This is a genomic window from Dysgonomonas sp. 520, assembly GCF_010501095.1.
In the GTDB taxonomy this organism is placed as follows: Bacteria; Bacteroidota; Bacteroidia; order Bacteroidales; family Dysgonomonadaceae; genus QVMP01.
On sequence record NZ_QVMP01000006.1, the window covers coordinates 1 to 57,671 of the forward strand.

The window sequence follows — 57,671 nt, forward strand, 5'->3', positions numbered from 1 at the left end:
TTTTAGATCAAAGCCCTCATCATTTAATAAATGGTGAGGGTTTTTGCTTTTTATATATGTTCATTTGATAACAATTAGTAAGAGCCGGGACTAAAAAAACTGTGGATTCATGACTCTTAATCGTTTTGTATCATCTAACGTGGTAGAAGCCGAAAAAATAAAATAAAGTCTGATATGATAATAAAATATCGGGCTTTTTTTTACTTTTGATACTTGTATTGTAATCTATTTTTTTAATCTAATAATCACAATATGAAAAAAGTATTATTGTTATGTGTTATAGTTTTCGCTTCTTTGTCTATTTGGGGGCAAGAAAGTGCAATTGAATTATATGAAAAAGGAGCTAATTTCTTTGAAAATGATAAAGTTTGCGATGCAGTTTATTGGTTCGAAAAATCATCTGAGAAAGGTTATCCTTTTGCATCGGTAATGTTAGGGTCGATCTCAAAAGATAAAAAAGATATTTCCAAAGCAATAACTTTATATAAGAAATCTCTGGAGCAAGCCGAAAAATACGAAGTTCCAAATGAATTTTACGGTATTGTCGAAGGATATTTAGGCAATTGTTATTGCTGGGAATTAGAAGATGACGAACAGGCTGTGTATTGGTATAAAAGAGCCGTCAAGAATGGCAATTATGATGCAATGGCAAATTTAGGGGGTATTTTGAGTGAAGGTGGAGATGGCATTGAAAAAGACGGGAACACAGCTTTATATTGGCTCGAAAAAGCAAACGAGCATAAAGAGGAACTCGGATTTGGATATTATGAAAGTATTGTGGCAGTTTTAATAGTTCAATTAAAAGAGGAAGGATATTCTTCTTCCAAAGCAAATATAGAAAAATGATGTATTTGTAATATACCCGAAAATATTAAATAAGATTTTTCAACTACTGATTCGCATTATTTAATAAACTATCTATCTTTGCAGAATGAGTTTCGACGAAAAGCTTTTATATCAAATTGCTCTCACTAAAATAAATGGTGTCGGGGATATTACTGCCCGTCAACTGTTGGAGGTGATAGGCGATGAAAAAGAAATTTTCATGTCGAGCAAAAAGAACCTCATGTCTGTCAGGGGGATTGCACATTGTCTGGTGGAGGAAATACTTAATCCTGAAGTTTTAAGAAAAGCGGAAAAAGAACTCGATTTTGTTCTGAAAAATAATATCCAGACCTATTTCATTTCCGACGACAATTATCCATTCCGTCTGAAAGAGTGTCTTGATGCTCCTGCATTGCTCTACTACAAAGGTAATGCGGATCTCAACAACACTAAGATAATCAGCATAGTAGGTACAAGGAAATCTACGAATTACGGTAATTCTTTTTGTGAAAAATTTGTTGAAGATATATCGAAAAACTTACCCCAAGCACTAATAGTCAGTGGTCTGGCGTATGGCATAGACATTCAGGCGCATAAGGCTGCATTGAAAAACAACCTCCCTACCGTTGGAGTGCTAGCTCACGGATTGGATAGAATTTACCCGTCCAGCCATAGGAATACGGCGATAGAAATGGTGAAAAATGGAGGACTGCTTACCGAATTTCCGAGCGAAACAGAGCCAGAACGATACAATTTTGTTCGTCGCAACCGTATCGTTGCCGGCATGGCTGATGCGGTTATTGTTATAGAATCGGACAAAAAGGGAGGCTCACTTATAACGGCCGAGATCGCTAATTCGTACAATAAGGATGTTTTTGCCACGCCGGGCAGAACAACCGACAAATATTCGGCCGGCTGTAATCAGTTGATAGAAGACAATAAAGCCATAATTCTGCAATCGGCCGAAAGTTTCTTACGATTCATGAATTGGGATACTTCCAAAAAAAAGCAAGCGCAAGCGAAACAAAGACAACTGTTTTTGGACTTGTCGGAGAACGAGCAGGCTGTCTACGATATTCTTTTTCAGTCCGAATCGGTACACATCAACCTTCTGTCTTCTCAAGTAGAGATCAGTGTTTCCCAACTATTTCCAACTTTGCTTGAGATGGAAATGAAAGGCATCATCGAACCCCAACCCGGAGGATTATACAAATTGGTATGAACACAGAATATAAATATAAAATAGACCCTACTTATTGGGTTATCGCGTGCTTAGGACTGATATACATATTATTGCCATCGACCAACAACTCGCTCGACGCATACGACTATGCTGCGTCAGCACAGGCTTTTACCGAAATATTCCGCCCTCACCACCTGCTATATAGCATGTTTGGATATGTTTTTGCATTATTCGGAATCTCTAATATCTTGTCTGCCATGATTGCCGTAAACGCAGTTTTTGCCACCGGATGTTTGATCGTAATGCGACCTATCCTGCTCACCCTTACAAACGACAAAATGCGTTGTGCATTGTTGCTTATCCTTTTAGGTAGTTGCTTCGGATTTATGCGTTTTGCAACTGAAAATGAGACATATATTATCCCCCTGTTTTTCTCTTTGTGGGCCAGCTTAAATTATCTTAGAAACCGAAATATTTTCACTACTTCACTGCTTGCGGCAATTGCTTGCCTGTTTCATCAAATTCATTTCTTTTGGTGGCTGGGACTTATGATTTTGGCTCTAAGGACAAATGGGAAATCCGGCAAAATGAAGACTTTAATATTGTATTGTTCTGCTGCGTTAATAGTACCATTAGCATATTGTCTTGTTTTTTATTTTACCGAAAACGATAGTTCTAACATAATAGAATATGTTTTTCATGACTATATGAAATACGATTCGGTAGAATTCACCATAAAATCGGTAACGTTACTGCTCACGCCAATTAGTTTTATACGTTCATTCATACAAGTGCATGGATATTTTCTTCTTCTGATTCTGAAATACCCATTTCTGATTATTGCGCCTATTCTCTCTGTTATTCTTTTTATTGTCGGTTGTGCCAAACTTAGAAAAGCTATATCAAAGAAGAATTCGGATCAATTTATAAAGATATTTGCTTCGGCTCACCTGATTATTTTCTTTCTGCAACTCCTTTTTGCCTTTATATCGGATGGAAACGCCGAATTTATGGTTATGCTTCCGTTTGCCCTGTGTATCTTTTTTATAGCCAATTATGATATCAAGCCGATTTGCCTTAAATATTTTTCGATAGGAATATTGGTTTGGAACTTGTTCTTGGGAATTATTCCCGCTCATTTTATTGAATTGAGTGCAGACAAAAAGCTATGCCACTATATCGCCAAGCATCCTGCTGATTCATATCTGATAGGCGACCGTATCAAGATCGATCACATGCTGAACTATTATTATCCGCAACAAGAATTCAACTTTATCCGGCTAAAGGACGAAAATCTGGATTCAAAATTAGATTCTCTTTTGCAGACAAACGCCCAAGTCATCACCGATATGGTGAACAATACGAGTGTAATGTCTCGCTCTACAATGATCGGCGATAATAAAGACTTTCTGAAAAAATATAATACCGAAAAGATAGATAGCGTACAATACGATTTGGGAACTCTCAATATTAGCAAACTTTATCTACCTGATCGCTGAAAATAAATCAGGCACAGATAAAAATCCATGCCTGTATCTGAATAGAAAACTTATTGATTGGAACTTAATACAAAACCTTATATTTATCTCCGGTTTCCTCTATCACTTTTTCATAAAACTCTTTCGGATAACCAACCCTTTGAGGTGAGGCTGCCCCGCCGTAGTCGTTTCGCTGAAACTGTCCGTCTTTTTCTTTACGAACCACTCCGTCCATATACTTAATAAGCAGGAACTCGCCAAGTTTTTTCCACCTGTCGAATGCGTATTGTGCCTGGTTTTTACTATAATTAGTAAGAATAGCCGGAGCGTCGGATAGGGAAGTTTTAGCTTCTGCTTCTATTTTTCCCTGATCGGCAAAGAATTTATTTTCAAGTTCTTGTTGAACCTTTTTCACGTCTTCGTGCATGTAATCGTATTTTGAATACACCATATTGGCTACCCAATTGTGTATCCAGAAACTGGATGTCCACGAAAATGTATACAAATCGCCATTGCCCACTCTAAAACATTCCGGTGTTTCTGTTATTGAACAATACATAGGCGTATACACCGTATTGGCAGCATCATCCACGCCAAACCAAAGTATACCTCCAATTGCATCAGGCAACCAAGAGCGCATTTGTGCCACAAAAACAAATCCGCTTTGTTGTGTAGCAATAGGACGTTCGTTACAATATTTTTGACCGTTCACTTCCCATTCAAGAGGCGACCAGCGATAAGGAGAATGAAACGCCCCGGCGCCAACATCATATCTCCAATCCAAGTCGGTTCCTTCATAATGGTCACGCATCATTGCCTGCATGTCTTGCAACGAAAGTTTCCTGTCAGGCTTTACGTATAATGGCATGGGGTCTTGTGTTTCGCCCTTCGCATAAGTTACGAATTTAGCCATATCCTTGTTATACTTGTTGAAGAAACTCCAAACACGAGCTTCGCAATAGCGTTGCCCTCCAAAATCGAGCGGATTGTAGGCCTTTGCAAAACTAAAATCTTCATCTTTTCCCGAATAGTATCCCATCTCTTTGGCAAAGGATATTACATCTTTCGAGTAAATGCAGTTCTTAGAATCCTTTAGCGGAAATTGCTGGATACGTGCCTGATTGGCATGTGCCGATATGCAATCGTCGGGAATGCGAACGGCTACCCACACAGCACCTTTTCGTCCTGTGCCTTTTCCTATCATTTCCAGAACCCATACTTCATTCGGGTCTGCAATTGTGAAAGATTCGCCACCGCTATAATATCCATATTCGGCAACCAAACCGGTCATCACTTTTATTGCCTCCTTTGCATTTTTTGCCCGTTGCAACGTTATGTAAATGAGGCTTCCATAATCTATGATACCTGTTGTGTCTTCCAGCTCTTCCCTGCCACCAAAGGTGGTTTCGCCAATAGCCAACTGATGTTCGTTCATGTTGCCCACCACATTGTAGGTTTCTGCCGCTTGCTTTATCTCGCCCAAATATTTACCTGTATCCCATTCGTAAACTTTCAGCATAGTTCCGGGAGCATGTTTGCCAGCCTTCCAATGATAAAGTTCTCCGTAAAGGGAATAAGAGTCGGCCGAATATGTAATCATTGTTGAGCCGTCAGTTGAAGCTGATTTTCCTACAATCAGATTTGTACAAGCAAAAATATCAATCGTATAGATTGAAAATAAAAGGAAAGTTGTTAAAATAATTTTTTTCATATTTCGATTGTCTGATTTTATTGTCTCTTTTTTATTTTTTTATAATTATTATCGAGTGCAAAAAATGGTTTGGTGTGATGTAAGTGATTGTAAATTAGAAAGTAAATCTTTATCTGGATATTTGTGCGTTTTTGCACGATAAGAATTTATAAGAAAAACACCCCTTTTTTTTGTATGTTTTATAATATATTTTTTTGTTTGCATAATAACTGTTAATCGATTTACTTTGTACTGATAACCTAAAAACAATCTTTTTACCTTAAATGCTAATATCTTGATTAACTCATAAGAGGAGATTCTGTGAAGAATCTCCTTTTGTATTTTCATCGGGTTATATACAACATCCTTCGTCATGACCTTTCAATTTCCGCCCTTCCAATTGCAATGTTATATGTTTAATACCGGTTTTCTTTGTCAGTGCCAATAGAGCATCTTCCAGTATCTTATCCCTGTCAATATCAGGATTGACCATCATGTGAGCAGTCATTGCGGGAAATTCGGCCGTAATCATCCAGATATGGAGATCGTGAATATCAAGAACACCATCCACACCTAGTAGAATTTTTCGCACCTCAGATATACTGATATTGGAAGGTTTTCCTTCCATCAATATATTAACCGATTCTTTTATAATGTTGAAACCGCTATAAAGAACCAGAAGCGATACGATGATACTGGCTATCGGGTCGGCAATATACCATCCGAATGCCATTATCAGAATGGCTGCTGTGATAGCACCTACGGAACCCAGCAGATCGCCAATAACGTGAAGAAATGCGCTTCTCACATTCAGGTTTTCTTTTGCTTGGCCTCGAGACAGTATGTAAGCGACAACGATATTTATTATAAGCCCTGTCACTGAAATGAGCATCATGCCCGAACCCATTACTTCTACGGGTTTCGAGATGCGATGTATGGCTTCGTAGCAAATGTAGAAAGACAGGCATATAAGAATTATGCCGTTGAGGAGAGCCGCTAAAATCTCGAACCGCTTATACCCGTAAGTCTTACTTGCCGTGGCTGCCCTTGCCCCGAAAATGACCGCCGTGAGGCTCAATCCCAGAGCAACCGAATCGGAGAGCATGTGTCCGGCATCCGAGAGAAGAGCCAAACTGTCAGTATAAAGTCCTCCTAAAAATTCAACAAACATAAAACCCGTGATGAGTATGAAACTCAACATCAATGCTCTTTTGTTGGATGTATGCGAATGGCCATGACTATGTCCGTGGCTATGGCTGTGTGAAGTATTCTGTGACATTTTGTTACAATTATTGATTTTGTAATACACAAAAATAGGCATTTTTGATGTAAAGTGTTCTTAAAAAGACAAAAAGAAAAGCATATTTAATCTAACAGGTTGTAAGGATGTTAAATCTCAATTTTTTTATACTTTTGTTACATTAATGCAAGCTCTGTGTATGAAAAAATATATTTTTATCTTATTCTTGATATTTACCGTTAATTCCATTTTCGGGCAGAGCACCCGTAAATCGGAATGGGCAACTCCTGTTACAGGCATATCTCTAAAAAACATGTATAAGGTAGACAAAGGCGTCTATCGTTCGGCTCAACCGTCGGAGAAAAATTTTCTGGAATTGAAAAATTTCGGAATAAAGGAGGTGCTCAATCTACGAAGCTATCATAGCGACAGGGATGAAAACGAGAAAGCCAAGCTTATTCTTCACAGGGTAAAAATGGATGCTCATGATATAGATACAGACGAAGTGATAGCAGCTCTGCGTATCATAAAGAACAGGAAGGGGAGCATTCTGATTCATTGCAAGCATGGTTCGGACAGAACCGGGTTGATTGTGGCTATGTACAGGATTGTTTTTCAGAACTGGAGTAAGAAAAAAGCAATTGACGAAATGAAAAACGGTGGCTATGGGCATCATTCCATATTCAGGAATATTCCGTCGTATATCAACAAAATTAATGTTTCGAAAATCAAGAAGGAACTAAATAATTAATACGAAGCAGTTGCTGAAAAACAGGTTGAATTTAAACCAACTATTTTGTGACAGCAATTCCAAATATTCTTATTTTTCAGACAAAAGGACTCTTGTAAGATGATTGAGTGAAATTTCAAACAAACACGGCAGCAAATTGTCATTTATGAAATTTATATTGCTAAAAAGTGTAATTTTGTTTGTGTATTTCGGATAAATACATAACTTTGCATCACCATAATTAAAGCAAAAAGATATATGTCACTTTTTTCTAACATTATTAGCATTATTATTCTCCTCTGGAAAACTCCTGGGGTGAATGTTGCTATGTAGTTAGATGTGCGAAAAATAACGAAAGCCTTTCTCCCAAAATGAGAAAGGCTTTTTTTGTTAGATATAGCTGCGAAAAAGCATCTCGAAATAGTGACGACAGGCTGGGAAATAAACAAAAAAAAATATTTGAGAATGGAAAAGTTATTTATTTTTGACACAACATTGAGGGATGGCGAGCAGGTTCCCGGTTGCCAATTGAACACAATTGAAAAAATTGAAGTGGCAAAGGCTCTTGAGGCGTTGGGTGTTGATGTCATTGAAGCAGGATTTCCTGTATCCAGTCCGGGCGACTTTAACTCGGTTGTTGAAATTTCAAAAGCGGTGACGTGGCCAACGATATGTGCCCTTACCCGTGCAGTTGAAAAAGATATAGAAGTGGCAGCCGAAGCGCTCAAATATGCTAAGAAAAAACGTATACATACTGGTATAGGAACATCCGACTATCACATCAAATACAAATTCAATTCAACTCAGGATGAGATACTTGAACGTGCAAAAGCATGTGTTAAATATGCCAAACGTTTTGTTGAAGACGTGGAGTTTTATGCCGAAGACGCCGGGCGCACAGACAACGCATATCTTGCCCGTGTGGTTCAGGCTGTGATTGACGCCGGAGCAACGGTTGTAAATATCCCTGACACCACAGGCTATTGTTTACCAACGGAATACGGTGCAAAGATCAAATACCTGATTGACCATGTGGATATGAAAAACGCAATTTTGTCTACACACTGTCATCAGGATTTAGGTATGGCAACTGCCAATTCCATCATGGGAGTTCTGAACGGTGCCCGTCAGGTTGAAGTTACAATAAACGGAATAGGCGAACGTGCCGGAAATACATCTCTGGAAGAGGTTGTGATGGCAATCAAGAGCCACAAAGAATTGAAAATTGAAACAAATATCAATACACAAAAGATATATCCGATCAGCAAAATGGTATCCAGTTTGATGAGTATGCCGATACAGCCGAATAAGGCGATTGTTGGGCGTAATGCTTTTGCTCATTCGTCCGGTATTCATCAAGATGGGGTGTTGAAAGACCTTTCGACTTACGAAATCATCGACCCAAAAGATGTGGGAATTGACGACAATGCAATCGTTTTAACTGCACGCAGTGGTCGTGCCGCATTGAAAAACAGGCTGAATATACTAAGCATTCAGGTGAGTGACGATGAGTTGACAGAAGTCTACCAACGCTTTCTTGATCTGGCAGACAAGAAAAAAGACATTACTGATGAAGATTTGCTGACTCTTGCGGGCAAAGAAACAAACGGAATGAACCGTGTAAAGCTTGATTATCTTCAAGTTACATCGGGTGTAGGAGTGCGTTGCATAGCAAATGTAGGGATAGATATTGCAGGCGAAAAGTTCGATGCAGCCGCTTCGGGCAATGGACCTGTCGACGCCGCCATAAAAGCTGTATGGGAAGTTATATGCGACAATACGGTGATCAACGATGGAGAAACGGAAATAAAAGAATTTTTGATTCAAGCCATAAATAAGGGTAGTGACGATGTGGGTAAAGTTCACATGCAGGTTGAGCACAGAAAACAGATATATTATGGTTTTGCCGCTCACACCGATATTGTGGCAGCATCGGTCAAAGCGTTTATTAATGCTATAAATAAGTTCATTAAATAAGAGAGTACAAATTAAAATACTATATTGCAAGAAATGAAAACATTGTTTGATAAAATTTGGGATGCTCATGTAGTATCGTCAGTTGAAGACGGACCTGTTCAATTGTATATCGACAGGCATTTCTGTCACGAAGTAACAAGTCCTCAGGCTTTTAATGGCTTGCGTGAACGTGGGTTGAAAGTTTTTCGCCCCGAAAAAACCACTCTGACGGCAGACCATAATACACCTACAATCAATCAGGATCAGCCGGTGAAAGATCCTATATCTAAAAATCAGTTGGATACGTTGTCTAAAAATGCGGCGGATTTCAACCTTCCGTTATTTTATCCGTTGGGACACATAAAGAATGGTGTTGTTCACATCATTGGTCCTGAAAACGGATTCACTCAACCGGGAATGACCATTGTTTGTGGCGATAGCCACACGTCCACTCACGGAGCTTTCGGTTCTGTCGCTTTTGGTATCGGAACGTCTGAGGTTGAGATGGTTTTGGCAACACAATGTATTTTGCAATCGCGCCCCAAAACGATGCGGATCACATTCAACGGAAAGTTGGGCGAAGGTGTAACAGCAAAAGACTTGGCTCTTTATATGATCTCTAAATTGACAACAGGCGGTGCAACCGGCTATTTTGTAGAATATGCCGGCGAAGCCATCCGCAACATGTCGATGGAAGAACGCATGACGCTTTGCAATTTGAGCATTGAGATGGGTGCCCGTGGAGGCCTTATCGCTCCGGATGAAAAAACTTTTGAATATGTGAAAGGACGCGAGTTTGCACCAAAGGGTGAAGAGTGGGATAAATCTCTGGCTTATTGGAAAACTCTAAAGACGGACGAAGGTGCGAAATTTGATAAAGAATTGACTTTCGATGCTGCCGACATCAAACCGATGATAACATACGGAACCAATCCGGGCATGGGTATGCCGATTGATGCGTCAATACCAACTTTGGATGAGGTGGACGAAGCAGGACGCATTTCTTTTCAGAAATCTATGGATTATATGGGATTCGAACCCGGAGAAAAACTGGAAGGAAAGCAGATCGACTATGTGTTTCTAGGTAGTTGTACAAACGGTCGTATCGAAGATTTCCGTGCATTCGCCAACTATGTGAAAGGCAAGAAAAAAGCCGACAATGTGGTGGCTTGGCTTGTTCCGGGTAGTTGGATGGTTGAAAAACAAATCAGGGAAGAAGGCTTGTACGATATTCTGAAAGAAGCCGGATTTGAATTGCGTCAGCCGGGATGTTCGGCATGTCTTGCAATGAATGACGACAAAGTTCCTGCCGGAAAATATGCCGTTTCCACATCTAATCGAAACTTTGAAGGGCGTCAAGGTCCCGGAGCACGAACAATCTTGGCAGGCCCGTTAGTTGCAGCGGCAGCAGCGGTGACAGGAAGAATTACAGATCCGAGGAAATAATTGTCTAATAACTTAATACCGTTAGCGCACAGATAACGTAAATATAGTTTGTCATGCTGAACGATAGTGAAGCATCTGTATCTAGTAAACAAGATACATGATACTGTTTTTTCACTCGTCTACTTGTTTTTTTGCAGATCCTTCGTTACACTCAGGATGACAATTAATAAATTATTTAAAAGCAACAAACATTGAAGTTGGACTTTTACTAAATTTCGGAAAGAAACCAATAGTAAAAAGAAAAATATACACAAATGACAGAAAAGAGCTGATATAAATCTGTATATTCTGTGTTTTCAGTGTTCTAATAAAATGAAAAAATGGAAAAATTTCAAACATTAAAATCGACATACGTACCACTTCCTATCGAGAATGTGGACACCGACCAGATCATTCCCGCACGTTTCCTGAAAGCTACAACCAGAGACGGGTTCGGCGACAATCTTTTTGCCGATTGGCGTTACAATAAAGATGGTAGTCCGAAAGCAGATTTCGTTCTGAACAATCCCACGTATAGCGGGCAGATACTTGTTGCCGGAAAGAATTTCGGAAGCGGTTCGAGTCGCGAACATGCCGCTTGGGCAGTAGCAGGGTATGGTTTTAAAGCGGTAGTTTCAAGTTTTTTTGCAGATATTTTTAAAAATAATGCACTGAATAACGGGGTTCTTCCTGTGGTGGTTTCGCCCGAATTTCTGGCAAAAATATTTGAAAGCGTAGATAAAGACCCGAAAGCAACATTGACTATCGACCTAGAAAATCAGACAGTGACAAATGATGTGACAGGAGAATCGGAATCGTTCGAAATCAATGCGTACAAAAAAGAATGTCTGCTCAAAGGTCTTGATGATATAGATTATCTGTTGTCGAAAAAAGATCAGATAGAACAATACGAAACAAACTCAAAACTATAAAGAATTGACTATAATGGGAAATTCGGAGAAAAAAATAAAAGTTGGCTTTCTAGCTATGCGAAATCCACAAAATAAGGCGGCTTGGTCTGGCACAATTCATCAATTGTACGAAAATATAAAAGCAAATGATGTTGAAATTAGCTGGATACCCGTTTCTGAGAATAAATCTGCTCAGATGTTTAATCGCATTGTTAGTATTTTCACCAAACTTTTGAAGAAAAAAAAATCTCCGCATTTCACCTATATATCCAAGCAACTGGCCAGATCTGTCGATCTTGATCAATTGAATCAGGTAGATATTGTTTTCTCTCCGGCGGGTTCTGTAAACATCGCCTACCTGAAAACAAACAAGCCTATATTATACTTGACGGATACCACCTTCAAACTTATGTATAGTTACTATCCGGAATTTTCTAATTTCATGCCTTGCAATGTGATGCAGGGCAATAAATTGGAAAAGATTTCGGCAAATAAGGCTTGGCGGATAATTTCGGCATCCGATTGGTGCAGCAATTCATTGATCAACGACTATGGAGTTGACAGTAAAAAAATAAAAGTTCTTGAGTTTGGGGCAAACATTACAGATATAAGCCTGAAAGCTGAATCAAGGTTTGATAAGAATAATACTTTAAATCTTCTTTTTCTTGGGGTAGGCTGGAAACGTAAAGGCGGAGATATAGCGGTCGATTGTGTGAAATCGCTCAATGAACAAGGAGTAAAAGCAACTCTTTCCATTGTTGGGTCGAAACTTCCTGAAAATCATCAAAATTGCGAATCTATCAAATCTTATGGTTTCTTGAATAAAAACAACGAGGATGAATACCAAATACTTAAACAGGTGATTTCGGAAAGCGATTTGCTTATTCTCCCTACCAGTGCCGAATGTGCCGGGATTGTTTTTGCCGAAGCAAGTGCCTATGGTTTACCTATTTTCACTTACGACACGGGAGGAATTCCGAATTATGTGATAAACGGAAAAAATGGGTATAGAATGAATATGAATTCGACGGGAAAAGATTTTGCCCTGAAAATAAAAGAATGTATAGATAATGAAGAATTTGAAACTTTAAAGAAAGGTTGCCTGGAAGTATATCATGAAAAATTGAACTGGACAGTCTGGCAAAAAAAGTTTCAGAAAATACTTGATGAATACAGAAAGGAGTTTTATATATGATCGAAATAATGGATACAACTCTTCGGGACGGGGAACAAACTAGTGGTGTTTCGTTTTCTTCTCAAGAAAAAATGAGTATAGCTCACTTGCTCTTGGTGGATTTAGGCGTAAACCGTATCGAGATTGCATCGGCTCGTGTTTCCGAAGGAGAATTTAATACGGTAAAGAAGATTGCAGACTGGGCTAAAGCCACAGGTTATATAGATAGGCTTGAGGTTCTGGGGTTTGTAGATAATGGAGCATCTATCGATTGGATAAAAGAAGTAGGATGCAACACGATTAATCTCCTGACAAAAGGTTCTTACAAGCATGTTACGGAACAATTGAGAAAAACTCCCGAACAACACCTCGAAGACATTAAACGTGAAATAAATATTGCGAAGGAAAAAGGTCTTACCGTAAACCTGTATCTCGAAGATTGGTCGAATGGCATACTTCATTCCGAAGATTATGTCTACTTCTTGATGGACAATCTGAAAGATATGCCGATAAAAAGATTCATGCTTCCCGATACGCTGGGAATACTGAATCCTCATACTACGTGGCGTGCCTGCCGTAGAATGACCAAACGTTATCCCGACCTCCATTTCGATTTTCATGCGCATAACGATTACGACTTGGCCGTTGCCAATGTCATGGTGGCAGTAGAAGTTGGCGTTCAGGGTGTTCATGTCACGATAAACGGATTGGGCGAACGTGCCGGAAACGCATCCCTGTCGAGTGTTGTTTCTATATTGCACGACCACTTAAAGATGGAGACAAGCATTAAGGAAGACCATATAAACAAGGTGAGCCGGGTGGTAGAAACTTACTCAGGCCTTAATATTGCAGCCAACCAACCCATCATCGGCGAAAATGTATTTACTCAGTGTGCAGGAATTCACGCAGATGGAGATCAGAAGAACAACCTATATTTCAACGACTTATCTCCCGAACGTTTTGGGCGGATACGAGAATATGCTTTGGGTAAGCTGTCAGGAAAATCCAATATAAGAAAAAATATTGAAGCCTTGGGTATCGAGCTGACTGAGCCGGAAATGATGAAGGTGACTAACCGTGTCATAGAGTTGGGCGATAAGAAAGAAATCATAACTCAAGCCGACTTGCCATATATAATTTCCGACGTATTGAAAAATGGTGAACGGGAAGATAAAATCAAGATAATGTCTTTTGCGTTTCTCCTGACAAAAGGACTACGCCCAACGGCAACCGTTCGTGTAGAGATTGATGGTGTTGAGTATGAGCAAACTTCGGCGGGAGACGGTCAGTATCATGCGTTTTCTAAGGCATTATGGAAGATTTATACTAAATTGGACAAGGAAAAACCCGATTTAGTGAATTATGTGGTTATAATTCCTCCCGGTGGACGTACCGACGCCCTTGTTCAGACGATAATCACATGGAACTTCAAAGGCAAGGAATTTAAGACAAAAGGTCTGGATGCCGACCAAACAGAGGCGGCAGTGAAAGCAACAATAAAGATGTTGAACCTTATAGAGGATATGTAATTTACTAGTGATCAGGATAACAGAGAAACCGTCTAGACTTTTTCGTTTTATTCAATTTTGTCATCCTGAGAGTATCGAAGGATCTGTTTTTTAGATGTTTCACTACGTTCAACATGACAAAAACTCAAAAATTAAGTATAATTTAAAAAGTCTAGATGACTTCAGAATAAAAAAATATAATACTAAAAAAATATAAACAAAAAATGAAATTGAATATCGCAGTTTTGCCGGGAGATGGAATTGGTCCCGAAATTATTAGTCAGGCTTTGCGGGTGACCGAAGCTATTTGTGAAAAATTCGGACACGAGTTGTCTTATGAGTACGGTCTTGTTGGCGCATGTGCCATTGACGAAGTTGGCAGTCCTTATCCACAAGGAACTCACGACTTGTGCATGGAATCGGATGCCGTACTTTTCGGAGCCATCGGGGATCCTAAATACGACAACAATCCATCGGCAAAAATTCGCCCCGAACAGGGATTGCTAAAAATGAGAAAAGACTTAGGCTTATATGCAAACCTGCGGCCAATTACTACTTTCCCTTCATTGATACATAAATCGCCGCTTCGTGCCGATTTGGTTGAGGGTGCTGATTTTATGTGTGTGCGTGAACTCACCGGAGGACTTTATTTCGGTCGTCCACAAGGCAGAAGCGAGGATGGAAACACTGCCTACGACACATGCGTATACACCCGTGAAGAAGTAGAGCGTATTTTGCATCTTTCATATAAATATGCCCGCCAACGCCGCAAGAAAGTTACGGTTGTGGACAAGGCTAACGTGTTGGCTACATCACGTTTGTGGCGTGAAGTGGCACAGGAAGTTGAGAAACAATATCCTGATGTGGAAACCGAATATATGTTTGTAGACAATGCAGCCATGCAGATAATTCAGTGGCCAAAACGTTTTGATGTATTGGTAACGGAAAATCTCTTCGGAGATATCCTCACGGACGAATCGTCTGTCATCACAGGCTCTCTAGGCATGTTGCCATCGGCTTCGATAGGTATTCACACTTCGGTTTTTGAGCCTATTCATGGGTCATACCCTCAGGCAGCGGGAAAAAATATTGCAAACCCAGTTGCAACCATTCTTTCTGCAGCAATGATGTTCGAATATGCATTCAACCTGATGGATGAGGGAAAACTGATTCGGGAAGCTGTTAACGCATCTCTCGATGCTAATATTGTTACGGAAGATATTGCCTCGGGAGGCAAAGCGTATACAACATCGGAGGTTGGCGACTGGATAGTTGAATACGTGAAAAAATAAAATTATATAGTTCATTGCAGAAGAAAACGTTGGTTTACGTTCAACCTGTTTTTGAAAATGAAAATGTAGGGGTGTAAAATTTTACGTCTAAGAAGAAAGAATATATGCGGGCGAATGTTTATTCGTCCCTACTTTTTTTATCGAATTTAAAACAACTATTTCGCTGAACTTTAATCTCTCCTTTCTTTTTTGTACTTTTGTCGATCAAATTATTACACAGATAAATGAAAGTAGAATTATGTTTTTCTCCTGCGCTTTATCCCGCATACGAATCGGAAGATTCTATTGTTGTGGTAGTGGATATATTCAGAGCATCAACCACCATGTGCGCCGCCATTGCCAATGGAGCGAAAAGTGTGATTCCGGTAGATTCTATTGAGATAGCAAAATCGTACAAAGATCAAGGCTATTTAGTGGGAGCGGAACGCAATGTCAAACGGGTTGAGTTTGCCGACTTTGGAAACACACCTTCCGAATATTCACCGGAAAAGGTGAGGGATAAAGATGTGGTTTTCACTACAACTAATGGTACTCATGCCATTGAAACGGCTAAAGGTTGTTACCGGCTTATAATCGGTGCTTTTTCCAATTTGTCTGCTATTGCAGATTATTGTGCCCAAGAACAGAAAGATGTCCTTGTCTTGTGTTCAGGGTGGAAGGATAGATTCAATATAGAAGATAGCCTGTTCGGCGGGGCATTAGCCGATAAACTTATTCAGGAGAAAGGGTATACGGTAGACTCCGATGCTGTTCAGGTTGCATTGTCGATGTGGACTGAAGCCAAACCGGATCTGAACAAGTATATTCAACAATCGGAGCACATCAAACGATTGGCTGCAAACAATCTGTTGGATGTGGCTCAATATTGCCTTCGGATTGATACGGTTGATGTTGTGCCTGTTTACAACGAAGAAACGAAACAAATAAACTAATAATAAAACTATGAATATCTCGAAACTAAAAAATGATAATTTCTTTCTTCTGGCAGGTCCATGTGTAATAGAGGGTGAAGATATGGCTCTGAGCATCGCCGAGACTATAATGAATATAACCAGCCGGTTGAATATCCCTTTCGTGTTTAAGGGTTCGTACCGCAAAGCAAACCGTTCTCGGGTCGATTCTTTCACGGGAATAGGAGACGAAAAGGCATTGAAGATACTTCGCAAGGTAGGCGAAACTTTCGGTATACCTACTGTAACCGATATTCACGAAACTCACGAAGCGGCTCTTGCTGCTGAATACGTGGATGTACTCCAGATTCCTGCCTTTCTTTGTCGTCAAACAGATTTGCTGATAGCTGCCGCTAAAACAGGTAAGATAGTAAATATAAAAAAAGGGCAGTTCCTTGCGCCCCATGCAATGAAATTTGCCGCTCAGAAAGTGATAGATTCGGGCAATGATAATGTAATGCTCACAGAACGAGGTGTATCGTTCGGCTATGGTGACCTTGTAGTCGATTTCAGGGGAATACCTGAAATGCAGGAGTTTGGCTTTCCTGTGGTTTTGGATGCTACCCATTGTTTGCAGAAACCGAATCAGTCGTCGGGAGTAACGGGAGGTCAGCCTAAATTGATAGAAACTATGTGCAAGGCGGGAATAGCCACCGGTGTGGACGGGTTGTTTATGGAAACACATCCCGAACCGGATAAAGCTCTTTCGGATGGTGCTAATATGTTGCCTCTTAATCAACTGGAAGCTCTATTGACTAAATTGGTTCGATTAAAGCAAGCATTATAAATGAAATTATCGAAGATTATACTGGCGTCTAATTCTCCTCGCAGACAAGAATTGCTGAAAGGTCTGGATATTCCGTTCGAAATTAAAGTGTTACCCGATTTGGATGAGTCTTATCCTGATACTTTAGATGTAAATGACATACCCGAATATCTTGCCCGGAAAAAAGCCGAAGCATACGATTCTATTATTGACGAAGACACACTTGTTATTACTGCCGATACGTTGGTTATACTCAACGGAAAAGTGTATGGCAAGCCAAAAGACATTGTAGAAGCCAAACAAATGCTCGGAGACTTGTCGGGCAAAACTCATGAAGTGATAACCGGCGTTTGCTTGTATTCGAAAGATAAAAGAAAAACTTTTTCATCAGTTTCCGAAGTCAGGTTTGCACAACTGGACGAAGCAGACATAGATTATTATGTGAACCATTACAAGCCTTTGGATAAGGCGGGGGCATACGGTGTGCAAGAATGGATAGGATATGTAGGTGTGGAATATATTGCCGGCTCCTATTTCAATATAATGGGATTACCTGTGCAAAAACTGAGCAAGGAGTTGAAGGCTTTTTAAAACAACGGAGACATGGATGTTGCCGACGATGTGGTTGTCACATCAGCCGGAAACGTGGGCATAGGCACGAACAGTCCCCAGACAAAGGTCGATATCCGCAGCACGACACAAGGCAAAGGATTTCGGTTGCAGGATGGAAGTCAGGGCAATGGAAAAGTATTGACTACCGATGGTAATGGCAATGGTAGTTGGAAAACTCCGGGTGTGGCTTATGCAAAATTGGGCACTATCCCTGCTAACCCAGTAACAAACCCTGTCCTCGACGCAACATCTGACAGTGAACATATAGCATATTCGGGTATGTCAATTGAACTAACACCCGGTGATTATCAGGTAAATTTTACTGCATGGATTTCTCCACAGGGAGATAATGTTGCTGCTACATTAGCTAATAATCGTTTTGCGTCAATCTTTTTTTCAACCTCTTCCACAGCTAACATTCCTCCAACCTATTTATCCCCAATCAAATCGGTTATTATTCAAAAATTATATAGTGAAGGTAGCATCCATCCTGATTATTACGGATCGGGAGCAATACCGATAAAAATAACGACAACAACAACTCTCTATTTATGGGCTTATGTGAGTGCAACTAACTGGAATGGAGACAATAAGTTAATAACATCTTATAATGGACTAGCAGGATCGTATGGTCCCTACACTCAACTATACGCCGTTCCGTTCTACATCGAATAGACGATGATTCTTCCCCTTCACCTCTTCAATGAGTGAGGGGGATAATTGAAATGTTCAGTTACTTCTTTCTTGAGGTTATTTCCCAGTTTTCGGTTTGATTCGGGTTCACCATATTACCAACAGACAGCCTGAACTGAAATGCTTTACGCTTGCTGTTGTATTGAAATTTGGATAGGGTATAAGTCCACTTATTATCCAATGTACCCGTTTTTTCTTCGTTGTCTTTGTATGTTTGTTTTTTATAGTTATCCGCAACTTTCTGAAGTGTACTTTTATATCGGGTGTTGTTGCGTAAGAAACCGATAAGGTCAAGAATTTTCTGCTGATAAAATTCTTTCGTTTGTGCCTGATGTGGAAAGTTGTACAGAGTCAACTCGAAAGACAAAGACAGGTTGTCGCACCCCGACAGGGAAGCCGTCACAAGAGTATCGCCTTTTACACACTTTTCTGATGAGTATTCCGTATAATCATGCATATCAATATTCCGGTCACGCTCCACGTTTGGCAGATCAGATTTGAATATTGTCTTGTCTTTCATCTTGCCCATTTCGCACTTGTTCAGATAACTCTCCTCGTACAGATTACCATCTTTATAAAGAAAACTCACAGGCGTGCTTTTCAGTTCTCCATCCTCGTTATAATATGTCCTGAAATTCTGTGTTGCCACTCCCTTTAGTTTTCCATCTTTGTATTCCATTTCATCCAATATGTTATAGGAAAAAGGAGCGTAGCCAAGCACTGAATATTTCTTATCTATTGTTCTGTCATCCTTCATGATATAGTAAATATACTCGTTGTTGGTATTGGCGTTTCCGCCCAACATTCCCTCCGAAACACGCCAAATCACATAATCTTCGATTCCGTCTCCGTTCAGATCTTCGTGAGCCAGCATGTGCATACAAACCGAAAAACGCTCAACATCTTCACCTATGTTTATGCAATAAGGTATGTCGAGCATATTCAATTCTACGTCTTCATATTCTCCGGTATCTTCATCAACCAGCAATTCGTTAATAAATCTTTTTTCTTCGTCCGTTTGCTGTGCCGATAGATTTATTGAAATTAAAGTAAATAGCAGTAGTAGTGTGTATTTCAGCTTCATAAATTTTAATGTTCCGTAGAGTGTTTGTTTAACGTCGTAAAAATAGTATTTTTTTATCAGATAAGGCAAAGCATGACAAATCTTTCGGGTAGACCAGAGAGCCTACCCCTACAAAGCACCCCACCCGAAAATCGACAAATTAAAACAACGGTTTTCAGCAACTGATTCGTATAATATATGAGTGATGTGAGAAATTGGCACGAAAAGCCGGTCTCTTTTTTGTCGACCGGAAACGTCTCTCTGTCGATTCTTCTTTTCATAACAATGACTTCTGTGTAATTTCGTTTCAGAACTAAAATAATTAGATGAAATGAGAAAAGTATTGTTTACGCTTGCTTTTGTGTTTGCCGCTTTAAGTTTGTCTGCCCAACCACCTCAAGGAGGTATGGGAGGAAAAAGAGCTCTCGGTGGTGGAGGACACTTCCCCCTATGGATCAGGATGATATGATTTTAGGTATAAGTAGTTCTTTTATTGTGAAAAATCTTTTATCTTGGCCTATCGATATTCAGGTGTATACCATTGCTTTGTCGTTTATAGTATGTTCGGCCACGGGTATATTCTTTGGCTGGTATCCTGCGAAAAAAGCATCGGATCTGGACCCTATCGAAGCGTTGAGGTATGAATAACACTATCTAACAGCGAAATGAAGAATTTTATAAAGGTATTTGTACATATTCTGATCTGGGCAATCATTCTGATCGTACCGACTTATATTATGTCGCGTGAGGGCACTCTGGACAATAAGCCGTTTATAAGCTATACCGTTCGGGTATTGATATTTGCAATAATATTTTATGTCAATTATTTGTATCTGATTGATAAGTTCTTGTTCAACAAAAAGTTTGTTTCCTATATCATCATAAATATTGTTTTGGTTGGCATTTTATTCTTGGCACAATCGTTTTTCTTTGAGTTGTGCTTTTCTCAATATCCTCGTGTGGAGAGAATACCCCGCCATCATTCACGACCACCGTTTGCCATACGTTTTATATCTGAATATGTACTTATATTCTTTGTGATAGGCATAAGTGTTGCCATCAAAACTACTGTGCGATGGTATCATGATTCCATCAAGATGGAACAGGTAAAAAATATGCAATTGGAAGCCGATTTAAAAATACTCAGAACGCAGCTTAATCCTCATTTTCTGTTCAATACGCTGAATAATATCTATTCACTGATAGCTATAGATCAGGAAAAAGCACAAGAGTCGGTGCATCGGCTTAGCGGTTTGCTTCGGTATGTTTTGTATGAAAATGATGAAAAATTTCTCCCGATTTCGCGCGAATTGCAGTTCACTCAAAACTATATAGATTTGATGAAATTGCGGTTGGGAAAAAACACTAAGCTAGATGTATTGATTGAAGACAACGAAAGCAGGGGTAAAATTGCTCCTTTAATGTTTATCACTCTAATCGAGAATGCATTTAAACATGGAACGAATTCGGCAAAAGAAAGTTTTATAAAGATAACTATCTTAGTGGAAGCTGAAAAAGGAGTTCTCTGCACAGTTGAAAATAGTTTGGACGAAAATATCAAGAATAATAATCTGGAGATAAAAGATTCGGGGGTAGGTTTGGCTAATTTAACGAAAAGATTGGATTTGCTTTATCCCGGCAAACATCAGTTTGAAACGGAATTGCGTCAGGATAGTTTTTTTGCAATGCTTCGGATAGATTTTAGTAAATGATTGAGTTCTTGTATAATATGGTTGTTGGCTTATTTCTATTATTGAGTCGGATGAATAAAAAATAATTATACTATGAAATTGAAATGCGTGATTATTGATGACGAACCTTTAGCTATTGATTTGTTGAAATCGTACGTAAAAAAAACGCCGTTTCTCGATCTTATCGGAACTTTTGAGGAGCCGTTATCTTCTGTCGAAACTATTAAAAAAAATGATGTACAGGTTTTATTTTTAGATATCAATATGCCGCAAATCAGTGGAATGGAATTTGCTAAGACATTGCCTACCTCGTTGAAAGTCATTTTTACAACTGCTTACGATCAGTATGCATTGGAGGGGTTCAGGCAGAACGCATTGGACTATTTGTTGAAACCGGTCAGTTATGCAGAGTTTCTGCAAGCATCGCATAAAGCCTTGGAATGGTTCAACCTGACAGAGAATAATCAACCACCGTTGAACAGTATTTTCGTGAAATCGGGATACCGGATAGAAAAGATGGATTTCGATAATATCCTGTATATTGAAAATCAGAAAGATTATGTAAAGTTTCATTTACAATCGGCCACCGATCCGGTCAGTTCACTCATGAGCATGCAATCTTTGGAAGAAAAACTTCCATCAAATAAGTTCATGCGTGTTCATCGTTCTTTCATTGTCAATTTGGATAAAGTGAAGACAATAGAACGCAATAACATTGTTTTCGGAAAACAATATATCCCTGTGTCAGACTCCTATAAAGACAAGTTTATGGAGTTTTTGAGCAAACATTTTTTTTGAAAATTCAGATCGAAAAATTCAAAACATCATCAAAGTCGTTCGTAGAGCGTATCCTGATTTCGGATGTGTGAAATACGAGAGAGTAGGGGATTACACTTTTCGTCAACCACACATTCCCCCCGATTGTGGAATCATGCCCTACAATGGTGTTGCCTCCTAATATTGTAGCTCCGGCATATATAACCACATTATCTTCAATGGTCGGATGCCTTTTCTGGTTCTTCAAACTCCTCGAAACATGCAGGGCACCCAAAGTAACACCTTGGTATATTTTTACATTATCTCCGATGATGGTTGTTTCGCCGATAACGATTCCTGTGCCGTGGTCGATGAAAAAATTATTGCCGATTTGTGCCCCCGGATGAATGTCTATACCCACTTTTGCATGTGCATACTCCGAAAAAAGGCGGGGAATAATCGGCACCTCCAGCTTGAACAGGAAATGTGCTATCCGGTGAACAGTTAGTGCAAAAAATCCGGGATATGTCAAAACAATCTCCTCCACCGATCTTGCAGCAGGGTCATTATGAATGAAACATTCGGCTTCTACCTTTAATCTTTCCTGAAAAAGAGGCAGTTCGTTGACAAAAGTATCAACGATTTTTGCAGCTTCGTCTTTATTCATCAAATTCGATATGTTCAGAAGAAGAGTGGTTTGAACGAATTTGATCTCTTTCTTTGTATCGCAATTCTCTACACAAATGGGAAATAGTATTTGATGGAATAATACTTCCAAAACACTTTCCAGTTCGAGTTTGTTGATGGGTAAACGTTTCGAGTTTGAACCGAGTTGTTCTACTATTTTATCCAGATTGTCCATTTTGCGATCGTATATAATTAAAAAACAAATTTAGGAATTAAAAAACAGAAAAAGAGATGTTGAAAAGCAGATTTTTCAGATAAAAACAATCAACTGATAAATTGTAAATATCATTTCTTAATTTATATATTTGTATACATGTAACAACCTTTAAAATGTAATAAAATATGAAAATAGATAACATTTTGTCATCTTTGGAAGCAAAGCATCCCGGTGAACCAGAATTTTTGCAAGCGGTGAAAGAAGTTTTGATGAGTATTGAGGAAATATATAACCGGCACCCCGAATTTGAGAAGGCTCGGATTATAGAGCGGCTGGTTGAACCGGATAGGATATTTACTTTCAAAGTTCCTTGGGTTGACGATAAAGGCGATGTTCAGGTCAACTTAGGCTATCGTGTTCAGTTCAATAATGCGATAGGCCCTTATAAGGGAGGTTTGCGTTTTCATGCTTCGGTAAATCTCTCCACGCTCAAGTTTTTAGGTTTTGAGCAAACTTTCAAAAATGCTTTGACCACTCTTCCTATGGGAGGTGCAAAGGGAGGTTCGGATTTCAATGTAAAGGGTAAATCAAATGCAGAGATTATGCGTTTCTGTCAGGCGTTTATGCTCGAATTGTGGCGGAATATAGGTCCCGACACGGATGTCCCGGCCGGAGATATTGGTGTTGGCGGACGAGAAATCGGCTATCTGTATGGAATGTACAAGAAGTTAGCCCGTGAGAATACGGGAACTTTCACCGGAAAAGGATTGGATTATGGCGGATCGCTGATTCGTCCCGAAGCTACCGGTTTTGGCGGATTGTATTTTGTGAATGAAATGCTGAAAGCCAAAGGAATAGATATAAAAGGAAAAACGGTTGCTATTTCAGGTTTTGGTAATGTGGCTTGGGGCGCTGCCCTGAAAGCGACAGAGCTGGGTGCGAAAGTGGTTACTATATCAGGACCTGACGGTTATATCTACGACCCCGACGGGATTTCGGGAGAAAAAATTGATTATATGCTCGAACTTCGCAATTCAGGAGAAGACATTGTTGCACCCTATGCCGAAGAGTTTAAGTCTGCAACCTTCTTTGCAGGCAAGCGTCCTTGGGAACAGAAAGTGGATATCGCTTTGCCATGCGCCATTCAGAACGAATTGAACGAACATGATGCTCAACAGTTGATAAACAATAATGTGACTTGTGTTGCCGAAATATCCAATATGGGATGTACGGCAGAGGCGGTTGACCTGTTTGTCGAAAAGAAAGTCCTTTTTGCTCCGGGCAAGGCTGTTAATGCAGGAGGAGTGGCTACATCCGGGTTGGAAATGACGCAAAACGCCATGCACATTCAATGGACAGCCGAAGAAGTGGACGCAAAATTACAACAGATAATGAAGAATATCCATGCGCAATCTATTAAGTATGGGGCAGAAAAAGATGGGTATATCAATTATGTGAAAGGGGCGAATATCGCAGGATTTATGAAAGTTGCCAGCGCGATGATGGCTCAGGGAATAGTATAAAAGTTTGGTATGAAGCAAAAACGGAGTGTGTTTTTTAGATACACTCCGTTTTTTATTATTCATTCATTTTTTTATAATACTTCGTTATCTCTCCTTCGAAAAGATCGGGGTGAAATATGATTGCGAAATCTTTTAAAATCCAATCGGGGTGAATTGTCAGATCTTCGTAATAGTTTGCTTTCGACATATTACATTCGTAGATGCTCCTGTTTTTGAAAGCATCAAATTGTGCATAGCCTTTATTTTCCTTTTCAAGGCTGTTGTAGGTGAAATTTTGAGTGTTGTTGTATTTTATCAGCCAAAAATCAGATTTTTCGCCTTTGTCCAACACCGACTCGAACGATAAACGTTGCGAACCTGTTGTTTTCACGTCATCCCAAATGTATGTCGCACCTGCATCGTGAAGCATGCTGACCACAAAACTGCCACCTCCCGCCATATACCAGATATTGTTGAACATTATATCCAGCATAACAGACGGCTTGCTGTTTGCTGTGGCTGTTTTTTCTATAATTGCATTGTAATTTGTCTTTGTAGCAGTAAATAATGAATCAGCCAGATCTTCTTTCCCAACAAAATAGGCATAGAACCTAAGCCACTCGGCAATGCCTAAGGCTGATTTCTCCATATAGTCGGGGGTTTGGATGATGGGGATTTTCGTTTTCTCAATGGCTCCGAAAGTAGCCCCTTCAATTGGTGCGGCAAGTATGGCTTCGGGACTCAGCATGATTGCTTTTTCCACATCCGGAGCAGCTGCCTGACCCAAATTGACAATTGTATTGTCTGAAATTCCCTTTTTCACAAATGGAAGATTGATATAATCAGGCTCACAAACACCTGTTATTATGTCTTGAACGCCTAACTCGGCAAGAGCAGCACAGTGTATGGAGGAATAAGCTGCAACACTCTTCAGGGGTGTTCTTATTATAATGCCTTCGGGCAGTTTCGACGGCAGTTCTTTCGTCCTGTCCACCAAAATATATTTTTGCAATACTTTTAGAGTATCCCAAGGGTTACGCACGGTTATTTCGGTATAGTCATTTGTTTTATGCACCGTAAACCCCTGTGCATATTCCATCCGTATTTGACTATCGGACGGAGATACGACCCTATCTTTTTCCGTTCCTTTACAGGCAGAAAAAGATAGAGTTAATAAAAATAGATAGAAATAAAACTTTATCAGTTTCACCTTATTTCAGTTTTGCCAGAGTTTCCTTGATGCGTCTGAATGCTTCGATCAGTAACTCATCGGCAGTTGCATAAGAAAAACGGATGCAGTCGGGAGCACCGAAAGCAGCACCGCCAACGCAAGCAACATGACCTTCTTCCAGTAAGAACATAGCTAGGTCGGCAGATGTTTCAATGGTTTTTCCGTTGTAAGATTTGCCTAAGAAATACGAGCAGTTGGGGAACAAATAAAAAGCTCCATCGGGTTTGCTGACTTTGAATCCTTCAATTTCACTTGCCAATTTATAAACAAGTTCTTTTCGGCGTTCAAATGCTTTGCGCATATCTTCCACACAAGTCTGATCGCCGGTATAAGCCGCTTCTGCTGCCTTTTGGGCGATAGATGAAGCTCCGGAAGTATATTGTCCTTGCAGTTTGTTGCAAGCCGATGCCAGCCATTGAGGAGCTGCCATCCAGCCTAAACGCCATCCTGTCATTGCATAAGCCTTGGAAACTCCGTTCACGATAGCGGTTCTTTCTTTAAGTGTACCAAACTGGGCAATGCTTTCGTGTTTGCCTATATAGTTGATATGCTCGTATATTTCGTCAGCAATAATTATGACATTCGAATGTTTTTCCAGAACATCAGCCAATGCTTTCAACTCATCCTTACTATAAACGCTTCCGGTAGGATTGGATGGCGAACACAATATTATAGCTTTTGTTTTTGGTGTTATTGCAGCTTCGAGCTGAGCAGCTGTTATTTTGAAGTTCTGATCAATTCCGGCAGAAATGATCACGGATTTTCCTTCCGATAACTTTACCATTTCCACATAACTAACCCAATATGGTGCAGGTATGATAACTTCGTCACCCGGATTAACGATACACATCAAAGCATTACAAACAGACTGTTTTGCACCACCCGAACATACGATTTGCTCCGGTTTGTATTCCAGATTATTTTCCTTTTTCAGCTTTTCGCATATCGCTTTTCTGAGGGAAAGATACCCCGGAACAGGTGTGTAGAACGAGAAATTATCATCTATGGCTTTTTTTGCAGCATCTTTTATGTGTTGAGGTGTGTTGAAATCGGGTTCGCCAACACTCAGATTGATTACGTCGATGCCTTGCGCTTTTAGTTCAGTGCTTTTTTGAGACATAGCTAAAGTCTCGGATGCCGATAGATTTGCAATACGGTCAGATACTTGTAGTGACATAGTTTAGTTTAATATTATTTTTTATTTATCTTCTGCTTCCTAATATTCTCAATAAGAACAAGAACAGGTTTATAAAATCGAGATATAACGATAATGCACCCATCAATGCTATTTTTTGAGTGGATTCGTTGATTTCATTACCATGTTCCGATATTGCTCGTTTTATTTTTTGAGCATCATAAGCCGTAAGTCCGACAAAAATTATCACACCGGCATAGGTTATTATCCAATATAGGGTCGAACTTCCTATTATCCAATTGGCTACGGATGCTATGATAAGTCCGATAAGAGCCATATAAAGAATGCTGCCCCACGACGAAAGGTCTTTTTTTGTGAATGTGCCAATAAGAGCCATGACAGCAAAAGTACTTGCCGTAACGAAGAATGTGAGGGCTATTGAAGCATCGGTGTATACTAAAAATATGAGAGAAAGCGCGAACCCGATTAAGACGGAATACGCTACAAAACAAATGGTTGCTGTTGTAAATGACAATGTGTTTATTTTAGCTGACAGGAACCAGACAAGAGCCAATGTAGCAATCAAGAAGACGATTTGATAGCTGTAAACAGTATTCACCAGATTAGGTGAACTAGCCACATACATTGCTGTTAATCCTGTGATAACCAAAGCCAATGTCATCCAGATATAAACATTTCTGAATAAAACAGCCTGTGCTGCTTTGACAGCAGTGTCTTGTTGTTGAGTTTTAGATGATAATGTATTGAAATCCATAATAATAATTAAGTAAATGATAAAACCTGGGTTATAAAAAGGTTTGCGACCTTTAAATTTCGTGAAGATCGTGTCCCATTCTATCTTTTTTTGTCTTCATGTAGAACGAGTTGTATTTGTTAGGGGTTATTTCGATCGGTATATTTTCAACAATAGTCAGTCCGAAAGATTCCAACCCTTTTCGCTTGACGGGATTGTTCGTCATCAAGCGCATCTTTGAGACACCTAGTTCACGCAGGATGCTTGCTCCGACGCCATATTCACGTTCATCGGCACGATATCCCAAGTGGATATTCGCGTCAACCGTGTCCATGCCTTCTTCCTGTAGTTTGTATGCTTGCATCTTAGCCATCAGACCGATGCCTCGGCCTTCCTGATTCAGATATACAACTACACCTTTGCCTTCTTTCTGTATCATTTCCATCGATTTGTGCAACTGTTCGCCGCACTCGCAACGTTTCGAACCGAATATATCACCTGTCATGCATGACGAGTGAACACGGACAAGAATGGGTTCGTCTTTTTCCCAAGTTCCCTTTATCAGGGCAATGTGTTCCATTCCGTTCGATTTTTGCATGAACGGGATCAGGTGAAAGTCGCCATATTGGGTAGGCATTTTCACCTCTACACCTCTTTCAATCACGCTTTCTCTTTCCAGCCTGTATTTTACGAGGTCTGCAATAGAAATTATTTTTATTCCGTATTCATCACCAAATTTCTTCAATTCGGGCAGACGAGCCATTTCCCCGTCTTCTTTCTTCACCTCTATCAATACGCCTGCCGGATATAGTCCTGCCAGTCTGGCCAAGTCAATAGCAGCTTCAGTGTGTCCTATCCGGCTCAATACACCTTTGTCTCTGGCTTTTAGAGGAAATATGTGTCCGGGACGGCCAAAATCTTCGGGTTTAGTATCGGGATTGGCAAGAGCCAGAATTGTTTGCGCCCTGTCGAAAGCTGATATTCCCGTCGTACATCCGTTTGTCAGCAAGTCAATCGAAACGGTAAAAGGTGTTGCATGTACAGAGGTGTTGTTTGTTACCATCATGGGCAAGTCGAGCTCGTCGCAACGTTCTGCGGTGATAGGCGCACATATCAACCCACGGGCATGGGTTTCCATGAAGTTAACTTTTTCGGGGGTGATTGCTTCTGCCGCAATTATCAGGTCGCCTTCATTCTCACGGTCTTCGTCGTCAACCACAATCACGAAGTTTCCTTTTCTAATGTCTTCTATCGCATCTTCGACAGAATCTAATATTATTTTTTCCATTGTTGATTATATTTTTCTAAATGCTAAGAATACAAGGTGCCTTATACTTTTCCGGATTTTTTTTCATTTTTCTTACCTGTTTTCTTGAAAATAGACGCAAATTTATTGAAAGAATTAGAAATAGCGGTTGTTATCCTTTCTCCCAAAACTTTCTTAAAGAATTTACTGTATGCATCCGCATTGAGCAATGCCGAGTCATTATTTGCTTTATATGTCAAGAATATACCTAAAGGAAATAGTATGAAAGAGCTTAGCCAAACGCCTTGCCATGCTTCCCAAACCCCGTCACGAGCCATTTTGTAGCCCACATTGTCAATAATATAGTAGATGATGAACAGTATGACGGAAATTACCACGGGCATGCCCAATCCTCCTTTGCGGATGATGGCTCCCAGAGGAGCGCCAATGAAGAAGAATACGAGGCAGGCAAAAGATAGCGTGAATTTTCGGTGATACTCGGTGCGGTGCTGCCTCATGCTTTTTTGAGCCATTATTTTATACCCTGATCTCATTTTCAAATCCATATCATTGCTGGCGGATTGGTTTGCGGCATTTTGGTAAATTGTGACCCTGTCAGCAAGTTTGTACGAAGCCAGCAAAGTATCTATTCCGATTATCGGAGGTGTGTCTTCTGCCTTTTTGGCTTTCGGACTCAAATCCAGATTGATAAGAGAATCCCTCTCCATGTTTATCTTGCGGTTTGCCCGATGGGGGATGTACGCATAATCGAGTATAAACTTTCGGTCGTCAGTGTTCAAACTGTCTATTTGCAAGTTGAGCGAATCGATGGAGACTTGCAATTCCCTGATATTTTTAGAAACCTGCGAGCCTTCCAGCATAGATTCGTCCAGACGGTTGAATCCGGCGTCGAACTCAATTATAATATCTTTTTCCTTAAAATTTTCCCTGCTGTAAGGAACAAAGTTTTTGTTGGTCGAATTTCGGTTTCCTCTTGTTCCCGATTGATTGAAATTGGCAAATTGTTGTCCGTGATAAAGTGTCAGCAACAGGTAGTCTTTAGCTGCCGAAGTTTTCATTTTTGCCGAATCGCAAACAATAACCGCCATATTTTCAAACCCTTTTGATGTGTCGTATATCATGACATCCTTAAGGGTTTTGGTTTCCTTGTCTTTCGATTTTACGTATAGGTTGTAGTTGTCTATTTCGTTGTAGAAAGCCCCTTCGGGAATATCCAATTCGGGCGATTTTTGTTTAACAGACCTGAGTAGTGTCCAGAATTTAACATTAATCTTGGGCATTGCGTCGTTCTGAAAGAAGAAAGCACTGATACTGATCAGGGCGATAAGTATTATCAGCGGACGCATGGCTTTTATAAGAGATATTCCGGCAGCTTTAGTTGCCAGAAGTTCAAGGCTTTCGCCCATGTTCCCGAATGTCATCAACGAAGCTAGCAGGATGGCCAGAGGTAGCGCCATCGGGATGAGGTTGAGGGCGGCATACAAGAACAATTCGCCAAGCACCATCGTGTCTAAACCTTTACCAACAAGGTCTTCGACATACTTCCACAGAAACTGCATCAGGACAATGAATAAACAAATCCCAAAAGTCATCACAAATATAGGGATGAACTTCTTTAGTAAGTATAAATATAAAGTTTTGATGAACGGCATTTGTCTTTATTCAAATTGCAGTGCAAATGTAGTAAAAAGCTTGATGAGTATAACAATAATAACAAAAGATATACCTTAAAATTTGCTTAAAGGCATGTTTATATCTTTATATACGATTTTGATTCGTCGTCCCATTCAAACTCTGTATTTTTTTTCTCTGAAATTATGCCGCTTAGTTCCGGCTTCCATTCCAGTATTTCCGACAGGTCGCGGGTTTCTGTATTTTCGGGGTTGTCAAGGTACTCTTCGTCTTCGTCTCCGTACATAAATCGCCACCCGCTATCTATTTTTATATCAGAGTATTCCCGATAACAATATCCTACAAAGTTTTCGTCTAAAGCCCGCTGGGTTACGAAAGCATATTTTTGCATTTCGTCAAATTCTTTGATTGACGGATCGTCCCAGTCTTCATCATCGTGACGCATATTTTGCTAATATTTTGATTGTTTAGTTTCAGTGCGTAAAAATAGTAAATTATAAACAAAGATCGATGTTTTTCAGGAATAGATTATACGCAAAAAAAATCTTCTTACATAGATTAATTGTAAGAAGATTTCAAATAAAAATATTGCGTTTTCTGTTTTTATTCTTTCTTGCCCGAAATTTGTCCCCAGATAATGAATAACAGGAGTAATATGATAACCGGTTTCAATCCGACTTTAGTCCAGAAAGGTATTTCCGGCTTATCTTTTATGTCCATATTGTATTCGCTTTTCAGAAGTTCGATATCTTCTTCTGTCAAATCCCAGTATGAGTTTTCGTCATCCGAAATCAGGGCGTATTTAACTTCTCCGTAGTTCCATAAAGGAAGCCAGAAAAGGCCGAATTGTTCATACGATATACCAAAATTTACGTGTTGCCCACCATTTATTTTTACACTGTCCGGTAGTTTTTCCAGAACCGAAACCGCAGGTCCATTATGATATACAACTTGAGCGTCAGCTTTTTGTGAAATGCTTACAAAAAGAATCAAGGAAAGGAAAATAATAAGTTTCTTCATCGAATTACGTAGTTAATAATTTATGTTTTTTATCATAGATTGGGCAAAGGTATAAAAAACATTATTGACGATAAAAAAAATGTGACAATATGATCCTTTATTGTATTCAGGTGTTAAAATAGGAGAGGGGTATTGTTGGCGTTTTGATAGAAAATATGTGTTTAATATATGTAAATATCAATTAACATAATAATTGTCATCTGGAAGTGGCAAAATATTACTTTATTGAAGTCTTTGGCTGTCATTTGTGACATATTGATATTTTTATTGCTATATTTTTGGATATATGTAAGTCTAAGTAGTATATTTGCCGCAAATTATAGCATTTTTATATTTTAAAGGTATTTAAAGATTGATTTATGGAATCCACATTGTTTGATTTCGTTCCCATTTTGATACAAATAGCATTTTCTACTGTGTTTGTGTTATTTGTGATTATCGTATCCACTTTTTTAGGTCCGAGCCGTCGGGCAAAAGGAAAAAACGTGAATTTTGAGTGCGGACTGGATTCGATAGGAAATGCCCGTTCGCCTTTTGCCATTAAGTATTTCTTGGTAGCTATCCTCTTTGTCCTTTTCGATATCGAGATCATTTTCATGTATCCCTGGGCAATAAATTTCAGTGAATTAGGAATTAGCGGTTTCTTGAAAATGGGCGGATTCATAGGCCTGTTGTTCATAGGATACCTTTATATAGTGAAACGCAAAGCTCTTGAGTGGGAAAAGTGATTTGTGAAGCGAAGCGACAACAACTTGTCAGTTCGTTTGCCTGTAACTTGTAACTAATAAAAAAAATGAGTAAAACATCAAATATAAGAATAGCTCCTGCTCCCGAAGGATATTCGGGACAAGGGTTTTTTGCCACTAAATTTGATTACCTGATAGGCTTGGCCAGAGCCAATTCGCTTTGGCCACTGCCTTTCGCTACGTCGTGTTGTGGCATCGAGTTTATGGCAACTATGGCATCAACTTACGACATGGGGCGTTTTGGAGCCGAAAGAAACAGTTTTTCGCCACGTCAGGCCGATATGTTGATGGTGATGGGAACCATAGCCAAGAAAATGGTACCCGTATTGCGTCACGTATATGAGCAAATGGCCGAGCCAAAATGGGTGATTGCTGTGGGTGCATGTGCCTCGTCGGGCGGAATTTTCGATACTTATTCTGTGTTGCAAGGCATTGATAAGGTGATTCCGGTTGATGTTTACGTTCCGGGTTGCCCGCCTCGTCCCGAACAAATTTTGGAGGGGGTGATGCAATTGCAGGAAATTGTTAAAAGCGAATCTATACATCGCAGAGGTTCTGAAAGATACGAAGAACTTCTCAAATCATATAAGTTTGAATAATGGCACTGGAAACAACAGATATTCAAAACAGGATAATTGAAAAGTTTGCCGACCGGGTTTCCGATTTCAGGATGGAATATGATATCCTGACATTCGAAGCTGCGCCGGAAATAGCAAAAGAAGTGATACGCTACATGAAAGAGGACGAGGTTTTACGCTTCAACTTTCTGACAGATTTGTGCGGTGTTCACTATCCCGACAATGACAAGGAATTTCAGTTTGCAGTTGTCTATCTTCTTCACAATTGGATAGATAATGTGCGTGTGCGTATCAAGTCGTACATAGATGCAGACAAAGTTGAAATAGCAACAGTGTCGGACATCTTCGCATCTGCCAATTGGATGGAGCGTGAGACTTACGATTTCTACGGAATTGTTTTCACAGGACACCCCAATATGAAACGTATTCTGAACGACAATCACATGGTTGTTTTCCCTATGCGGAAAGAATATCCTATGGAAGACTCGGGACGAAGCGACAAAGATGACCGTTTTTTCGGAAGAACAACAAATAACTATCAACCTAAGTAAAGACAGAAAATGTCAGATCAATTCATAGACAAAGAACATCGTTTCGCTAAAATTGTAAGTGAGCAGACTTTCGAAGACGGACGCGAACTGTCGGTCCTGAATTTCGGCCCTACGCACCCTTCAACACATGGTGTTTTTCAGAATATCCTGTTGATGGATGGCGAACGTATTCTGGATGCCGATACCACTATCGGCTACATCCATCGTGCATTTGAAAAGATTGCCGAAAACCGGACTTTCTACCAGATAACACCATTGACCGACCGCTTAAACTATTGCTCTTCGCCGATAAACAATATGTGTTGGTGGATGACCGTGGAAAAGGCTCTGGGTGTTGAAGTTCCGAAGCGTGCGCAATATATGCGTGTCATTGTGATGGAATTGGCTCGTATTACCGACCATCTTATTTGCAACGGGATTTTGGGAGTAGACCTGGGAGCGTATTCACCATTCCTTTATGTGATGAAATACAGGGAATTGGCATACGAAATATATGAAGAAATCTGCGGAGCCCGTATGACTACGAATATGGGGCGCATCGGTGGTTTCGAAAGAGATTGGAGTGAGGCAGCATGGCGTAAGCTGGACGAGTTTCTGGAAGGTTTTCCGAAAGCGTGGAACGAATTGGAGACGGCTTATCTGCGCAACCGTATCTTTATGGATCGTACCATCGGCGTGGGAGCTATCTCTGCCGAAAAAGCGATGAATTACGGATTCACAGGACCAAATCTTCGAGCAACGGGGATAGACTACGATATTCGTATCGCTCAGCCTTACAGTTCTTACGATGATTTTGATTTTAACATTCCCGTGGGAAGTGGTGGTGACACTTACGACCGTTTTTGCGTACGTTGCGGAGAAGTGAAGGAAAGTATCAAGATAATCCGTCAGGCAAGGGAAAACCTGCCCCAAGGTTCTTATCATGCCGATGTTCCTGACTATTACCTCCCTCCGAAAGAAAAAGTATATACAAGCATGGAAGAATTGATAAACCATTTCAAGATTGTTATGGGCGAAATTCCGGTTCCTGTGGCAGAGGTTTATCATTCGGTTGAGGCAGCTAATGGAGAATTGGGTATGTACCTCATAACTGATGGATCACGTACACCGTTCAGGTTACACTTCAGAAGACCCTGCTTCGTATATTATCAGGCATTTCCCGAATTGATAAAAGGAGGAATGTTTTCGGATGCAGTGGCAACACTTTCCAGTATAAACGTTATTGCGGGTGAATTAGATGCTTAAGACAATGGAACAACGAGAATATACACAAGAAATAAACATAACCGACCAATTGATGGCTCGCATCAATGAACTGGTTAGCCATTATCCCGAAGGCAAGAAGAAATCGGCTCTGATTCCGGTTCTTCACGAAGTACAGGATGCGCATGATAACTGGTTGAGCGTGGGACTGATGAACAAGGTTGCCGAAATATTGGATATCAAGCCGATAGAGGTTTACGAAGTGGTGACATTCTACACCATGTTCAACGAAAAACCGGTAGGAAAATATATGCTTGAGTTTTGTCAAACTTCATGCTGCGCACTACGTAGTGGTGAAGAATTGATGGACTATACTTGTGAAAAATTGGGAGTTAAACCCGGAGAAACTACCACCGATGGCATGTTCAGCGTGGTTGGTGTAGAGTGCTTGGGCGCTTGTGGTTATGCGCCTATGTTGCAATTGGGCGATTTTTATCACGAGCATATGACTAAAGAAAAAATAGACGCCTTGATTGAAGATTGCAGACAAGGTAAAATAAATTTGAGATAAGGCGATGGGCAGAAAGATATTATTGGAAAATATAAATATTCCCGGAATAAAGGATTACGAAGTCTATCGCAAAAATGGCGGTTACACGGCTGTTGAGAAAGCGTTGAAGTCGATGACTCCCGACGAGATTACCGAGCAGGTGAAAACTTCGGGAATGAGAGGACGTGGGGGAGCCGGTTTCCCTATGGGGATGAAGTGGAGCTTTATCGACAAAAAATCGGGAAAGCCTCGGCATCTGGTTGTAAATGCCGACGAATCGGAACCGGGTACATTCAAAGACCGCTACCTGATGGAGCACATTCCTCATCTTCTGATCGAAGGTGCTATAATATCCAGCTTTGCATTGGAGGCAAACCTTTCGTATATCTACATTCGTGGAGAATATATGTGGGTATACAATATTCTGGAAAAAGCCATCAAAGAGGCTTATGCAAACGGTTGGCTTGGAAAAAATATCTTAGGCACAGGGTATAATCTTGATTTGCATGTGCATTGCGGTGCAGGTGCTTATGTGTGCGGAGAGGAAACAGCCTTGATAGAATCGCTCGAAGGAAAAAGAGGGAATCCTCGTATGAAACCACCTTTTCCTGCGGTTAGTGGTTTGTGGGCAGAACCAACTGTGGTTAATAACGTTGAATCTATCTCTACTGTTCCGTGGATTATAAATAATAGTGGCGAGGAATACGCTAAAATAGGTGTAGGACGCTCAACAGGAACGAAATTAATTTCGGCTTCGGGTCATATCAAGAATCCCGGTGTATATGAGATAGAATTGGGCATGACAGTAGACGAGTTTATGAACTCGGACGAATATTGCGGTGGAATGATGGACGACCGTCCGTTGAAGGCATTGGTGCCGGGAGGTTCTTCCGTTCCAATCTTGCCTGTTCACTACATATTTAAAACAGCAAACGGAGAAGATCGCCTGATGACTTACGAGTCGCTGGCCGACGGAGGGTTTGTGACAGGTTCTTCGCTTGGTTCGGGTGGATTTATCGTATACAACGACACTGCTTGCATTGTGCGCAATACGTGGAATTTTACACGTTTCTATCATCACGAAAGTTGTGGGCAATGTAGCCCTTGCCGTGAGGGTACAGGCTGGATGGAGAAAATTCTTTACCGCATAGAAAATGGTATGGGAACAATGGACGACATAGATCTGCTGTGGGATATACAAAGTCAGATAGACGGAAATACGATTTGCCCTCTGGGTGATGCTGCCGCTTGGCCTGTAGCTGCTGCGATCCGTCATTTTCGTGAAGAATTTGAGTATCACGTTCGTTTCCCCCAAAAGATAAAAAACAGGGATCACTTTGTTAGTGAACCGATGGAAAAAGTAAGGCATCTATTAAAATAATTGCTTGGAAATATGAAAATTAATATAGATGGACATATAATTGAGGTAGATCCGGGAACAACCATCCTTCAGGCTGCGCGCATGATTGGTGGACCGAGCGTTCCCCCTACCATGTGTTATTATTCGAAATTGGACGATTGCGGCGGAAAATGCCGTTGCTGTCTGGTTGAGGTAACAAAAGGCAGTGAGAAAGACCCTCGCCCGATGCCAAAGTTGCAGCCATCGTGTGTTACGGCTGTTCAGGATGGTATGGAGGTGAAAAGCGCAACTTCCGAGAGAGCCTTAAAAGCTCGCCGTTCCGTGTCTGAGTTTTTGTTGATTAATCATCCGCTCGATTGCCCCGTGTGCGACCAGGCCGGTGAATGTGATTTGCAAAACCTGGCTTATGGCAATGAAAACTACAAGTCTCGTTTTAAAGAACAGAAACGCACATTCGAACCGGAAGATATCGGTCCATACATACAATTGCACATGAACAGGTGTATACTTTGCTACCGTTGTGTGAAACTGGCCGATCAACTTACTCAGGAGCGTGTTCATGGTGTGATTTGCCGTGGCGACCACGCACAGATATCGACATACGTTTCACGTGCTATCGACAACGATTTTTCGGGTAATGTGATTGATGTTTGTCCTGTTGGTGCTTTAACAGATAAGACCTTCCGTTTCAAGTCACGCGTTTGGTTCAACAAACCGTTCAATGCGCATCGTGATTGTCCTAAATGTTCGGGAAAGGTGGTTTTGTGGATGTTTGGCGATACAATTCAGCGTGTGACTGCGCGTAAAGACGAATATCACGAAGTGGAAGATTTTATTTGTAACGAATGTCGTTTCGAGCATAAAGAAAATGTTGAGGATTGGGTGATAGAAGGGCCTCGCAAGTTCGAAAAATTCTCTGTCATCAATGCAAATAACTATACACGTCCGTTGAAAAAAGTGAAAATAGAAGTTGACGACCTCACCTTGGAAGGACGTAAGCAGGACGAGAAGAAAATAAGTATGAAAAGTTCGCCGTACGATGAGGACGAGCTGAATGCTATAAACGAGGTAAAAGGAGAATAATTGATGGTGATAAGTTTTGAATTATAATTTTTCACTTTTCATTCTTCATTTTTAATTTAAAAATTATGGATTATATATTTTTATTGGAAAAGCTTATTCTTATAGTGATTGTTTTCACTGTCACTTTGGTTTTTGCCATGTACGAAACATGGGCAGAACGTAAGGTTGCAGGCTTCATTCAAGATCGCTACGGACCCAATCGTGCCGGAATATTCGGATTGTTGCAGCCTGTTTGCGATGGGGCAAAACTTTTCTCGAAAGAAGAATTTATGCCGGCGTCTTCCAACAAGATACTGTTTGCGTTAGGGCCATCCGTGGCAATGATTGTTTCATTGCTGGGTTCTGCCGTAATTCCCTGGGCAAAAGAGTTTGTCGTATTCGGTTACCATTTTGTGCCGCAAGTGGCAGATGTGAACGTGGCTTTGCTTTACGTTGTGGCAGTTCTTTCCACAGGCGTTTACGGAATAGTGCTTGGAGGCTGGGCATCGGGTAATAAATACTCGTTAATCGGTTCTATCCGAGCAGGAGCACAAATGATATCTTACGAAATTGCGATGGGATTAGCCTTGATAGCTCTGGTGATGATGACAGGCTCGCTCAGTCTTCGTGAAATTACAGAGCAACAAAGCGGAATGGCTTGGAACGTATTTGTACAACCGTTGACTTTCCTCATATTCCTGGTTTGCTCGTTTGCCGAGTGTAACCGTACACCGTTCGACTTGGCAGAATGTGAATCGGAATTGGTGAACGGCCACCACACAGAATTTTCGTCTATGAAGATGGCATTCTATATGTTTTCGGAATATGTATCCATGTTTTTCTCTTCGGCTCTCATTTCGGTACTGTTTTTCGGTGGATATAATTATCCGGGAATGGATTGGGTCAGCGAAAACTGGGGTGTGAATATTGCCAATCTGTTGGCTGTCGGGTCCATTCTTGCCAAGACAACATTCTTTGTGTTCTTCTATATGTGGATTCGCTGGACAATTCCACGATTCAGATACGACCAGTTGATGCGTCTTGGATGGAAGATGTTATTCCCTCTGGCTCTGATAAATATATTCATTGTAGGAGTTGTCATTCTTATAATGAAGAATTAAGAATGAAAAATGGAGAATGGCTCAAAGCGACAAAACTTGTAACTTGTAACTAAATAGAATTATGTCAATAAAAAATATATCCCTCTCGGGCAAAAAAGTAGAAGCCTCCCGGAAAAAAATGAGTTTTTTGGAAAGCATTTATTTCATTGCCATCCTGAAAGGGATGATGATAACAATAAGGCACTTTTTCAAAAAGAAAATTACGGTGCAATATCCAGAACAGAAACGCGAATTCAGTCCCGTATATAGAGGTCAGCATGTTTTAATGCGTGACCAAGAGGGTAGGGAGCGTTGTACTGCGTGCGGGCTTTGCGCATTGGCTTGTCCTGCCGAAGCAATAACCATGACAGCTGCCGAGCGAAAGAAAGGTGAAGAGCATCTTTATCGTGAAGAAAAATACGCTGCTGTTTACGAAATAAATATGCTTCGCTGCATTTTCTGCGGATTGTGCGAGGATGCCTGTCCCAAGGAAGCCATATTCCTGACTAAATCGCAAGAAATGGTTAAGGTAGGTATGGATAGGGAAAGTTTTATCTATGGAAAAGATAAACTGGTTGTAAATTAAAAATTAAGAATGAAAAATTAAAAATATATGATTACGATAATTTTTTACATTCTGGCTACGGTTACACTCGGTACTGCAATTTTGACCGTATTGTCGAAACATCCGGTACATAGTGCTGTGTATATGATCGTTTGCTTCTTTTCCATAGCAGGGCATTTCTTGATGCTCAACGCATTGTTTTTGTCTGTGGTTCATATCATTGTTTATACAGGAGCGGTTATGATATTGTTGCTGTTTACCCTCATGTTGATGAACCTGAACGAAGATCATGCACCCAAAAAGAAGGTGGCAAGCCGCATAGCAGCCGTTATATCTACCTGCCTGACTGCATTTGTTCTTTTGGCTGTACTTCTCAAGTCTAATACAGTTATAGATACTTACAGGGCAGAAAATATTGATTTTGCATCGGTGAAAGTGATCGGACAAGTTCTTCTGAACGAATACCTTGTTCCGTTTGAATTTGCATCCATTCTGCTTATTGCCTCAATGGTTGGCGCAGTGTTGGTGTCTAAAAGAGAAAAAAAAGCATAAGATATGTCGAATATATTACAGGAAATAGGAATTAATAACTACATCTACCTTTCGGTATTGCTGTTTTGTGTGGGTGTATTGGGTATTTTGTTCAGGCGCAGTGCCATTGTGATGCTGATGTCGGTAGAGTTGATGCTTGCTTCGGCAAACATGTTGCTTGCGGTATTTTCCGTGTATCATCAAGATGCTAGCGGACAAGTATTTGTCGTATTCTCTATGGCAGTGGCTGCGGCAGAGGTAGCGGTAGGGTTAGCCATATTGGTGGCGATATTCAGAAATATCGGCTCGATTGATATAGAAAAACTTAAAAACTTGAAAGGATAATTTCGGATGGAAACAGTTTTTGTATTATTACTTTTGATTTGTCCTTTTACAGGATTTTTAATAAACCTGCTTGCAGGAAAGAAAATGGGCAGAACATTGCCCGGTATCATTGCTACAACTGCCGTTAGTGCGAGTTTTGCCATATCGTTATTTTATTTTATTCAGATACTATCAACTAACGCACCTGTTGAAGTACGCTTGTTTGATTGGGTTACTTTCGGAGAGTTTAGTATCGGGTTCGATCTTGTACTAGATCAGCTCTCACTGCTTTGGCTGTTGGTTGTAACGGGAATAGGCGCGCTGATACATGTCTATTCGACAGGATATATGAAAGACGATGAGAATGTAGACCGTTTTTTCTCATATCTCAATCTATTCATCTTTTTCATGATACTTCTTGTTACGGCAGGAAACCTCGGTATCATGTTCATCGGATGGGAAGGTGTAGGTCTTTGTTCTTATCTTCTGATAGGGTTCTGGTACAAGAACCAATCGTATAACGATGCTGCTAAAAAGGCATTCATAATGAACCGTATAGGAGACTTAGGATTTCTTGTAGGTTTGTTTATATTGGCTTATCTATTAGGAACGGTTGATTTCAGAGCTATGTCGTTCGAACTTTCCGATATTTATGGTATAGATAAAAAGTTGTTAGGAGTAGCAGCATTGTGCCTTTTTGTTGGTGCAATGGGTAAAAGTGCTCAGATTCCGCTCTATACATGGTTGCCCGATGCGATGGCAGGTCCGACACCTGTTTCGGCATTGATTCATGCCGCTACGATGGTTACGGCAGGGATTTTTATGGTAACTCGTATGAGTTTCCTTTTCGACCTGATACCCGATGTTCAGACTTTCATAGCCATCGTAGGTGCGGTTACAGCACTGTTTGCAGCGTCAATCGGTATTGCACAGACAGATATAAAGAAAGTTCTGGCTTATTCCACTGTTTCTCAACTTGGATTGATGTTTATGGCTCTGGGATTTGGAGCCTATCATGTGGCAGTTTTCCACGTTATCACGCACGCGTTTTTTAAAGCCTGCCTGTTCCTTGGTTCGGGTTCGGTGATACATGCTATGGGCGGAGAACAGGATATGCGTCGCATGGGAGGATTGAAAAAAGTGATGGGCGTAACTTTTGTTACTTTCCTCATTTCCACCTTGTCAATATCGGGAATACCTCCTTTCGCAGGATTTTTCTCGAAAGATGAAATAATGCTGGCGGCATTCGAACACAACAAGATTCTGTGGGCGATAGCTGCACTGGCATCCTTGTTAACGGCCTTTTATATGTTCAGGGTGTTGTTCCTCACATTCTATAAAGATTTCAGGGGAACGGCAGAACAGAAACACCACTTGCACGAGTCGCCCAAGTCGATGACTATGCCTCTGATCGTTCTTGCGATATTAGCAACAGTTGGAGGCTTGATCAGTCTTCCTTTCGGCTTCAATTGGCTGAACGGCTATCTGCAACCTGTTATTCTTAACTTGCAAGGTGTAGAACATCACAGCCTTGATTCAACAGGTTGGATATTGATGGGAGTTTCCACCGCTATCGCACTGATCGGTTTCGGTTTGGCATATTCTAAATACATATCAAAATCGGCAGTGCCACAAGAAGACGATAAGATTGGAGGCTTTGCTAAAGTCCTTTACAACAAATATTATATTGACGAGATATACAATACTGTTTTCATAAAGCCTATCTATGCAATGGCAGATTTTTTCAAGAATGTGGTGGAAAAAATCGTAGCTGCATCCGTATTGGCTTTTGGTAAAGGTATTGCTATTTTATCGGTATATACCAAGGCCTTGCATAACGGAAGCGTAGGATTTTATCTCTTTGTGTTTGTTATAGGCTTTTGCTCGGTAGTTTTTTGTTTACTCCTTATATAATTTAGAAAAAGAAAATGGATATCGCTATTATACTAATCATTCTGTTGGCAGGAACATTTGTTACATTCTTTTCGGGAGATAAGTATGCTTCGAGGGTAGCATTGTCTTTCAGCATCCTGACGGCAGCTTACTCTTTATTCCTGTTGCTTCAGTATCATACCACGGGCGCAGAATATTCGATACAATGGGTGGCATCGCCCAATCTTAATTTTTCGTTGAAATTGGACGGATTGTCGTTGTTGATGATTCTTCTCAACTCGATATTGTTGCCTGTTATTATCCTGACAACATTGCCTCATAAAGTACCATTCGAGAAATTGCTTTATAGTTTGGTTATGTTTATGTCATTTGCTATGACCGGTGTGTTTTTGAGCAGCGATGCGCTTCTTTATTATGTGTTTTGGGAAGCGTCGCTTATCCCTATCTATTTCATCATAGTGATGTGGGGTAACGGAGACAAGTCGAAGCGTCGTCAGGCAGCGATGACTTTCTTCATCTATACATTTGCCGGGTCACTGTTTATGATGGCTGCGATCATCTATATGTATTCTAAAACAGGTAGTTTCCAGTTGATGGATTTCTACAATGCCGATCTGAATACGACCGAACAGATATGGGTATTCCTCGGATTTTTCTTTGCTTTTGCCATCAAGATTCCTATTTTCCCTTTCCACTCGTGGCAAGCCAATGTGTATCAACGTGCTCCGCTAATCGGAACCTTGTTGTTGGGCGCATTGATGTCGAAGATGGGGTTGTACAGCGTTATCCGTTGGCAATTGCCGATAGCACCTTATGCACTGCATAAATTTCAAGGGATAATACTTGTTTTGTGTATCATCGGTGTGATTTATGGTGCGATAATAGCCCTAAGGCAGAGCAATCTGAAGCGGTTTTTTGCTTATGCTTCTCTGTCTCATGTCGGATTTATCGCAGCCGGAACATACGCCCTTACTTTTGACGGACTATTGGGAGCCGTAATACTTATACTGGCTCACGGATTTGGTATTGTTGGACTGTTCCTTTCTGCCGAAATTATTCATAGAAGAATGAATACGACACAGATACCCGAAATGGGAGGCATAAAAGGAGTGGCACCGAAATTCACAATCGCATTCTTGTTGATGGTTTTGGCTTCGATAGCTATTCCGCTATCGTTCAACTTCACGGGTGAGTTTACTATCATGTATGGCCTGTATCAGGTGAATATCTGGTATGTGATTTTCATCGGCACATCCATGTTTCTGGGAGCGTTCTTTATGTTGAGGATGTATCAGCAGGTGATGTTGGGTGAGTGGACGTTTAAAGGCGCATTTAAAGATTTGACTCTCAATGAAGGGTTTATTTTCATCATATTGATTGCTGTTGTTTTATTCTTCGGTATCTACTCGAAACCGATAGTAGAAATTGTTACACCGGCATTACAGGAAATTTTGGTTTATATAAACAGATAAAGGATTGTTTGTCATGCCGATGGTAAGAAGCATTTTTGACATAGATTCTTCGTTACACTCAGAATGACAATCGCTTAAAAAAATAAGATAATTGTATAATGATTACACTAGTTGCTGTTTCAGGTTTAGGCATATTGTGCCTCATATTAGAGATTATTAATTTAAGAAAAATACTTGTTCCTGTAACATTATTGGGATTAGTAGCCATTCTCGGAGCAACTGCTACTGAGTTTTATCTAAACGAACCATTTATCGAAATAGATAATTACAATATGGTGGAAACAAGCCGTTTTAGTCAGGCATTTTCAATATTGTTCATTCTTCTTACAGCCTTGATTATAGGGATGAGTTCGAAGTTTTATGAAGATAAAATGACCAAAATAGCAGATTACGTTTCACTCAAGATTTTTATGCTTGCCGGAGCCATAGCAATGGTTTCGTTTGGCAATTTTGCCATGTTTTTTATTGGTATCGAGGTATTATCAATCTGCGGATATGTTTTAGCGGCAAGCGAACCTAAAAACCTGAAAAGCAACGAAGCTGGGATGAAATATTTTATCATGGGTGCATTTGCATCCAGTTTCATACTATTCGGTTTAGCCTTATTGTATGGAGCCACAGGTTCGTTCGATGTGGAAACAATCAAACAAATATTGGCTGTTCGAGGTGAAAGTTTACCTGTTTGGGCAAATTTGGGTTTTGTTATGGTTTTGGTAGGGTTGTTGTTTAAAGCATCGGTTGTACCTTTCCATTTCTGGGCTCCGGATGTGTACGAAGGTTCTCCAACTTTGGTTACGACAATAATGAGTACGCTTATAAAAGTTGCCGCCATTTCTGCCTTGTTCAAGTTTTTGACTATCATGTCGGTGCTTGTAACGCCTACGGTACAATTAGGATTAATCGTATTCTCTATCATAACAATGCTAGTGGCGAACATTACGGCACTGAGACAGTCGAACCTGAAACGTATGATGGCATATTCAGGTATTTCTCATACAGGATTTATGATGATGGGTTTGCTTTCATTCAACGAAAGTGCTAACAGTACATTATACTATGCTGCGGCATATTCGTTTGCAGCGATTGCGGGATTTGCTGTTATCATGGCTGTTTGTCAGGATAAAGGAAACGAAAATATCTCGAATATATTCGGTCTGGCAAGACGCCATCCTGCATTGGCAGGAATTATGGCATGTGCTATGGTTTCTCTTGGAGGTATTCCGGTATTTGCAGGTTTCTTTGCAAAGATGTTCGTATTCAGCCAAATGTTTGAAGCAAGGCAGATTATCTTGGTTATGTTTGGTATTGTGAGTTCCATCATTGCTATTTTCTATTATTTTGGAACAACAAACGTAATGTTTACGAAGGAAAATCCTGAAGATATATCGTTCAAGGCTTCGAAGAGATATACCACAGTTGCGTTTATTGCAATCTCTTTAAACATACTTATAGGTGTTTGTCCATTTATTATTATGGATTTGCAGTTGTAAGATTTTTAATTTACAAAAATGCCCTATCTTTGTATTCTTATTTAAGAAAGTAATAAGATATGAGAGGGATTCTCATTGTAAATACAGGAAGTCCAAGAAGTAATCATAGGCATGATGTAAAAGAATTTATCGGGAAAATGCTTTCCGATCCGTTATTGTTGTCTTCAGTTCCCGATTGGTTCAGGTCCATTTTGGCAAAAAGAATTATAGCCCCGGTCAGGGCGTTCGCTTCGTCAGCGCATTATTCTCTAATCTGGGATAAAGAAAATAATGTACCTCCTCTGTTATATCATACACAAAAACTGGCAGAGAAAATAGAACAGGAAACAGAAATGCCTGTGGAGATAGCTATGCGTTATTGCGACCCAAGCATAACTCTGGCGTTTGAACTACTGATGAAAAAATGCCCAACACTGCACGAAGTGGTCGTTGTGCCGATGTTTCCGCAGTATGCACAATCATCCTATCAGACAGTGGTGGATGAGGTTGGAAGATGTTTCTTCCAGCGAGATTACCCTTTCAGATTGAAAATTGTAGAGCCATTTTATAATCAGTATGGTTATATAAAGCCTTTGGCCGAAAGGATACGGCCGTTTGTTGCTGAAGATTATGAACGGTTGGTATTTAGCTTTCATAGTCTTCCTCTGGAGCATGTAGAATCCGGGTGGAAAAAAGGAAAGGATTTTGACTATGTATACCAGATAAAGGAAACGGTAAGGCTGGTAACAAAGGAGCTTAATATAGACCCTAATAAAAACAGGATCGTTTACTCTTCTTCCATCGGGAAAAACTGGCTCAAACCGGATCTGCTAGAGACAATGAAAGAGTTGGCAGAGGAAGGCATAAAGAGGATTGTAGTTCTGACAGCCGGATTCCCTGCCGATAATTTAGAGTCGCTTTATGATATTGATATCGAAGCCCGCAAAGTCTTCATGGAGCATGGCGGCGAGAAGTTTTCGTTCGTTCCCGGATTGAATAGTGAAGATTGTTGGGTGCAGGGTGTAATAAAGATAGTGACATCCAAAAAATAGCTTGCAGAAGTTTTAGAGTATGATAAAAACAATTATCATAAATGGAAATAATATACATGATATCCCTTCTTTTTACGAAGAAATAAACCGTGTGTTTATGGCTGATGAAGACTGGAAGATAGGTCAGAGCCTAGACGCCCTTAATGACATGTTTTATGGGGGATATGGCGAAATAAATGGTGACGAAGAGGTTCATTTGGTGTGGACTAATTTTGAGCAAAACAGAAAAGATTTAGGTTACGAGCTTACAAAGTCATACTATCAGCGCAAACTAGAACAACCCTCAATATTTAATGTCGATTTTGTGAAGAAGAAACTTACAGAATTGGAAAATGGTACAGGGCAAACTTATTTCGAAATTATATTGGAAATTATTGGTGAGCACAAGAATGTTAAACTAATTGATTCTTATTGAAGTTTAAATTAACGGCTCGAATGAAAAAAGTCGCTATAAAAGCGACTTTCAAGATTGATACTTAGTGCACACGACGAGACTCGAACTCACACGAGCTTGCGCTCACCACCCCCTCAAAGTGGCGTGTCTACCAATTCCACCACGTGTGCAATCTGTGTATTTAGAGAAAAAAAAAATGTGACCATTGTCACATTTGAGCGAAAGACGGGATTCGAACCCGCGACCCCGACCTTGGCAAGGTCGTGCTCTACCAACTGAGCTACTTTCGCAATTTCGACGACAAAGATAATGTGAATTTTTATTCCTTCAAAAGATTTATCGAAATATTTTATGAGATTTATAGAATAAACGTCGTGCAAATAAAAAAACATGCCTGTTTTGGCATGTTTTTTAGGTTTTTATAGATATTAACCGGATTATTTTACCTCCCAAACATTTCCTTTCATCAAAAGATCGTTCAAAGTCATGTTTGGATTTTTTGCTTTCATTTCGTTTGTAGTCCTTTCCACTTCGGCGTCATAAGCCAAACCTTCGGCATCTCTGATTACGCCTAATGCAAGAGGGAAGCCATTTTCAGGAGCCATCAAACCGAGTTTCAGGTGCAGGGTATTGTCTGTTGCGTGAGCGTCGTGAGTTAAAACGTGGTCAAGAGTGTAACCGTCTGCCCCGATTGTCACGACTTTCAAATTCCAGCCATCAAGAACAATTCCTTTGTTTTTATCTTTGCCGAAGATCATTTTCTCGCCATGTTTCAGTAGAATCGTATTGTCATCTCTCAGCGATTTATCCACAACTATATTGTGAACGTTGTCATTAAAGATCACACAATTTTGAAGTATTTCTACAACCGATGCTCCTTTATGTTTGGCGGCTTTGACGAATGTATCTGTCGCATTTTTCAGGTCAACGTCAATGCATCGAGCAAAGAATGTACCTCTGGCTCCCATAGCCAACTCTACCGGGCGGAAAGGGTCTTCCACCGTGCCGTAAGGCGACGATTTGGTTATAGTGCCCCTGTCTGTTGTTGGAGAGTATTGTCCTTTCGTCAAGCCGTATATTTTATTATTCAGCAGAAGAATGTTTATATCTATGTTGCGTCTTACGGCATGAATGAAGTGATTTCCCCCAATGGCAAGGCAGTCTCCGTCTCCTGTTGCCAACCATACCGAAAGTTCGGGTTTAGCCACTTTAACACCTGTTGCTACGGCTGCGCCACGCCCATGAATGGTATGGAAGCCGTAAGTATTCATATAATATGGAAGTCGAGACGAACATCCGATACCCGAAATCACAGCAACTTTGTGCGGTTTGAGGTCTAGTTCGGCCATTGCCTTGTGCAATACATTCAATGCGGCATGATCTCCACATCCCGGACACCAACGCACATTCTGATCGCTTTTATAATCACGGGCTTGTCTTTCGCCCGCCATTTTTATATTTGATATATCCATGATAGTTTTCTTTTTTCTAAGTTTAAGTTGTTAATTTTTAAGTTGTTCAGTAAAGTACTCAACCAGATCTTCAACACAGAAAGGTTGTCCTTCAACTTTATTGTATTTGGTCAATTTCAAACCATCTATCTTATCAAGCAGATGCCCGGCAAGATGTCCGTTATTTTGTTCTGCCACAACAACTTTCTTATATTTAAGCAACACCTCTTTTGTGTTTTTCGGTAGCGGGTTTATGAATTGGAAATGAGCGAAAGCAACATTGTTTCCATTGACATTCATCTTTTCGGTAGCTTCGCGAAGATGCCCGTATGTTCCGCCCCAACCAACAATTAAAAGGTCGGCATTTTCATCCCCCATCACTTCAAGATCGGGTATACAGTTGGATATATAATCTATTTTTTCTTGGCGAACGTTCACCATCTTTTGGTGGTTTACTGGGTCGGTAGAAATGCTTCCCGTAACAAAATCCCTTTCCAATCCGCCAATTCGGTGAGTGTAACCCTCGGTTCCGGCTTCGGCCCAATATCTGACGTTTGTTGTCTTGTCTCGTTGTGCCATAGTCCAGCTTTCTCCTTCATATTGAGATACATTATGAGGTACGATGGCAGGATATTCGTCCATATTTGGAATTTTCCAGGCAGATGATCCGTTTGCGATGAAGCCATCGGTCAAGAGAATTACGGGAGTGATATGCTCCAATGCTATTTTAGAAGCCCAATAAGCGGCATCGAAGCAGTTTGTAGCACTTGATGCAGCAATCACAACAAGCGGACTTTCGCCGTTTCTTCCGTACAAAGCCTGACGCAAGTCGGTTTGTTCGGATTTGGTTGGCAATCCGGTTGATGGGCCTCCCCGCTGAACGTCGATAATAACAAGCGGAAGTTCGGCCATGACAGCCAGTCCGATAGCTTCACTTTTCAGAGCCAGACCGGGACCCGATGTTGATGTAGCTGCCAGGCTTCCGGCAAAACTTGCGCCGATTGCCGTACATATCCCCGCAATTTCGTCTTCCATCTGGATTGCTTTTACTCCCAGATCTTTACGTTTTACCAGTTCTTGTAAAATATCGGTTGCAGGCGTAATTGGGTATGAGCCTAAAAACAGTTCTTTCCCTGCTTTTTCGGCGGCAGCTATTAAACCGTACGCTGTGGCAGTATTGCCGTTTACGTCTGTGTAGAATCCTTTTTCAGTATTTGCCGTTTCGATGCGATAGGTAGATACTGTGGCATCGGTGTTTTGTCCGTAATTGAAACCGTCGGCCATCACTTTTATGTTGGCCTGAGCCAATAATGGTTTTTTCGAAAATTTATCGGACAATATTTCATTGGCAGCGTCCAGAGTTTTATTGAATAACCAACATACCAATCCCAAGGCAAACATGTTTTTACACCTGTCTTTGTCTTTGGCGCTCATTTCGAAGTTTTCGAGGCTTTTCTTGGTCATCGAAGTGATAGGTACAAACAAAGGTTGAACATCAGTTAAGCCAAGTTCAGCCAACGGATCGTTGGTCTTGTACAATGCCTTTTCCAAGTCTTTCTGTTCAAACGAGTCGCTGTCGGCCAATATGACCGAGTTCTTTTTCAGGCGGTGAGCATTGACCTTCAGTGCGGCAGGGTTCATAGCCACCAACACATCAACCTTATCGCCGGGAGTGTAGATGTCAGACCCTATATGTACCTGAAATCCGGAAACACCACTGAGTGAACCTTGTGGAGCCCTGATTTCGGCCGGATAATCGGGAAATGTTGCGATCTCATCACCCAAAATAGCCGATATGTTAGAAAAAATTGTTCCTGACAATTGCATACCATCCCCCGAATCGCCGGAGAAGAGTATTACAATATCCTTTACATTTTGTACATTTACTTTTTGAAGCATGCTGTTAGTATATATAGTATAGGTTTAATAATTAAGAACTCGGAGCAATTTGCAATTTTTATGTGTCTTTGCGAAACAAATTCCCGTAAAATTAGTAATTTTATAAACATTTTGCAAGAGAGCAGCTTAAAAAAAGTAATCTTAACTTTTTATTTTTGCTCTCTGTCGAAAGTTTTATATTTTTGTATATTCATCTGTAATTGTGCTAAATCAGTAATAAAAACAAGTGTTCTTTTAATAAATCTAAAAGCAAAGACGTCAAGTTTCTCTTTGTCATTTTTTTTTTTTTGAACGATTCACATATTTCAATGAATAGAACACATCTGATTGCAAAACATCTAATATTATTAAAAAAAACGTTACGATTGTAAACCCTAACAAAGATTTTGTATTTATGAAATTATACCTAAAAACGCTGGTCTTGTCCATACTGATGTCGCCTTTATGTCTTTGTGCAAATAACGAGCCTGACAGTATGATAGTATACGACTCAAGTTCAGCAGCCACGTACAAAGAAATATATGATTATGATGCTACGGGTAAGAGGTCGTTGATAAAAGGATATAAAAAAAATGCCGGAGATTGGGCGCAAGACAATGAGGTCAATTATACGTACGACGTAAATGGAAATATATCGGGAAAATCCGGTTCTTTCTCCCTTGATGGCACAAGCAATTTGATTCCGGTCTACAAGTATAATTTTTTGTATGATGCAAGCGGATTTTTTGTTTCAGATGAATATCTTTCGAAAGCCGCCAATGAGTCCGTATTAAAGGGTGTGTCGAAGCATCTTTACGTATACAATGGAGACAAAATTGAAGAAGTCGTCAAATATACATGGGATAGTAAATCGAACGATTGGGCATACAGCGAAAAATACATCTATGCGTATGATGCCAAAGGAAACCAAGTGTTGGCAGAAGTTTATTCCTTCTATTTAAGAAACAATGTTTGGCAGACGGTGAGAAAGGAAGAAAAAAGCTATTCTGCGGACAATAAATTGCAGGTTGAAACATATTACGAAAATAACAACAGCAGAGAAGGTTGGAAAAATCTGAGTAAGACAGAATATGAATATAGTGGCGATATCTTGCAAAATAAGGTAACTTATACTACTCAGTCAGGGGATGACTGGATTAACAACAGTAGATATACATATACTTATACCGGTTCCGACTTGAATAAGGTGAGCATAGAATTCTGGGATCAGGCGACGGGCAATTGGGCTCAATCGGGGCAAGACGTGTATGTGTATGATAATAATAAGTTGGCGGGAGTTAATTCACAGTTGTGGAATAAAGGTAAAAATTTGTGGGTCAATTCGCAGGTTAAAAACTATGCATATCCCGGAAATTTTTCGATAGAAGAAACAGTCAGTATGTTCGACCCAAAAGGTAAGATGTTGGGTACTTACAAAAGTGAGACTGAAAAAGACGAAGATGGCAATTTATTGTTAAGCCGCACATCGCAATGGAATGACATAAAACAATTGTGGGTGCCAACCGATAGTGAAATTTATAGCTACGATTCGTCTAACTTGGTTTCGTCCGAAAAATATTCTTTATATAATCAGAGTCTTGAGAGTTATTTTAAGGCTACTTACGACTATTTTACCAGCGACTATCTGGTTAAGGAAGACTTGTATTCGTGGAATAAAAATAGTGCCGATTGGGACAAGGTTCAAACTATCCGCTATTTTTACGAAGGAGTGGAAACGGGTATCGATAATGAAAAAGACGACAACAAGGATTCCCGTATAAAAATATGGTCGAAATCGGGCATTTTGCATATAGATACCGATGAACCCGTTAAGCTGGTTAATGTTTATTCTCTGGTGGGCAAGATGCTGTATAATGGAACAGCAAACGAGATTTCTACAATGGGGTGGGGCGAAGGTGCTTATATTGTTAACGTGAAAACAGCAAAAGGTATAACTAAAAGTGAAAAGGTTATTGTAAAATAACTTTCACCGAAACACAAAAAATGGCCGGATCTGTAAAATTCGGTCATTTTTTTAAGCAAATCCGGAGAGTTTTATTCTTTTATGAAGTTACACAATAAAAAATCTCACAGGTTTTCTTCTTCTCTTTTTCTTTTCGTGTGCGATGGCACAGAAAACTAATGTTGCGGCTATTCCTACCCCAACGGCAAGCAGAAGTGGTTGTTTCACTTTTTCCATATCAATTGTGTGTATTTCAGTTTTAACAATTCTTTTTTTATGATAGACGTTTCTCTACAAATATATCCATTTATAACTCTATGCGCAATAGTGCAATTCTTAAATTAGTAAAAAAGTAATTTACAGAAGCTGTTTATAACTTTTCGGAATATTTACGGATGCAAATAATGTTAATTCGGAGAAAGTAGGTATATTTGCGACATTTTCAAATGTATTGTTGGTATCAAAGCTATTATAGGCTGAAAATTTATATGTTGCGTTTCTTAAAGTTTCTTACAGATTTTTATGCGTAAAAAGGTGAAAAATTATTTCCTGGCGGCATTCATTACCATTATCATTGCCATAGGTGTTTTTTGTATTTTAAAATACCTGATGCCAAAATCTTTATTTTCGGCCGAAAACGACGATTTAACCGAAGTTGTAGTAGATAGTATGGCTTTGCAGGCAATGAGCGAAACAGACTCAGGCTTAGTGGAGTCTTCGAAGCAAATGAAGCAGGTTGAGGAAATAATTTTGCCATCCATGCACACGCAAGGCTATACGAACCTGTTGTCATTCTATTCGAAGATATATGGCATAGAAACAACAAAGAAGGGAAAGGTGCGTGTTGCGTATTTTGGCGATTCGATGACCGATGGCGACCTCATAGTTCAGGATATACGAAGCCGTTTTCAGGATAACTTTGGAGGTGAAGGCGTTGGATTTGTAGGGATGACTTCTCTTTCCGCAGCATCGAGGTTGTCCGTATCGCATAAATATTCTAAAAACTGGCAAACATGTTCTTATCTTAATCCGAAAAAATCAAAGTTTCCTTTCGGGATTGATGGTCAGGTATCTACCATCAGGTCGAGCGAACCGGCTTGGTTGAAACTGAGTGCCGGTGATGTGGTGCATCTTACCGAACTATGTTCGCCTACATTGTTTTATGGACGTTCGGACAACAATGAAGGCTCGATAAGCGTAAAGACAGAAGTTGGCGAACCAAGAGAAGCAAAATTGACACCGGGTAAGATATTGAATACGGCTGTGCTGTCGGATAGTCCCGTGAAAAATTTTACGGTGAATTTCTATAAATCTGAAAATATCCCCTTTTACGGAGTTAATATCGATAATGAAAACGGTGTCTATGTAGATAACTTTTCGATGCGGGGAAATTCAGGCTTGCCAATGGGGGCTTTGGATAAGGAATTATTATGTAACTTTGACTCCATATTGAATTATGATCTTATAGTTCTTCACTATGGAGCTAACCTGTTGGGGTATAAGTCGAAAGATTTTGGTTGGTACGAAAAGAAGATGAACAATGTTGTTCTGCATTTGCGGGAATGTTTTCCGAATGCCGATTTCTTGATTATATCAACAGCCGACAGGGCTCTGAAATATGGTGGAGAAATGAAAACCGATAGAGCAGTGTCGCCATTGATCACTGCGCAACGGACTTACGCAAAAGCAACAAATTGTTGTTTTATAGACATGCTTTCATTGATGGGTGGCGAGGGTTCTATGGTGAAGTGGGTGAATGGGTCGCCTAGTTTGGCAAATAAAGACTACACGCATTTTAATATCAGAGGATCGAGAAAAATAGCAGACCTGTTGTACGGAGAAATAAACGGGGGATACGAAAAATTTAAACAGCTGAAACAAGAAGGAAAGATTAAATGACAAAGAGAATAATATATGTAATATTATTTATATCATACTCGGTTTCAATATATTCAGGGTCGGACAACTGCCGTGGGGCGGGTAAGTCTTATTTTGTCAATTCTTCGTTGTTAGATGATTTTTTCGAAAAACTCCTTTCTCTGGAAAATGATAAGCAGGGCAAAGTAAATATTGTTCATATCGGCGATTCGCATATTCAGGCCGATTTTTTCACGCATGCAATAAGGCAGAGGATGCAGCAAAAGTTTGGAAATGCGGGTTATGGGTTCACATTTCCTTATTCACTGGCTAAAACCAATGCCAATAATATTGTGAAATATGGAAGTAACGTGAATTGGAGTTCTGCAAAGGTTTTAGGTTCACCAGCCGATCTATCCATTGGTTTGGGCGGCATAAACCTGAGAACTTCATCCGATGGTTTTAATATAAAGTTATCAGTATCCGGTGCTTACAGTTTCAATACAGTTAAAATCGTTCATCCGGCATGGGATTCCGTATTTACATTGAATGGTTTGGATATTCCGCCAATTGCGGAGGGTGTGCCCTCTCAAAATTCGGAAGAGGAAGAAGCTGTTTTGCCTACTACAATGAAGCAAGGTGATTTTACGATAGTGCAGGATAAATATGTCACAAGTTTCTCAGCCACAGACTTGCTCAGGGAGGTGAACATCACAGCAAATGAGAATAAGGCGGTATACACATTAAATGGCATTGTTCTAGAGAAAGATGACGCGGGCGTTCTTTATCACAATATTGGAGTGAATGGAGCAAAACTGTCGGATTACAATAAGCAGGAACTATTTTTTGAACAATTGTCTGTTCTTTCGCCCGATCTGGTGATTGTCTCATTCGGAACAAATGAATCGTTTGGCAAGTTGAGCGCTTCGTCATATATGAAGCAGGTTGACACATTCGTTGCAAATGTTATGAGGGAAAATCCTTACACCACTATATTATTCACAACACCAGCACCTTCTTTGCTGAAAAGGAAAATTTTGAACCATCTTATACAAGACTATACAGATAAACTAACCGGACAAACATCTTTTCCGGTTTGGGACATGTTGAGGGCGACAGGCGGCATAAAAGCGCCGTTGTCGGGCAGATATGGCGGTTATATGGCTAAGGATAAAGTACACTATAAACGTGAGGGGTATGTGATGCAGGCAAATTTGTTTGTTGATGATTTGTTGTGCCTTTACGAAAAATATAAATACGAGAAAAACTTAAATAACTAATAAAGCAAACTCAGACTCAAAACTATACGTGTTAGGCTTCATAAATAAAGAAGAAATAGTATCTTGGTTCGTCTTCGATCCAGACAACCGTTTACTATTCAGTTCTCCACTTTTCTGGGGAATGTTTATCCTGTTTTATGGGGTTTATATTTTTACGAAAGACCATCGGAAGTTCAGGACAATATATGTGTTGTTGTTTTCACTTTTCTTCTATTACAAAGCCGGAGGAGAGTATGTTCTTCTGTTATTGGCATCGCTTATGTTCAACTTCATCTTGTCCGAACTGATGGATATAACCCGCATACAGTGGAAGCGAAAGGCGTTGCTTGTTATCCTTATATCGGCAAACTTACTATTGCTCGGATATTATAAATATACCAATTTCTTTATTGATAATGTAAATTCTATCTTTTCGCAACATTTTTCACTGAAAGACATTGTGTTGCCAGTTGGTATTTCATTTTTCACTTTTCAGGCCATCAGCTATATTATAGATTTATACAAGAAACAGATAAAACCGGCAAGAGATCTTCAGGATTTTGCTTTTTACCTGTGTTTCTTTCCTCAACTGGTTGCCGGACCAATAGTTCGGGCAAAGGACTTTCTTCCTCAGATGGAGAAGCGGTTGAAGTTGTCGAATCGTGATTCAGGAATTGCTATCTTTATGATTATGATTGGGTTGATAAAGAAAACAGTAATATCCGATTATATCTCCTTGAACTTTGTCGACCGTGTTTTCGATTCGCCCATGTTGTATTCTTCTTTCGAGAACCTGATGGCGACCTACGGTTATACGCTTCAGATATACTGCGACTTTTCGGGGTATTCCGATATTGCCATAGGCTTGGCGTTGCTGATGGGTTTTAAATTACCCGAAAACTTTCGTACTCCCTATAAATCGACTTCGATTACCGAATTTTGGAGACGTTGGCATATATCCCTCTCGTCGTGGCTCAGAGATTATTTGTATATACCATTGGGTGGTAACCGTAAGGGACGCATAAGAATGTATGTCAATCTTATGATAACTATGTTGTTAGGCGGATTATGGCATGGCGCTTCGTGGAAATTTGTCATGTGGGGAGGTTTGCATGGTGCTATGCTGGTTATAGAGAAGTTCTTTAAGAAGAAAGTGAAACTGCCCGGAGGTTTTATCTCAAAGACTGTATCTCTGTTGTTAACATTTCACTTTGTGGCTTTTTGCTGGATATTTTTCAGAGCAGAAAATTTTAGTGTTGCAATGGAAGTCGTGAATAATATTACAGACCTGACATTTCACTTTTCCGAATGGCTTGTCATAATAGAAGCATACAAAAATGTATTCATCTTGTTTGCTATCGGATATGTTATGCACTTCTTGCCCGATAGGTTTGTTTCTGTGGTTAAAGATAAATACATCGCGCTACCTTTTGTCGCAAAGGCTATAATCTTGGGATTAGTGTTTTGGCTGGTTTACGCTACATCTGCAAGCGGGCCACAACCATTTATCTACTTCCAATTCTAAAATTCCGGTAGGGTTTATCCTGAATTTCGTTTTAGGTATATCTTTTTCTTTGTTCTTCTTAAGATGATGGATATTAACTAATTAATCTTCTTCAACAAATCGCAGCCAACCAAGAACCTCTCCACCTACTTTCGGAGAGATATCTACATCATATTTCTCCCAGTTTTCTTTGTATGGCTCATGAAAGCGATTTTTATACATTGCTATGATGTTTGACTGCTTTTTGGGAGTGTAAATGATGTCGTAGGCAAAAGTCAGAACCTTTATCGACTGTGCAGCCAGACTGTTTGGCAGTTCGGAGTCTATCAATTTCACGTATTTAGAAACTTCCGGAACTAAATAATAATTAGTACTGTCAAATTCAGACATTAGCATATACAGCAAACGATATTCGGCAGGGATTTTCTTATCCGTGAAAAATACAGTATTATATTCGTTAAACAAACGTTGTAAAAATTCTTCCCTGTAGTCTTCAAAATACGACACTTCATCTTTATCTCGGTTTTCGTCCAGATAGGCGAACTCAAAATAGGCAGAGAGTGTACTAATCAAAGTGATCTTTTCGCCCAGAAGCCTTTCTTCCGAAAACATGAATTCCAGAAATGAGTCTTTGTCAATGCCTTTTTCCTTTACGCCCCAGATAACCGGATCGTCTCTATACAGGTTATATTCAAAATCGAATGACGATAGGTATGACGAATCGGCAAATGATGCAGTGTTGACTGTGAGAATTGATATTAATAATAAGAGTATTTTTTTCATAAGAGTATTATTAGATATATCTAACCTTATATTAATTTATTCCTTTCATAGACAATTGAACTCGTTTGCGAGCCACATCAACAGACAAAACTTTTACCTGAACATACTGATGCAGAGATACGATCTCCGTAGGGTCGGAAACAAAACGGTCTGCCAGTTCAGATATGTGAACCAATCCGTTTTCTTTGATGCCCACATCAACAAAGCAACCGAAGTTTGTCACATTGGTCACAATACCCGGAAGAATCATGCCTTCGCGCAGGTCTTCAATTGTTTTTATTGATTTATCGAACTCAAAAGCCTGAATCTTTTTACGGGGGTCACGTCCCGGTTTATCCAATTCCTCCACAATATCGTTCAGAGTGGGAAGCCCGACCTTTTCCGATACATATTTATTCAGATTCAGTTTCTTTTTCAACTCTTTATCTTCTATCAATTCCTTAACCGTGCAGTTCAAATCTTTTGCCATCGTTTCCACCACATGATAGCTTTCGGGGTGTACGGCAGAATTGTCTAATGGATTTTTTGCATCGGCAATGCGAAGAAATCCTGCACATTGTTCAAATGCTTTTTCTCCCATGCGGGCAACTTTCATAATCTCTTTACGGCTTTTGAATGCGCCGTGTTCTGCACGATAATCAACTATATTTTGGGCTAGGGTAGGGCCTAATCCAGAAATGTAAGTCAATAGGTGTTTACTTGCCGTATTCACATTCACGCCAACAAGGTTAACGCAACTTTCAACCGTCAAATCGAGCGATTTTTTTAGTTTAGTTTGATCCACATCGTGCTGATATT

At 40.1% G+C, this 57,671-nt stretch carries 54 protein-coding genes, 2 tRNA genes and 2 pseudogenes (1 of these 58 running past the window's edge); 40 read left to right on the forward strand and 18 right to left on the reverse strand.

The features are described from left to right. Positions 1-252 precede the first annotated feature (252 nt). The 3 genes from D0T56_RS04300 (at position 253) to D0T56_RS04310 (ending at position 3,507) form a co-directional block, all read left to right on the forward strand. A complete protein-coding gene (locus tag D0T56_RS04300) occupies positions 253-846 on the forward strand; it encodes a tetratricopeptide repeat protein (protein WP_163318907.1) in 594 nt (197 codons plus the stop codon). Between the two features lie 85 nt (positions 847-931). Beyond that, entirely contained in the window at positions 932-2,047 is a 1,116-nt protein-coding gene (dprA, locus tag D0T56_RS04305; protein ID WP_163318908.1) for a DNA-processing protein DprA, read from the forward strand. Continuing rightward, positions 2,044-3,507, forward strand: a complete 1,464-nt coding sequence (locus D0T56_RS04310) for a hypothetical protein (RefSeq protein WP_163318909.1) — start codon at positions 2,044-2,046, stop codon at positions 3,505-3,507. The genes dprA and D0T56_RS04310 overlap by 4 nt, the downstream gene beginning before the upstream one ends. Before the next feature lie 64 nt (positions 3,508-3,571). Here the strand turns inward: D0T56_RS04310 and D0T56_RS04315 are convergent, their stop codons facing one another. After that, positions 3,572-5,197 (reverse strand): C69 family dipeptidase, encoded by a 1,626-nt coding sequence (locus D0T56_RS04315; RefSeq protein WP_163318910.1) that lies wholly within the window; start codon positions 5,195-5,197, stop codon positions 3,572-3,574. Positions 5,198-5,528: 331 nt separating this feature from the next. Then, positions 5,529-6,455: a cation diffusion facilitator family transporter gene (locus tag D0T56_RS04320; protein ID WP_163318911.1), complete on the reverse strand. Its 927-nt coding sequence runs from the start codon at positions 6,453-6,455 to the stop codon at positions 5,529-5,531. Between the two features lie 160 nt (positions 6,456-6,615). On the opposite strand from D0T56_RS04320, the gene D0T56_RS04325 reads away from it, so the two are divergent. The 12 genes and pseudogenes from D0T56_RS04325 (at position 6,616) to D0T56_RS04380 (ending at position 18,415) form a co-directional block, all read left to right on the forward strand. Next, positions 6,616-7,167: a dual specificity protein phosphatase family protein gene (locus D0T56_RS04325; protein WP_163318912.1), complete on the forward strand. Its 552-nt coding sequence runs from the start codon at positions 6,616-6,618 to the stop codon at positions 7,165-7,167. A gap of 444 nt (positions 7,168-7,611) precedes the next feature. Then, a complete protein-coding gene (locus D0T56_RS04330) occupies positions 7,612-9,123 on the forward strand; it encodes a 2-isopropylmalate synthase (RefSeq protein WP_163318913.1) in 1,512 nt (503 codons plus the stop codon). 33 nt (positions 9,124-9,156) lie between these two features. After that, positions 9,157-10,548 carry a 3-isopropylmalate dehydratase large subunit gene (leuC, locus tag D0T56_RS04335; protein ID WP_163318914.1) on the forward strand — a complete coding sequence of 464 codons (1,392 nt, stop codon included), beginning with the start codon at positions 9,157-9,159 and terminating at the stop codon, positions 10,546-10,548. Positions 10,549-10,708: 160 nt separating this feature from the next. Further along, positions 10,709-10,825: pseudogene (locus tag D0T56_RS04340) on the forward strand (GxxExxY protein); the annotation flags it as partial. 43 nt (positions 10,826-10,868) lie between these two features. Next, positions 10,869-11,459, forward strand: a complete 591-nt coding sequence (gene leuD / locus D0T56_RS04345) for a 3-isopropylmalate dehydratase small subunit (RefSeq protein ID WP_163318915.1) — start codon at positions 10,869-10,871, stop codon at positions 11,457-11,459. A gap of 13 nt (positions 11,460-11,472) precedes the next feature. Next, positions 11,473-12,633 carry a glycosyltransferase family 4 protein gene (locus D0T56_RS04350; protein WP_163318916.1) on the forward strand — a complete coding sequence of 387 codons (1,161 nt, stop codon included), beginning with the start codon at positions 11,473-11,475 and terminating at the stop codon, positions 12,631-12,633. Beyond that, positions 12,630-14,141 carry an alpha-isopropylmalate synthase regulatory domain-containing protein gene (locus D0T56_RS04355; RefSeq protein WP_163318917.1) on the forward strand — a complete coding sequence of 504 codons (1,512 nt, stop codon included), beginning with the start codon at positions 12,630-12,632 and terminating at the stop codon, positions 14,139-14,141. The genes D0T56_RS04350 and D0T56_RS04355 overlap by 4 nt, the downstream gene beginning before the upstream one ends. Before the next feature lie 203 nt (positions 14,142-14,344). After that, the gene (gene leuB / locus D0T56_RS04360; protein ID WP_163318918.1) at positions 14,345-15,412 is read left to right on the forward strand and encodes a 3-isopropylmalate dehydrogenase; all 1,068 of its coding nucleotides are present in this window, start codon (positions 14,345-14,347) and stop codon (positions 15,410-15,412) included. 224 nt (positions 15,413-15,636) lie between these two features. After that, positions 15,637-16,344 (forward strand): 2-phosphosulfolactate phosphatase, encoded by a 708-nt coding sequence (locus D0T56_RS04365; RefSeq protein WP_163318919.1) that lies wholly within the window; start codon positions 15,637-15,639, stop codon positions 16,342-16,344. Positions 16,345-16,354: 10 nt separating this feature from the next. Then, the gene (kdsA, locus tag D0T56_RS04370) at positions 16,355-17,149 is read left to right on the forward strand and encodes a 3-deoxy-8-phosphooctulonate synthase (RefSeq protein ID WP_163318920.1); all 795 of its coding nucleotides are present in this window, start codon (positions 16,355-16,357) and stop codon (positions 17,147-17,149) included. After that, a complete protein-coding gene (locus D0T56_RS04375) occupies positions 17,150-17,719 on the forward strand; it encodes a Maf-like protein (RefSeq protein WP_163318921.1) in 570 nt (189 codons plus the stop codon). Between the two features lie 12 nt (positions 17,720-17,731). Beyond that, the gene (locus tag D0T56_RS04380; protein WP_163318922.1) at positions 17,732-18,415 is read left to right on the forward strand and encodes a hypothetical protein; all 684 of its coding nucleotides are present in this window, start codon (positions 17,732-17,734) and stop codon (positions 18,413-18,415) included. A 58-nt stretch (positions 18,416-18,473) separates the two neighbouring features. Here D0T56_RS04380 and D0T56_RS04385 read toward each other — a convergent pair whose 3' ends face one another. After that, positions 18,474-19,517 carry a hypothetical protein gene (locus tag D0T56_RS04385; RefSeq protein ID WP_163318923.1) on the reverse strand — a complete coding sequence of 348 codons (1,044 nt, stop codon included), beginning with the start codon at positions 19,515-19,517 and terminating at the stop codon, positions 18,474-18,476. A gap of 310 nt (positions 19,518-19,827) precedes the next feature. Here D0T56_RS04385 and D0T56_RS04390 point away from each other — a divergent pair, with 310 nt between their 5' ends. From D0T56_RS04390 to D0T56_RS04405, 4 genes and pseudogenes are all read left to right on the forward strand, one after another. Further along, entirely contained in the window at positions 19,828-19,965 is a 138-nt protein-coding gene (locus D0T56_RS04390; RefSeq protein WP_163318924.1) for a hypothetical protein, read from the forward strand. A 14-nt stretch (positions 19,966-19,979) separates the two neighbouring features. Continuing rightward, positions 19,980-20,144, forward strand: a pseudogene (locus D0T56_RS04395) (ABC transporter permease); the annotation flags it as partial. A 17-nt stretch (positions 20,145-20,161) separates the two neighbouring features. Beyond that, entirely contained in the window at positions 20,162-21,208 is a 1,047-nt protein-coding gene (locus D0T56_RS04400) for a sensor histidine kinase (protein WP_163318925.1), read from the forward strand. Positions 21,209-21,280: 72 nt separating this feature from the next. After that, a complete protein-coding gene (locus D0T56_RS04405; RefSeq protein ID WP_163318926.1) occupies positions 21,281-21,985 on the forward strand; it encodes a LytTR family DNA-binding domain-containing protein in 705 nt (234 codons plus the stop codon). 4 nt (positions 21,986-21,989) lie between these two features. Here D0T56_RS04405 and epsC read toward each other — a convergent pair whose 3' ends face one another. Next, positions 21,990-22,805, reverse strand: a complete 816-nt coding sequence (epsC, locus tag D0T56_RS04410) for a serine O-acetyltransferase EpsC (protein ID WP_163318927.1) — start codon at positions 22,803-22,805, stop codon at positions 21,990-21,992. Positions 22,806-22,972: 167 nt separating this feature from the next. On the opposite strand from epsC, the gene gdhA reads away from it, so the two are divergent. Continuing rightward, positions 22,973-24,310, forward strand: a complete 1,338-nt coding sequence (gene gdhA, locus D0T56_RS04415) for an NADP-specific glutamate dehydrogenase (RefSeq protein ID WP_163318928.1) — start codon at positions 22,973-22,975, stop codon at positions 24,308-24,310. A 55-nt stretch (positions 24,311-24,365) separates the two neighbouring features. On the opposite strand, the gene D0T56_RS04420 is transcribed toward gdhA, so the two are convergent. From D0T56_RS04420 to D0T56_RS04450, 7 genes are all read right to left on the reverse strand, one after another. Continuing rightward, a complete protein-coding gene (locus D0T56_RS04420; RefSeq protein ID WP_163318929.1) occupies positions 24,366-25,499 on the reverse strand; it encodes an ABC transporter substrate-binding protein in 1,134 nt (377 codons plus the stop codon). A 1-nt stretch (position 25,500) separates the two neighbouring features. Next, positions 25,501-26,697: a pyridoxal phosphate-dependent aminotransferase gene (locus D0T56_RS04425; RefSeq protein WP_163318930.1), complete on the reverse strand. Its 1,197-nt coding sequence runs from the start codon at positions 26,695-26,697 to the stop codon at positions 25,501-25,503. Positions 26,698-26,722: 25 nt separating this feature from the next. Next, a complete protein-coding gene (locus D0T56_RS04430) occupies positions 26,723-27,430 on the reverse strand; it encodes a Bax inhibitor-1/YccA family protein (protein ID WP_163318931.1) in 708 nt (235 codons plus the stop codon). Between the two features lie 52 nt (positions 27,431-27,482). Continuing rightward, complete coding sequence (locus D0T56_RS04435) at positions 27,483-28,697, reverse strand: bifunctional 3,4-dihydroxy-2-butanone-4-phosphate synthase/GTP cyclohydrolase II (protein ID WP_163318932.1); 1,215 nt, start codon at positions 28,695-28,697, stop codon at positions 27,483-27,485. A 41-nt stretch (positions 28,698-28,738) separates the two neighbouring features. After that, a complete protein-coding gene (locus tag D0T56_RS04440) occupies positions 28,739-30,328 on the reverse strand; it encodes an LptF/LptG family permease (protein WP_163318933.1) in 1,590 nt (529 codons plus the stop codon). A gap of 98 nt (positions 30,329-30,426) precedes the next feature. Continuing rightward, positions 30,427-30,753 carry a DUF2185 domain-containing protein gene (locus tag D0T56_RS04445; RefSeq protein WP_163318934.1) on the reverse strand — a complete coding sequence of 109 codons (327 nt, stop codon included), beginning with the start codon at positions 30,751-30,753 and terminating at the stop codon, positions 30,427-30,429. 158 nt (positions 30,754-30,911) lie between these two features. Further along, positions 30,912-31,328, reverse strand: coding sequence for a hypothetical protein (locus D0T56_RS04450; RefSeq protein ID WP_163318935.1), 417 nt, complete (start codon positions 31,326-31,328; stop codon positions 30,912-30,914). A gap of 359 nt (positions 31,329-31,687) precedes the next feature. Between D0T56_RS04450 and D0T56_RS04455 the strand changes: the two genes are divergently transcribed. From D0T56_RS04455 to D0T56_RS04530, 16 genes are all read left to right on the forward strand, one after another. Next, positions 31,688-32,056 carry an NADH-quinone oxidoreductase subunit A gene (locus D0T56_RS04455; RefSeq protein WP_163318936.1) on the forward strand — a complete coding sequence of 123 codons (369 nt, stop codon included), beginning with the start codon at positions 31,688-31,690 and terminating at the stop codon, positions 32,054-32,056. Positions 32,057-32,121: 65 nt separating this feature from the next. After that, on the forward strand, positions 32,122-32,673 hold the full coding sequence (locus tag D0T56_RS04460; protein WP_163318937.1) for an NADH-quinone oxidoreductase subunit B: 552 nt from the start codon (positions 32,122-32,124) through the stop codon (positions 32,671-32,673). Further along, positions 32,673-33,203 (forward strand): NADH-quinone oxidoreductase subunit C, encoded by a 531-nt coding sequence (locus D0T56_RS04465; protein ID WP_163318938.1) that lies wholly within the window; start codon positions 32,673-32,675, stop codon positions 33,201-33,203. The genes D0T56_RS04460 and D0T56_RS04465 overlap by 1 nt, the downstream gene beginning before the upstream one ends. Before the next feature lie 9 nt (positions 33,204-33,212). Beyond that, positions 33,213-34,448: an NADH dehydrogenase (quinone) subunit D gene (gene nuoD, locus D0T56_RS04470; RefSeq protein ID WP_163318939.1), complete on the forward strand. Its 1,236-nt coding sequence runs from the start codon at positions 33,213-33,215 to the stop codon at positions 34,446-34,448. A gap of 4 nt (positions 34,449-34,452) precedes the next feature. Continuing rightward, positions 34,453-34,977 carry an NAD(P)H-dependent oxidoreductase subunit E gene (gene nuoE, locus D0T56_RS04475; protein WP_163318940.1) on the forward strand — a complete coding sequence of 175 codons (525 nt, stop codon included), beginning with the start codon at positions 34,453-34,455 and terminating at the stop codon, positions 34,975-34,977. 4 nt (positions 34,978-34,981) lie between these two features. After that, complete coding sequence (gene nuoF / locus D0T56_RS04480; protein ID WP_163318941.1) at positions 34,982-36,337, forward strand: NADH-quinone oxidoreductase subunit NuoF; 1,356 nt, start codon at positions 34,982-34,984, stop codon at positions 36,335-36,337. 12 nt (positions 36,338-36,349) lie between these two features. Then, positions 36,350-37,399 (forward strand): 2Fe-2S iron-sulfur cluster-binding protein, encoded by a 1,050-nt coding sequence (locus D0T56_RS04485; RefSeq protein ID WP_163318942.1) that lies wholly within the window; start codon positions 36,350-36,352, stop codon positions 37,397-37,399. Between the two features lie 65 nt (positions 37,400-37,464). Further along, complete coding sequence (nuoH, locus tag D0T56_RS04490) at positions 37,465-38,499, forward strand: NADH-quinone oxidoreductase subunit NuoH (protein ID WP_163318943.1); 1,035 nt, start codon at positions 37,465-37,467, stop codon at positions 38,497-38,499. Between the two features lie 61 nt (positions 38,500-38,560). After that, a complete protein-coding gene (locus D0T56_RS04495; RefSeq protein WP_163318944.1) occupies positions 38,561-39,064 on the forward strand; it encodes an NADH-quinone oxidoreductase subunit I in 504 nt (167 codons plus the stop codon). A 27-nt stretch (positions 39,065-39,091) separates the two neighbouring features. Beyond that, on the forward strand, positions 39,092-39,595 hold the full coding sequence (locus D0T56_RS04500; RefSeq protein ID WP_163318945.1) for an NADH-quinone oxidoreductase subunit J: 504 nt from the start codon (positions 39,092-39,094) through the stop codon (positions 39,593-39,595). A 3-nt stretch (positions 39,596-39,598) separates the two neighbouring features. After that, positions 39,599-39,919: an NADH-quinone oxidoreductase subunit NuoK gene (nuoK, locus tag D0T56_RS04505; RefSeq protein WP_163318946.1), complete on the forward strand. Its 321-nt coding sequence runs from the start codon at positions 39,599-39,601 to the stop codon at positions 39,917-39,919. A gap of 6 nt (positions 39,920-39,925) precedes the next feature. Then, positions 39,926-41,812, forward strand: a complete 1,887-nt coding sequence (nuoL, locus tag D0T56_RS04510) for an NADH-quinone oxidoreductase subunit L (protein ID WP_163318947.1) — start codon at positions 39,926-39,928, stop codon at positions 41,810-41,812. A gap of 14 nt (positions 41,813-41,826) precedes the next feature. Beyond that, on the forward strand, positions 41,827-43,263 hold the full coding sequence (locus D0T56_RS04515) for a NuoM family protein (RefSeq protein WP_163318948.1): 1,437 nt from the start codon (positions 41,827-41,829) through the stop codon (positions 43,261-43,263). A 98-nt stretch (positions 43,264-43,361) separates the two neighbouring features. Beyond that, entirely contained in the window at positions 43,362-44,753 is a 1,392-nt protein-coding gene (locus tag D0T56_RS04520) for an NADH-quinone oxidoreductase subunit N (protein ID WP_163318949.1), read from the forward strand. A 59-nt stretch (positions 44,754-44,812) separates the two neighbouring features. Next, complete coding sequence (gene hemH / locus D0T56_RS04525) at positions 44,813-45,784, forward strand: ferrochelatase (protein WP_163318950.1); 972 nt, start codon at positions 44,813-44,815, stop codon at positions 45,782-45,784. Positions 45,785-45,803: 19 nt separating this feature from the next. After that, entirely contained in the window at positions 45,804-46,199 is a 396-nt protein-coding gene (locus D0T56_RS04530) for a barstar family protein (RefSeq protein WP_163318951.1), read from the forward strand. 65 nt (positions 46,200-46,264) lie between these two features. Here the strand turns inward: D0T56_RS04530 and D0T56_RS04535 are convergent. The 4 genes from D0T56_RS04535 to D0T56_RS04550 all read right to left on the reverse strand — a co-directional run bounded on the left by D0T56_RS04535 (position 46,265) and on the right by D0T56_RS04550 (position 49,528). Beyond that, a tRNA-Leu gene (locus tag D0T56_RS04535) sits at positions 46,265-46,348 on the reverse strand. 47 nt (positions 46,349-46,395) lie between these two features. Continuing rightward, positions 46,396-46,468: transfer RNA gene (locus D0T56_RS04540), tRNA-Gly, on the reverse strand. Between the two features lie 147 nt (positions 46,469-46,615). Further along, on the reverse strand, positions 46,616-47,650 hold the full coding sequence (locus tag D0T56_RS04545) for a 2-oxoacid:ferredoxin oxidoreductase subunit beta (RefSeq protein WP_370458785.1): 1,035 nt from the start codon (positions 47,648-47,650) through the stop codon (positions 46,616-46,618). A gap of 30 nt (positions 47,651-47,680) precedes the next feature. Next, positions 47,681-49,528 carry a 2-oxoacid:acceptor oxidoreductase subunit alpha gene (locus D0T56_RS04550; RefSeq protein ID WP_163318952.1) on the reverse strand — a complete coding sequence of 616 codons (1,848 nt, stop codon included), beginning with the start codon at positions 49,526-49,528 and terminating at the stop codon, positions 47,681-47,683. A gap of 394 nt (positions 49,529-49,922) precedes the next feature. On the opposite strand from D0T56_RS04550, the gene D0T56_RS04555 reads away from it, so the two are divergent. Beyond that, entirely contained in the window at positions 49,923-51,491 is a 1,569-nt protein-coding gene (locus tag D0T56_RS04555; protein ID WP_163318953.1) for a T9SS type A sorting domain-containing protein, read from the forward strand. An 87-nt stretch (positions 51,492-51,578) separates the two neighbouring features. On the opposite strand, the gene D0T56_RS16710 is transcribed toward D0T56_RS04555, so the two are convergent. Then, entirely contained in the window at positions 51,579-51,707 is a 129-nt protein-coding gene (locus D0T56_RS16710; protein WP_255491040.1) for a hypothetical protein, read from the reverse strand. 297 nt (positions 51,708-52,004) lie between these two features. On the opposite strand from D0T56_RS16710, the gene D0T56_RS04560 reads away from it, so the two are divergent. From D0T56_RS04560 to D0T56_RS04570, 3 genes are read left to right on the forward strand one after another with little or no spacing between them, the layout of a single operon-like run. Continuing rightward, the gene (locus D0T56_RS04560; protein ID WP_370458786.1) at positions 52,005-53,369 is read left to right on the forward strand and encodes a hypothetical protein; all 1,365 of its coding nucleotides are present in this window, start codon (positions 52,005-52,007) and stop codon (positions 53,367-53,369) included. After that, a complete protein-coding gene (locus tag D0T56_RS04565) occupies positions 53,366-54,607 on the forward strand; it encodes a GDSL-type esterase/lipase family protein (RefSeq protein ID WP_163318955.1) in 1,242 nt (413 codons plus the stop codon). Before D0T56_RS04560 ends, D0T56_RS04565 begins: the two co-directional genes overlap by 4 nt. A gap of 28 nt (positions 54,608-54,635) precedes the next feature. Further along, positions 54,636-56,111, forward strand: coding sequence for an MBOAT family protein (locus D0T56_RS04570; protein ID WP_370458787.1), 1,476 nt, complete (start codon positions 54,636-54,638; stop codon positions 56,109-56,111). Between the two features lie 81 nt (positions 56,112-56,192). Here the strand turns inward: D0T56_RS04570 and D0T56_RS04575 are convergent, their stop codons facing one another. Then, positions 56,193-56,873, reverse strand: a complete 681-nt coding sequence (locus D0T56_RS04575) for a hypothetical protein (RefSeq protein WP_163318956.1) — start codon at positions 56,871-56,873, stop codon at positions 56,193-56,195. A gap of 31 nt (positions 56,874-56,904) precedes the next feature. Next, on the reverse strand, positions 56,905-57,671 hold the 3' end of the coding sequence (locus D0T56_RS04580) for a Tex family protein (protein ID WP_163318957.1). The gene runs 1,360 nt beyond the window's last position; the window shows 767 of its 2,127 coding nt (coding positions 1,361-2,127); the start codon falls outside the window, past its right edge; the stop codon is at positions 56,905-56,907.

Coding starts and splice junctions, on each gene's coding strand:
- D0T56_RS04315 (WP_163318910.1), bottom strand. CDS start 5,197: ATGAAAAAAATTATTTTAACAACTTTCCTTTTATTTTCAATCTATACG.
- D0T56_RS04575 (WP_163318956.1), bottom strand. CDS start 56,873: ATGAAAAAAATACTCTTATTATTAATATCAATTCTCACAGTCAACACT.
- D0T56_RS04465 (WP_163318938.1), top strand. CDS start 32,673: ATGGCACTGGAAACAACAGATATTCAAAACAGGATAATTGAAAAGTTT.
- D0T56_RS04545 (WP_370458785.1), bottom strand. CDS start 47,650: ATGGATATATCAAATATAAAAATGGCGGGCGAAAGACAAGCCCGTGAT.
- D0T56_RS04445 (WP_163318934.1), bottom strand. CDS start 30,753: ATGCGTCACGATGATGAAGACTGGGACGATCCGTCAATCAAAGAATTT.
- D0T56_RS04450 (WP_163318935.1), bottom strand. CDS start 31,328: ATGAAGAAACTTATTATTTTCCTTTCCTTGATTCTTTTTGTAAGCATT.
- D0T56_RS04320 (WP_163318911.1), bottom strand. CDS start 6,455: ATGTCACAGAATACTTCACACAGCCATAGCCACGGACATAGTCATGGC.
- epsC (WP_163318927.1), bottom strand. CDS start 22,805: ATGGACAATCTGGATAAAATAGTAGAACAACTCGGTTCAAACTCGAAA.
- D0T56_RS04405 (WP_163318926.1), top strand. CDS start 21,281: ATGAAATTGAAATGCGTGATTATTGATGACGAACCTTTAGCTATTGAT.
- hemH (WP_163318950.1), top strand. CDS start 44,813: ATGAGAGGGATTCTCATTGTAAATACAGGAAGTCCAAGAAGTAATCAT.
- D0T56_RS04355 (WP_163318917.1), top strand. CDS start 12,630: ATGATCGAAATAATGGATACAACTCTTCGGGACGGGGAACAAACTAGT.
- D0T56_RS04485 (WP_163318942.1), top strand. CDS start 36,350: ATGAAAATTAATATAGATGGACATATAATTGAGGTAGATCCGGGAACA.
- D0T56_RS16710 (WP_255491040.1), bottom strand. CDS start 51,707: ATGGAAAAAGTGAAACAACCACTTCTGCTTGCCGTTGGGGTAGGAATA.
- D0T56_RS04565 (WP_163318955.1), top strand. CDS start 53,366: ATGACAAAGAGAATAATATATGTAATATTATTTATATCATACTCGGTT.
- D0T56_RS04425 (WP_163318930.1), bottom strand. CDS start 26,697: ATGTCACTACAAGTATCTGACCGTATTGCAAATCTATCGGCATCCGAG.
- leuB (WP_163318918.1), top strand. CDS start 14,345: ATGAAATTGAATATCGCAGTTTTGCCGGGAGATGGAATTGGTCCCGAA.
- D0T56_RS04460 (WP_163318937.1), top strand. CDS start 32,122: ATGAGTAAAACATCAAATATAAGAATAGCTCCTGCTCCCGAAGGATAT.
- D0T56_RS04325 (WP_163318912.1), top strand. CDS start 6,616: ATGAAAAAATATATTTTTATCTTATTCTTGATATTTACCGTTAATTCC.
- nuoF (WP_163318941.1), top strand. CDS start 34,982: ATGGGCAGAAAGATATTATTGGAAAATATAAATATTCCCGGAATAAAG.
- nuoL (WP_163318947.1), top strand. CDS start 39,926: ATGGAAACAGTTTTTGTATTATTACTTTTGATTTGTCCTTTTACAGGA.
- D0T56_RS04300 (WP_163318907.1), top strand. CDS start 253: ATGAAAAAAGTATTATTGTTATGTGTTATAGTTTTCGCTTCTTTGTCT.
- D0T56_RS04515 (WP_163318948.1), top strand. CDS start 41,827: ATGGATATCGCTATTATACTAATCATTCTGTTGGCAGGAACATTTGTT.
- leuC (WP_163318914.1), top strand. CDS start 9,157: ATGAAAACATTGTTTGATAAAATTTGGGATGCTCATGTAGTATCGTCA.
- D0T56_RS04495 (WP_163318944.1), top strand. CDS start 38,561: ATGTCAATAAAAAATATATCCCTCTCGGGCAAAAAAGTAGAAGCCTCC.
- D0T56_RS04330 (WP_163318913.1), top strand. CDS start 7,612: ATGGAAAAGTTATTTATTTTTGACACAACATTGAGGGATGGCGAGCAG.
- D0T56_RS04520 (WP_163318949.1), top strand. CDS start 43,362: ATGATTACACTAGTTGCTGTTTCAGGTTTAGGCATATTGTGCCTCATA.
- D0T56_RS04350 (WP_163318916.1), top strand. CDS start 11,473: ATGGGAAATTCGGAGAAAAAAATAAAAGTTGGCTTTCTAGCTATGCGA.
- nuoH (WP_163318943.1), top strand. CDS start 37,465: ATGGATTATATATTTTTATTGGAAAAGCTTATTCTTATAGTGATTGTT.
- D0T56_RS04385 (WP_163318923.1), bottom strand. CDS start 19,517: ATGAAGCTGAAATACACACTACTACTGCTATTTACTTTAATTTCAATA.
- nuoD (WP_163318939.1), top strand. CDS start 33,213: ATGTCAGATCAATTCATAGACAAAGAACATCGTTTCGCTAAAATTGTA.
- D0T56_RS04440 (WP_163318933.1), bottom strand. CDS start 30,328: ATGCCGTTCATCAAAACTTTATATTTATACTTACTAAAGAAGTTCATC.
- D0T56_RS04430 (WP_163318931.1), bottom strand. CDS start 27,430: ATGGATTTCAATACATTATCATCTAAAACTCAACAACAAGACACTGCT.
- D0T56_RS04400 (WP_163318925.1), top strand. CDS start 20,162: ATGAAGAATTTTATAAAGGTATTTGTACATATTCTGATCTGGGCAATC.
- D0T56_RS04550 (WP_163318952.1), bottom strand. CDS start 49,528: ATGCTTCAAAAAGTAAATGTACAAAATGTAAAGGATATTGTAATACTC.
- D0T56_RS04530 (WP_163318951.1), top strand. CDS start 45,804: ATGATAAAAACAATTATCATAAATGGAAATAATATACATGATATCCCT.
- gdhA (WP_163318928.1), top strand. CDS start 22,973: ATGAAAATAGATAACATTTTGTCATCTTTGGAAGCAAAGCATCCCGGT.
- dprA (WP_163318908.1), top strand. CDS start 932: ATGAGTTTCGACGAAAAGCTTTTATATCAAATTGCTCTCACTAAAATA.
- nuoK (WP_163318946.1), top strand. CDS start 39,599: ATGTCGAATATATTACAGGAAATAGGAATTAATAACTACATCTACCTT.
- D0T56_RS04455 (WP_163318936.1), top strand. CDS start 31,688: ATGGAATCCACATTGTTTGATTTCGTTCCCATTTTGATACAAATAGCA.
- D0T56_RS04555 (WP_163318953.1), top strand. CDS start 49,923: ATGAAATTATACCTAAAAACGCTGGTCTTGTCCATACTGATGTCGCCT.
- D0T56_RS04435 (WP_163318932.1), bottom strand. CDS start 28,697: ATGGAAAAAATAATATTAGATTCTGTCGAAGATGCGATAGAAGACATT.
- nuoE (WP_163318940.1), top strand. CDS start 34,453: ATGGAACAACGAGAATATACACAAGAAATAAACATAACCGACCAATTG.
- leuD (WP_163318915.1), top strand. CDS start 10,869: ATGGAAAAATTTCAAACATTAAAATCGACATACGTACCACTTCCTATC.
- kdsA (WP_163318920.1), top strand. CDS start 16,355: ATGAATATCTCGAAACTAAAAAATGATAATTTCTTTCTTCTGGCAGGT.
- D0T56_RS04310 (WP_163318909.1), top strand. CDS start 2,044: ATGAACACAGAATATAAATATAAAATAGACCCTACTTATTGGGTTATC.
- D0T56_RS04390 (WP_163318924.1), top strand. CDS start 19,828: ATGAGAAAAGTATTGTTTACGCTTGCTTTTGTGTTTGCCGCTTTAAGT.
- D0T56_RS04500 (WP_163318945.1), top strand. CDS start 39,092: ATGATTACGATAATTTTTTACATTCTGGCTACGGTTACACTCGGTACT.
- D0T56_RS04380 (WP_163318922.1), top strand. CDS start 17,732: ATGGATGTTGCCGACGATGTGGTTGTCACATCAGCCGGAAACGTGGGC.
- D0T56_RS04365 (WP_163318919.1), top strand. CDS start 15,637: ATGAAAGTAGAATTATGTTTTTCTCCTGCGCTTTATCCCGCATACGAA.
- D0T56_RS04375 (WP_163318921.1), top strand. CDS start 17,150: ATGAAATTATCGAAGATTATACTGGCGTCTAATTCTCCTCGCAGACAA.